General features: G+C 37.1%; 42 protein-coding genes and 3 pseudogenes. 31 read left to right on the top strand and 14 right to left on the bottom strand.

Annotation, left to right across the window (positions count from 1 at the left end; all coding sequences use genetic code 11):
- The first annotated feature begins 122 nt into the window (after positions 1–122).
- From C8270_RS19165 to C8270_RS19095, 15 genes are all read left to right on the top strand, one after another.
- Positions 123–2,198: a helix-turn-helix domain-containing protein gene (locus C8270_RS19165; RefSeq protein ID WP_106498369.1), complete on the top strand. Its 2,076-nt coding sequence runs from the start codon at positions 123–125 to the stop codon at positions 2,196–2,198.
- Positions 2,199–2,580: 382 nt separating this feature from the next.
- On the top strand, positions 2,581–4,755 hold the full coding sequence (locus C8270_RS20785; RefSeq protein ID WP_106498368.1) for an acetate--CoA ligase family protein: 2,175 nt from the start codon (positions 2,581–2,583) through the stop codon (positions 4,753–4,755).
- Between the two features lie 4 nt (positions 4,756–4,759).
- On the top strand, positions 4,760–5,206 hold the full coding sequence (locus tag C8270_RS19155) for a MaoC family dehydratase N-terminal domain-containing protein (protein ID WP_106498367.1): 447 nt from the start codon (positions 4,760–4,762) through the stop codon (positions 5,204–5,206).
- 14 nt (positions 5,207–5,220) lie between these two features.
- Entirely contained in the window at positions 5,221–5,652 is a 432-nt protein-coding gene (locus C8270_RS19150) for a MaoC/PaaZ C-terminal domain-containing protein (RefSeq protein ID WP_106498366.1), read from the top strand.
- A 30-nt stretch (positions 5,653–5,682) separates the two neighbouring features.
- Positions 5,683–6,843 carry a thiolase C-terminal domain-containing protein gene (locus C8270_RS19145; protein ID WP_106498365.1) on the top strand — a complete coding sequence of 387 codons (1,161 nt, stop codon included), beginning with the start codon at positions 5,683–5,685 and terminating at the stop codon, positions 6,841–6,843.
- An 11-nt stretch (positions 6,844–6,854) separates the two neighbouring features.
- Positions 6,855–7,277, top strand: coding sequence for a Zn-ribbon domain-containing OB-fold protein (locus C8270_RS19140; protein ID WP_106498364.1), 423 nt, complete (start codon positions 6,855–6,857; stop codon positions 7,275–7,277).
- 43 nt (positions 7,278–7,320) lie between these two features.
- The gene (locus C8270_RS19135) at positions 7,321–8,517 is read left to right on the top strand and encodes an acyl-CoA dehydrogenase family protein (RefSeq protein WP_106498363.1); all 1,197 of its coding nucleotides are present in this window, start codon (positions 7,321–7,323) and stop codon (positions 8,515–8,517) included.
- A 22-nt stretch (positions 8,518–8,539) separates the two neighbouring features.
- Complete coding sequence (locus C8270_RS19130; RefSeq protein WP_106498362.1) at positions 8,540–9,700, top strand: acyl-CoA dehydrogenase family protein; 1,161 nt, start codon at positions 8,540–8,542, stop codon at positions 9,698–9,700.
- A gap of 23 nt (positions 9,701–9,723) precedes the next feature.
- Positions 9,724–11,202, top strand: coding sequence for an aldehyde dehydrogenase family protein (locus C8270_RS19125; protein WP_234028603.1), 1,479 nt, complete (start codon positions 9,724–9,726; stop codon positions 11,200–11,202).
- 168 nt (positions 11,203–11,370) lie between these two features.
- Positions 11,371–12,810 carry an MFS transporter gene (locus C8270_RS19120; RefSeq protein WP_106498361.1) on the top strand — a complete coding sequence of 480 codons (1,440 nt, stop codon included), beginning with the start codon at positions 11,371–11,373 and terminating at the stop codon, positions 12,808–12,810.
- A gap of 813 nt (positions 12,811–13,623) precedes the next feature.
- Positions 13,624–15,048 (top strand): PTS mannitol transporter subunit IICB, encoded by a 1,425-nt coding sequence (locus C8270_RS19115; RefSeq protein WP_106498360.1) that lies wholly within the window; start codon positions 13,624–13,626, stop codon positions 15,046–15,048.
- A 20-nt stretch (positions 15,049–15,068) separates the two neighbouring features.
- Positions 15,069–17,186, top strand: coding sequence for a BglG family transcription antiterminator (locus C8270_RS19110; RefSeq protein ID WP_234028602.1), 2,118 nt, complete (start codon positions 15,069–15,071; stop codon positions 17,184–17,186).
- A gap of 15 nt (positions 17,187–17,201) precedes the next feature.
- The gene (locus C8270_RS19105; RefSeq protein ID WP_106498358.1) at positions 17,202–17,639 is read left to right on the top strand and encodes a PTS sugar transporter subunit IIA; all 438 of its coding nucleotides are present in this window, start codon (positions 17,202–17,204) and stop codon (positions 17,637–17,639) included.
- 1 nt (position 17,640) lies between these two features.
- A complete protein-coding gene (locus C8270_RS19100; RefSeq protein ID WP_106498357.1) occupies positions 17,641–18,801 on the top strand; it encodes a mannitol-1-phosphate 5-dehydrogenase in 1,161 nt (386 codons plus the stop codon).
- A gap of 245 nt (positions 18,802–19,046) precedes the next feature.
- Positions 19,047–20,183 carry a DUF4145 domain-containing protein gene (locus tag C8270_RS19095; protein WP_106498356.1) on the top strand — a complete coding sequence of 379 codons (1,137 nt, stop codon included), beginning with the start codon at positions 19,047–19,049 and terminating at the stop codon, positions 20,181–20,183.
- 70 nt (positions 20,184–20,253) lie between these two features.
- Here C8270_RS19095 and C8270_RS19090 read toward each other — a convergent pair whose 3' ends face one another.
- The 3 genes from C8270_RS19090 to C8270_RS19080 all read right to left on the bottom strand — a co-directional run bounded on the left by C8270_RS19090 (position 20,254) and on the right by C8270_RS19080 (position 24,180).
- Positions 20,254–22,266, bottom strand: a complete 2,013-nt coding sequence (locus C8270_RS19090) for an acetoacetate--CoA ligase (RefSeq protein WP_106498355.1) — start codon at positions 22,264–22,266, stop codon at positions 20,254–20,256.
- 301 nt (positions 22,267–22,567) lie between these two features.
- Positions 22,568–23,032, bottom strand: coding sequence for a hypothetical protein (locus tag C8270_RS19085; protein ID WP_106498354.1), 465 nt, complete (start codon positions 23,030–23,032; stop codon positions 22,568–22,570).
- Positions 23,033–23,271: 239 nt separating this feature from the next.
- Complete coding sequence (locus C8270_RS19080; protein ID WP_106498353.1) at positions 23,272–24,180, bottom strand: LysR family transcriptional regulator; 909 nt, start codon at positions 24,178–24,180, stop codon at positions 23,272–23,274.
- Positions 24,181–24,421: 241 nt separating this feature from the next.
- On the opposite strand from C8270_RS19080, the gene C8270_RS19075 reads away from it, so the two are divergent.
- The 7 genes from C8270_RS19075 to C8270_RS19045 all read left to right on the top strand — a co-directional run bounded on the left by C8270_RS19075 (position 24,422) and on the right by C8270_RS19045 (position 33,094).
- A complete protein-coding gene (locus C8270_RS19075) occupies positions 24,422–26,380 on the top strand; it encodes a TRAP transporter permease (protein WP_106498352.1) in 1,959 nt (652 codons plus the stop codon).
- Positions 26,381–26,499: 119 nt separating this feature from the next.
- Entirely contained in the window at positions 26,500–27,000 is a 501-nt protein-coding gene (locus tag C8270_RS20715; RefSeq protein WP_106498351.1) for a TAXI family TRAP transporter solute-binding subunit, read from the top strand.
- A complete protein-coding gene (locus C8270_RS20710) occupies positions 26,970–27,500 on the top strand; it encodes a TAXI family TRAP transporter solute-binding subunit (protein ID WP_106498350.1) in 531 nt (176 codons plus the stop codon). Before C8270_RS20715 ends, C8270_RS20710 begins: the two co-directional genes overlap by 31 nt.
- Before the next feature lie 70 nt (positions 27,501–27,570).
- Positions 27,571–28,812 carry an alkyl sulfatase dimerization domain-containing protein gene (locus tag C8270_RS19060; RefSeq protein ID WP_106498349.1) on the top strand — a complete coding sequence of 414 codons (1,242 nt, stop codon included), beginning with the start codon at positions 27,571–27,573 and terminating at the stop codon, positions 28,810–28,812.
- Between the two features lie 57 nt (positions 28,813–28,869).
- Entirely contained in the window at positions 28,870–30,972 is a 2,103-nt protein-coding gene (locus C8270_RS19055; RefSeq protein ID WP_234028601.1) for an acetate--CoA ligase family protein, read from the top strand.
- Between the two features lie 19 nt (positions 30,973–30,991).
- The gene (locus tag C8270_RS19050) at positions 30,992–32,194 is read left to right on the top strand and encodes an alkyl sulfatase dimerization domain-containing protein (protein ID WP_106498348.1); all 1,203 of its coding nucleotides are present in this window, start codon (positions 30,992–30,994) and stop codon (positions 32,192–32,194) included.
- Positions 32,195–32,254: 60 nt separating this feature from the next.
- The gene (locus C8270_RS19045; protein WP_106498347.1) at positions 32,255–33,094 is read left to right on the top strand and encodes a sulfite exporter TauE/SafE family protein; all 840 of its coding nucleotides are present in this window, start codon (positions 32,255–32,257) and stop codon (positions 33,092–33,094) included.
- Positions 33,095–33,986: 892 nt separating this feature from the next.
- On the opposite strand, the pseudogene C8270_RS19040 reads toward C8270_RS19045, so the two are convergent.
- The 4 genes and pseudogenes from C8270_RS19040 to C8270_RS19025 all read right to left on the bottom strand — a co-directional run bounded on the left by C8270_RS19040 (position 33,987) and on the right by C8270_RS19025 (position 37,931).
- A pseudogene (locus tag C8270_RS19040) lies at positions 33,987–35,131 on the bottom strand (IS3 family transposase).
- 108 nt (positions 35,132–35,239) lie between these two features.
- Positions 35,240–36,748 (bottom strand): DNA cytosine methyltransferase, encoded by a 1,509-nt coding sequence (locus tag C8270_RS19035; RefSeq protein ID WP_199794703.1) that lies wholly within the window; start codon positions 36,746–36,748, stop codon positions 35,240–35,242.
- On the bottom strand, positions 36,732–37,727 hold the full coding sequence (locus C8270_RS19030; protein WP_106498346.1) for a DNA cytosine methyltransferase: 996 nt from the start codon (positions 37,725–37,727) through the stop codon (positions 36,732–36,734). Before C8270_RS19030 ends, C8270_RS19035 begins: the two co-directional genes overlap by 17 nt.
- 15 nt (positions 37,728–37,742) lie before the next feature.
- Positions 37,743–37,931, bottom strand: coding sequence for an antitoxin (locus C8270_RS19025; RefSeq protein ID WP_106498345.1), 189 nt, complete (start codon positions 37,929–37,931; stop codon positions 37,743–37,745).
- Positions 37,932–38,094: 163 nt separating this feature from the next.
- On the opposite strand from C8270_RS19025, the gene C8270_RS19020 reads away from it, so the two are divergent.
- The 4 genes and pseudogenes from C8270_RS19020 (at position 38,095) to cudC (C8270_RS19000) (ending at position 44,340) form a co-directional block, all read left to right on the top strand.
- On the top strand, positions 38,095–39,738 hold the full coding sequence (locus C8270_RS19020) for an AAA family ATPase (protein WP_106498344.1): 1,644 nt from the start codon (positions 38,095–38,097) through the stop codon (positions 39,736–39,738).
- Positions 39,641–40,972, top strand: a pseudogene (locus tag C8270_RS20530) (LlaJI family restriction endonuclease). Before C8270_RS19020 ends, C8270_RS20530 begins: the two are co-directional and overlap by 98 nt.
- A gap of 152 nt (positions 40,973–41,124) precedes the next feature.
- Positions 41,125–42,819 (top strand): DUF2075 domain-containing protein, encoded by a 1,695-nt coding sequence (locus C8270_RS19005; RefSeq protein ID WP_106498341.1) that lies wholly within the window; start codon positions 41,125–41,127, stop codon positions 42,817–42,819.
- 939 nt (positions 42,820–43,758) lie between these two features.
- The gene (gene cudC, locus C8270_RS19000) at positions 43,759–44,340 is read left to right on the top strand and encodes a choline uptake/conversion transcriptional regulator CudC (RefSeq protein WP_106498340.1); all 582 of its coding nucleotides are present in this window, start codon (positions 43,759–43,761) and stop codon (positions 44,338–44,340) included.
- 364 nt (positions 44,341–44,704) lie between these two features.
- On the opposite strand, the gene C8270_RS18995 is transcribed toward cudC (C8270_RS19000), so the two are convergent.
- Positions 44,705–46,285: an FIMAH domain-containing protein gene (locus tag C8270_RS18995; protein WP_106498339.1), complete on the bottom strand. Its 1,581-nt coding sequence runs from the start codon at positions 46,283–46,285 to the stop codon at positions 44,705–44,707.
- A 446-nt stretch (positions 46,286–46,731) separates the two neighbouring features.
- On the opposite strand from C8270_RS18995, the gene C8270_RS18990 reads away from it, so the two are divergent.
- From C8270_RS18990 to cudC (C8270_RS18970), 5 genes are all read left to right on the top strand, one after another.
- Positions 46,732–47,490 (top strand): HAD family hydrolase, encoded by a 759-nt coding sequence (locus C8270_RS18990; RefSeq protein ID WP_158701789.1) that lies wholly within the window; start codon positions 46,732–46,734, stop codon positions 47,488–47,490.
- A gap of 12 nt (positions 47,491–47,502) precedes the next feature.
- Positions 47,503–48,522: an ABC transporter substrate-binding protein gene (locus tag C8270_RS18985; RefSeq protein WP_234028600.1), complete on the top strand. Its 1,020-nt coding sequence runs from the start codon at positions 47,503–47,505 to the stop codon at positions 48,520–48,522.
- A gap of 76 nt (positions 48,523–48,598) precedes the next feature.
- Positions 48,599–50,272, top strand: a complete 1,674-nt coding sequence (locus C8270_RS18980) for an ABC transporter permease (RefSeq protein ID WP_106498604.1) — start codon at positions 48,599–48,601, stop codon at positions 50,270–50,272.
- 205 nt (positions 50,273–50,477) lie between these two features.
- Positions 50,478–51,530, top strand: a complete 1,053-nt coding sequence (locus C8270_RS18975) for an ABC transporter ATP-binding protein (protein WP_106498337.1) — start codon at positions 50,478–50,480, stop codon at positions 51,528–51,530.
- Positions 51,531–51,852: 322 nt separating this feature from the next.
- Positions 51,853–52,371, top strand: a complete 519-nt coding sequence (gene cudC / locus C8270_RS18970; protein ID WP_106498603.1) for a choline uptake/conversion transcriptional regulator CudC — start codon at positions 51,853–51,855, stop codon at positions 52,369–52,371.
- Between the two features lie 131 nt (positions 52,372–52,502).
- Here the strand turns inward: cudC (C8270_RS18970) and C8270_RS18965 are convergent, their stop codons facing one another.
- From C8270_RS18965 to C8270_RS18940, 6 genes and pseudogenes are all read right to left on the bottom strand, one after another.
- Entirely contained in the window at positions 52,503–52,922 is a 420-nt protein-coding gene (locus C8270_RS18965; protein WP_106498336.1) for an SMI1/KNR4 family protein, read from the bottom strand.
- 12 nt (positions 52,923–52,934) lie between these two features.
- Positions 52,935–53,282 (bottom strand): HNH/ENDO VII family nuclease, encoded by a 348-nt coding sequence (locus C8270_RS20525; RefSeq protein ID WP_234028663.1) that lies wholly within the window; start codon positions 53,280–53,282, stop codon positions 52,935–52,937.
- 777 nt (positions 53,283–54,059) lie between these two features.
- A pseudogene (locus tag C8270_RS20520) lies at positions 54,060–54,632 on the bottom strand (T7SS effector LXG polymorphic toxin); the annotation flags it as partial.
- A gap of 28 nt (positions 54,633–54,660) precedes the next feature.
- Positions 54,661–54,888, bottom strand: coding sequence for a DUF5344 family protein (locus C8270_RS18950; protein ID WP_106498333.1), 228 nt, complete (start codon positions 54,886–54,888; stop codon positions 54,661–54,663).
- Between the two features lie 540 nt (positions 54,889–55,428).
- Positions 55,429–56,655: an amidohydrolase family protein gene (locus C8270_RS18945; protein WP_106498332.1), complete on the bottom strand. Its 1,227-nt coding sequence runs from the start codon at positions 56,653–56,655 to the stop codon at positions 55,429–55,431.
- 3 nt (positions 56,656–56,658) lie between these two features.
- Positions 56,659–57,671: hypothetical protein (locus C8270_RS18940; protein ID WP_158701787.1), on the bottom strand; the 1,013-nt coding region annotated here is incomplete at its 5' end.

Raw genomic sequence — 57,671 nt, 5'->3', positions numbered from 1 at the left:
CTAAGTGAAAAGGTTTTAATTAATAACTCAGAATTCGTCAAATATAAATTCAGAAAATATAGAATCTTAACAAGAGGTATGATACGATATATGCATAAGTTATCCATTTGGAGGTGTTTACATTGAATAATACTGATATAGCAAAGGGTGTCATTTCTGATGATAATATTGTGGGTTCATTCGGCTATCTTGTAGAAAAGATCTGTAATTTTCATGTGCTTTATATTAATAACACTAAAGAAACACACGATAGCAGAAATATTCTAAAAGTTTTTTCCAAAGATATAGTAAGGGGACAAAAGGCTAATATACCAATATTTAGGGATAGAACAGAAACCGATACATTTATTATTTGGGAGCAATCCTATCAAGAAAATAAGGATCTGTTTCTTAAACTAAGATTTGTGGCAAGGGATAACCTTATTATTCGGATAGCAACTATAATTGTAGCTGATTTCTTAGAGGAATATAAGAATATAATTGGGATTTCTATGTATCGTCATCCTAAGTTAAAAGATAAGACCTTATTAGATAAGGCGATAAAAAAAATAGAATTGCTGTTAAGGAATGAAACGTTTCTGGCTGATGATACAGTATGGGAAAATTTTTGTGGCTGGTTTAAATCATACCTAACCGATTGGGTGCTTGATGATATGGTGAAAAAGACGGGCTATACAAAACTAGTAAAATTAGATCCGACCAAGCTAAATGAGTTATTTTATAACTACCTTACAAAACACTTAAAAGCTAATGGTCAATTTATGGTTAACTTTAGAAAGGTTGTTGAATATCGTGTCCAGAATTGGATTAAAAAAATTATATCCAATCTTGACGTAGAAAATCTCACAATAAGCGAGATCAACAATTTTTTGGACCTTAATAATAGTTCTCTACCGATTAACAATGCCAAGTCGGTAAAAAACGATATAACATTTACACTAATTGACAAGGGGAATTTACTTGTGATGAGTAACGTAGCCTATCAGTCGGTAAGAGAGACAATTTCCAACAAACGTTTTGATAGATCAAGTCATAGCCCATTTCCCACAGCACAAATAAGCAAAAATACCATTGAAGGAATAGTACAAATTAAACCATACAGTCTCGACAAACACGATTTAACGGTTGATGAGACAGGAATTAGTGAATCCTGGCGACAGGCAAAGGAAATGTCAGAATTAGACGCAGACGTATTGGATGCGCTTTGCAGTTTTTATCTAGCAAATTCAACACACCACCAAGATATTGTAGAAATATATCTTGATGATTTATTATCCATTCGTGGCTTAAAACCAAAGCTTAGTGGGAGTGGCCGCCGAGGGGGATATGAAAATGAGCAACGTAGCCAAATTTTGAAAGCGTTATCAAGGATACAGAATTTGTGGATTGACTTGGAAAAGGCTGTTGTATATGAAAAAGGGAAACCAATGCAAAAAACGCTTAAAGGACGCACGTTTGTTTTTTTTAATCAAGATTACAAAGAATATGATATAAGTAAACAACCACTGGAAAAATTATTCAGATTTACTGTAGATGAAGTCTTTGCTAAATATCTAAATGGTTCGGGGAGACAAGTTGCAATGCTTCCAGTACAAGCATTGCAATACAACCCATATCAAGAAGTGTGGAAAAAAAAGCTTATCAGATACTTAAGTTGGAGATGGAGGACACAGGCTAGGAAGGGAGATTATCTACAGCCACATAAAATAAGCAGTTTGCTAGATGCAATTGGTAAGAAAATGAATATACGTACACCGTCCCGTACAAGAGATAGATTAGAACATGCGCTTGACAGCTTAACGGAAGCTGGCCTAATTGCTTCGTGGCAGTATGAGAAATGGGATGAATCTATCGTTTCGTCTAATGGTTGGGCTCGCATATGGGCCAATTCAACTATTCTTATTGATCCTCCTAAGGTAATCAAGGAAAAATACAGTGCCATTACAAGAGCCAAAAGTGTTAGAAGTACCACTACAGGATACATTGGAAATCATAGTGGGGAAGAAAAAAAGGACAAATTAGGGAAGCAAATGAAAGCTATACGAAAAAGATTTGGACTCACTTTACTGCAAGTAGCTGATGATTTGGAAGTATCTGTTTCATATTTAAGTAATATTGAGAGAGACATTAAAACACCGTCAAATAAAATTAATAACCGGATAATAAATTGGCTGCAGCGTTATGAAGACTCTCTATAAAATATAAAAAACCTCGTGTCATTTCACAGATTGCATGAGTTTTTTTATTAGGAAAGTCTGAAAATTTTAAGGAGTACAGTATAAGAAAACTTCGGCATTCGCTATATAGGACAAGGCGCATGCCGGGTTTTTTTATTTGGAGATTATCCACATCATAAGTCGAGGTTGTCGTGTACCATAGTCGTGTTTATTCCGTTCATAAATTAATTTTGATGTTTTTAATTGCCTTATATACAGGAGTTTATGGGACTTTTTATAAAAATTTACAACCTAATAATCAAATTACTTAAAGTAAATTATTTTTTTAGAAAATTCAAATGTATATTGTAAAATTATTCCCAAGTTATAAATAATAAAAGAATAAAAAGATGAGGTGATTAAAATGGCTGATGAACAAGCATCTTATTTGACCATTGAACCATTGTTAAAGCCAAAAACTGTAGCAGTCCTAGGAGCATCTGCAAAAAAAAGTAAACTAGGCTATTTACAGGTGAAAGCTTTATTGGATGGCGGATTCCAAGGGGATATTTATCCCATCAATCCTAAATCGGAGATGATTACAGGGTTACGTTGCTTTCCGTCCTTAAGTGAAACACCTAAGAATGTAGATTTGGCGATCTTTTGTGTAAGCGCTGACAAAGTGGAGGATTGCCTTGAAGAATGCGGTCAAAATAATGTGAAGGCAGCAATAATTTTCGCTTCCGGTTTTTCTGAAATTGGAGAAGAAGGAATGAAAGCGCAGCAGCGTATGAAACAGATAGCCCGAGAAAATGGTATCCGAATTATTGGACCTAATTGTGTTGGATTAGTGAACACTACTAACGGTTTAGTAGGAACTTTTTCGCCAGGTCTTACCCAACTTCCATTAAGTGACAAAAGGGAAGTCGGATTTATTACACAAAGTGGAGCATTTGGCGTGCTGACCTATATAGCGGCTGCCCAAAATGGATTAACCTTCAATTACTTTGTAAGTGTAGGTAATGAAGTGGAAACGGAATTTTCCGATATCATGGAGTATATGATTCATGATTCAGATACAAGTGTCATAAGCGGATATTTGGAGGGAGAGAAAAATCCAAATAAATTGCGGCAACTTGCAGATCAGGCTCTAGTTAAAAATAAACCAATTATCGTTATGAAATCTGGGAGGAGTTCAGCAGGTAGCAGGGCAGCAGCGTCACACACTGGATCATTGGCAGGCTCGGATAAAATCTATGATGGATTTTTCCAACAGACAGGTATTATCAGGGCGGATGACTATGAAGATATAATTTCCTTTTCGAAATTGTTCCTTTCTAAGAAACTTCCAACTGGTAGAAATACTGTCCTTATTACCAGCTCAGGTGGACGAGGAATAAATGAAGCCGATCGTTGCGAATCTTATGGGCTAAAAATCAATAGGTTAAGTGAAGAAACAAAAGATAAAATCAAACAAAACATCCCGTCTTATGGAAGCGCTTCAAATCCGATTGACTTGACTGCTGAAGCCGCCGTTACAAACCCTGAGTTATTTCTTGCGCCATTGAAGGCTCTTGTTGAGGATCCAGACACGGATATTATTATTTTCACCGAATTCCCGATGGCTTGGAAAGCGGATGATCCTCATGTTAAAGCGTTTATAGAGATATGCAAAAACACGGATAAGTTAGTGTTTGTGACAACGTTTCCTTTAGAGGGGATGTCCATTCCCAATTCGGCTGCAGCGCTTGAAAAAAATGGTATTCCAGTAATACCAGGGAACTTAAATCCAATCAGTGCGTTAGCAAAGCTAGTAAACTATAGTGAAAAATATCACAAAATGAAACTAGCGGATGATGAGTTAATGACTGAATGGGACAAAAAGGAAGATATATCAAGTTTATTACAGCCTGGAACTACGCTAAGTGAATCACAAGCAAGTGATGTTTTAGCATCATATGGAATTCCAACAACGAAGAGAGCGGTGGCTAGTTCAGAGGATAATGCTGTTAGCCATGCGGATAAAATTGGATATCCTGTTGCCTTAAAAATAGATTCACCTGATATTCCACATAAGTCTGAGGCAAATGCTATTAAGCTAAATCTGAAAAATGATCTAGAGGTAAGCGTTGCCTTTAAAGAAATTATGCAAAATGCAAAAAACTATAAACCAAATGCAAAAATCAATGGTGTTTCTGTCCAGCAAATGCTTCCTGAAGGGGTTGAAGTGATTGTTGGCGTTACGAATGACCCTGCTTTTGGACCAGTTATCATGTTTGGTCTTGGTGGCGTTTTTGTAGAAATTTTTCAGGATATTTCATTCAGAGTTGCGCCAATTACAAAGAATGATGCTATTGAAATGATTGAAGAAATTAAGGGCTATAAAATCCTAAAAGGGGCACGTGGAAAACCACCTGTTGATATTGACGCGATTGCAGATGTATTGCTACGCGTTTCTAAACTCGTATCTGATTATAAAGATGAAATAAAGGAATTAGATATTAATCCGCTTATCGTTTATGAAAAAGGTATTGTAGCTGCGGATGCAATGCTTGTTGTGAATGAATCTAAAAATCAAACATCAGTGGTTGGGAGGTAACGGTATGGAGTTAGATAAAAGTGTTATTGGTTTAACTGGTGAAAAGTATATTTTTGAAGTTGAAAAAGGACATGTTCGAAAATTTGCTGAAGCAATTGGTGATACCAATCCATTATACACGGATGAGGATTATGCCTCACAAACACCATATGGTGAACCAATTGCTCCGCCGACTTTTCCAATGGCTGTAGGTTCAGAAGGAGCTGGGTTTCCACTTGAATTGGATACTAGAAGAATGCTACATGGCGAACAAGAATTTATCTATTATCAATCGATTCACCCAGGGGATCGGCTGCATTGCCAAATGAAGGTTGCTGACTTGTACGAACGTGAAGGTAAAAGTGGCAGCATGCAGTTTTTGATTCTTGATACAGAAATGAAAGATGATGCAGGCGAGTTAGTGGTAATTAGTCGTACAAATATTATTTACCGCAAACTTACTACTTCGTGAATGGAGGGTATTACATGCTATTGAAAACGGAATTGCAATACGAGTCATTAAAAGTAGGTCAGCAGCTTGAGCCCCTTACCAAGCCACCTGTTACGAAAGTTCAATTAGTAAAATATGCTGGAGCCTCTGGTGATTTTAATCCATTGCATACAGATGATGAATTTGCACAAAAGCTTGGCATGAATGGTGTGATTGCTCATGGAATGTTAGTTATGGGATTTTTAGGCCAATATGTGCAAGAGCTTGCTGGAAACACGGCAGAGCTTTCCCGGTTTCGTATGCGTTTTGGGGCTATGACTAGACCAGGCGATGAAATTACTTGTTCGGCAACTGTAGAAAAGATTTATGAAGAAAGAGGTAAGAACTATGTGGGTTTAGACCTCAAAGCAGAGAAATCACCTGGAGAAGTAGTTGGATCTGGTAAAGCTGTATTATGTTTTGGATAAACATTGCAATTATAGAAGGAGGTTTAAAAGATGGGAACTATTACAGACCGTTACGCAATCGTAGGCGTAGGAGAAAGTGAACGTTCTAGAAATTCTGGAACAACTCCATTGCATATGGCGTTAGATGCAGCTAGGGCTGCGATTAACGATGCTGGTCTAGACGCTCAGGATATCGATGGATTCATGAATTATAACGAAAATGACTCTTGTACCTCACATCAGCTGGCAACATACCTAGGTGTCCGTCCAAAGTATGTAAAAGATATACATGGTGGCGGAAGTAGTACAGAAATGCTAATTAGCGATGCAATTGCACTAATTGAGGCAGGGGAATTAAATACCGTTTTAATTTTCCGCTCCATGAATGGTAGTTCTGGACAGCGGGTAGGCAGAGGGTACGACCCTAACATGTTACAATCAGCGCTGCCTGGTGGAAGTTATATTATTCCATACGGATCAGCAAGCCCCTCGCAATGGTTTGGAATGTTTGCCACCCGTCATATGCACGAAACAGGAATTACAAAAGAACATCTTGGTCATTTGTGTGTAAGTTTTTACGAACATGCGCAGCGAAATCCGAAAGCATTTTTACATGGAAAACCTTTAACAATGGAAAAATATCTGGATACACCTGATATCAGTTATCCATTTAATATACACGACTCCTGTGTTGAATTGGATGAAGCAAATGCAATCATTGTTACATCAGCAGAACGAGCCAAAGACTGTAAATCAAAACCTGTCTACATTATGGGGATGGAATCTAGACAGTGTCACCCACATGCACATTATTGGTCCGATATAACTCAAGTAGCTTCCGATTATGTAGCTCCAGGATTATATAAATCGGCAGGTGTGAAACCGGAAGATATTGACGTAGCTTCCATTTATGATTGCTTTAGCTGGGTCGTATTGCGTCAACTGGAGGCTTATGGATTTGCCCCACGTGGAGAAGTTGGAGAGTTCGTGGCAGAAGGCAATCTCCGTTTAGGTGGTAAACTGCCGACAAATACGGCTGGTGGCATGCTGTCAGAAGGTTATACGCACGGAATGAACAATGTACTTGAAATTGTTAGGCAGTTACGCCATCAATATGAAGGAACAGATCGTCAAGTCGAAAGTTGTGAAATTGGCATATGTACTGGCTGGGCAGGACCAGACATCGCTGGTGCAATGATTCTTAGAAATTAGGAGGGTTAATCATGGAATATCAAAAACCAATTCCACTCAAAACGCAGGATAATCATCCGTATTGGGATGCGGCCGATCGACATGAACTAGCTTTACAAAAGTGCAATAGTTGTGGTCATTATGCACACCCATCTGGACCAAGTTGTGCAAAGTGCGGAAGTCAGGACATTATATGGGAAGAACTGGGTGGAGATGTGAAGGCCAAAATCTATTCCTATGTCATTTCCTATCGGCCTTTTTTACCAGGTTTTCAGGATGATTTGCCATTGATTATTGCGCAGGCTGAATTAGAAAAAGTTCCAGAAGTGAAGATTATGTGTAATGTGATAGATTGTAAGGCTGATAATGTTTACATTGGTATGCCTGTAGAGATGGCCTGGCAGGATATCACTGAAGATAGAGCACTTCCTCAATGGGTTCCAGTAGTGGATTGAAACAGAAAATGTAATCATTCGGATAAGAGGAGGACGGTACAAAATGGATTTTTCTATTTCAAAACAAGAAGAATCATTTCGCCATGAATTACGATCATGGCTGGAGGAAAATCTCCCTCAAGGTTGGCTTGAGGGGAATAGGGAATTGCCCAAGGATAAAGAGGCGTATTCAACGTTTTTACGGGATTGGCAGAAAACGTTATATGAAGGTGGATGGGCCGCAGTTGCATGGCCTAAAGAGTATGGCGGCCGGGATGCCACGTTAATGGAAGAAATCATCTATCATCAGGAGATGGTTCGGGTAGAAGCGCCGCCACTAGTAAACTATATAGGTATTCATATGGTTGGGCCGACACTGATACAGTCTGGAACTGAAGAACAAAAAGAGAAGTATATTAAGAAAATAGTTACAGGTGAAGAGGTATGGTGTCAGGGGTATTCAGAACCGAATGCAGGATCTGATTTGTCAGCAATTAAAACAAGCGCAGTTAAACAAGGGGATAAGTGGATTATTAATGGTCAGAAAGTTTGGACTAGTTTTGGTCATTTAGCCGATAAATGCTTTTTACTGGCCCGAACAAGTAATAATCAGGAAAAAAAGCATCGAGGGATTACAGCGTTTTTACTAGACATGCACCAGCCAGGTGTCGAAACAAGACCTATTACGCAAATGGATGGCCAGCAGGAGTTTAATGAAGTGTACCTAACGGATGCTGTTGCGTATGATGCTGATATCGTAGGTGAGGTTGATAAAGGTTGGAGAGTCATGATTGCATTAATGCTGCATGAACGAACAGGTATTGGCGCTGAATTGTTTACACTTGAAAAACGTTTCAATGATATGGTTGCGCTTACAAAAGAATACAAGGCAAATGGTAAACCGTTAATTGAGGATCCATTTGTGAGGCAAAAGATGGCTAGTTTTTACGCCCGGTTTCGAGGATCACTGTTAAATTACTACCGAAATTTAACGACAACACTGAAAAAGGGGCAACCAGGTCCAGAAAGCTCTATTGACAAATTAATGGTTAGTGAACTCACGAAAGAAATGGCCGGCTTTATGGTGTCAATACAAGGTCACAGAGGAGTTTTATGGAAAGAAGATGCACCTGTTGATACGGTTTGGCAAGATCATTTTCTAGCATCATTTGGCCAGACAATTGGCGGCGGTACAAGTGAAGTACAGCGAAATACAATAGGCGAACGTGTATTAGGTTTACCAAAAGATATGGGACGTTAACTGAAATGGAGGTGTAAGATAAATGGATTTTGCTTTAAATGAGGAACAGGAAATGTTTCGTGGATATTTGCGCAAGTATTTAGATGATGCTGGACAAACCGATATTGCACGTGAATTTATTCAAGGCAATACAAAGAAATTAGACAAAACAAGAACAGGCCTAGCAGAGCTTGGTGCAACTGCTATTAATATTTCTGAAGAATATGGAGGTCTGGGGCTCGGATCAGTAGACTTAGTACCTGTTTTTGAAGAAATCGGGCGGTCACTATTGCCTGGTATTCATTTGGAGACTATGGCTTTAGTTGTGCCATTACTTGAGAAGTATGGCACAAAGGAACAAAAAGAAAAATATTTACCGGAAATAGCATCAGGTGAAAGAAGTTTTACACTTGCTTGGTTAGAGCCACAAAAGGGTTACAAACCTGATGAAATTTCATGTTCAACAAATCAAGAAGGAGATTCATTTGTTATAAATGGAGTGAAGGAGCTTGTACCGCATGGAGGTTCGGCTGACACATATTTATTGGTTGTACGAACTTCTGATTCTATTGAAGGGGAAGGAATTTCATTAGTACTTGTCGATCAAACGAAAGAGATGGAAATTCGTATGCAAAAATGTGTGGATGAAACCCAACACCTGTCTGAAATAACATTTGATGATGTGAATGTTTCAAAACAGCAGCTCCTTGGCCCAATTCATCAAGGCTGGCCTATTTTACAGGAAGGGTTGTTGTACCTCAATGCTGCGCTCAGTTCCATGATTGTTGGCGGAATGGAAAAAGTGGTTGAAATGTCGACTGAATATGCAAAAATTCGTGAGCAATTTGGTCAGCCTATCGGGCGTTTTCAGGCTGTAAAACATACAATTGTCGATATGAAACTTGAACTAGAAACGGCTCGATCTTTAAGCTACTATGCAAGTTGGTCACTTGAAAATGAGGAAGAAGACCGGGAAGCATCCATATATAGCGCGCGTACTTTTGCAACGGAGGCTTATATTCGTGCTGCATCAGATAATATTCAAATCCACGGTGGTGTCGGTTTTACAGAGGAAATGGATTGCCATTTATACCTCAAGCGAGCACGCTATTTTGAAAATTACCTTGGTTCCATTACACATTATAATGAAGAAATTGCTAAAGCACTCCACTGGATTGGTGAAAAATATGCTTTTGTTAAATAAAAAGAATGAAGGGTGGACTTACTTTGGAAACTATTAAAAGTATGAAACAGTTTCATAATATTATAGGTGGAAAGCAAATTCCTTCTTCCAATGGGGAAACAATGGATAGTATTGATCCTTCAACAGGTAAGGCTTGGGCACAAATTCCCCTAAGTACAAAAGAGGATGTTGAGGATGTTGTGACTGCAGCCAGTAATGCATTTCCAAGTTGGTCAGCCATTTCAGCTCGAGAACGAAGCGACTATTTGCGACGTGTTGGTGATGCGCTTTCCGAACATGGAGAAGAGTTATTAAAACTTGAGACAAAAAATAATGGGTGGGTCCTTGATCAGTATCAGTATCTCACCATTGTGCTAAAACAGCTTTGGTATGATGCCGCGGGTGCCGCTCCTCTCGTAGGTGGGCAAGGCAAAACAGTGCAAATGGGAGAAGGAAACTTTGGTTATACGTTAAGAAAACCATATGGCGTCGTATTGGGGATTCTACCGTGGAATGCACCATTATTTACGTTCACAATTAAAGCAGCATATGCACTTGCTGCTGGAAACACAGTAATCATTAAACCATCGGAACTAGCAACAGCTGCATCTTTACGTTATGGAGAAATACTCTCTGAAATTCTCCCACCTGGAGTAATCAATGTGATTTCGGGACTAGGAAGTGAAATTGGGGACCCATTAGTAGGCCATAAGCAAGTTAATAAGGTTAGTTTGACAGGATCAATAAAAACGGCTGAAGCGATTACTCGAGCTTCTGCTAAAATTCCTAAATCTTTAATTTTTGAATTGGGTGGGAAATCACCAAATATTGTCTTTGAAGATGCAAATCTGGATAATGCATCTAATGGAGTAATAAACGGTATATACACTCGTAATGCAGGTCAAATATGTGCTGCGGGATCGAGGATTCTTATTCAGCGATCAATATTTGATGAAACAATCTCCAAGATAAAAGAAAAAATGGCGGATCCACAAACAGTGAAATACGGTGACACCTTAGACCCGGAAAATTCAATGGGGCCAATTGCTAACTTACCACAGTATCATAAAGTTCGCTCTTATATTGATAAAGGTCTTGATGAAGGAGGAGAAATTGTTTTTGGAGGAAGATTCGGTGGAGACGTTCTTTTAGCAGATAAACCTGAATTTTCTGGCGGGTATTGGATAGAACCAACCTTGTTTAAAGCCGAAAGCAACGAATTGACTATTTGCCAAGAGGAGATATTTGGTCCAGTCGCAGTAGCTATACCGTTTGATACCGAGGAAGAAGCGATACAGATTGCGAACGACACTGAATATGGGCTTGCAGCAGGAGTATGGACGAGTGATTTACGCAAAGCTCACCGTATGGTAGAAAAGATAGATGCAGGTAATGTATGGGTTAATACGTATGGTATAGTAGGTGCTGATTTGCCATTTGGTGGTACGAAAGGTAGCGGGTATGGTACGGATACGGTTCTAGAATATACGTATGAAAAAACATGTGTTATTGGCTTAGGCTAAATACAAGTGGGCAGTTATGAGGCTGCCCATTTATACTCAAGAATCTTTTTTAAAATATAATTTACGGTTATTTTTAAATGATTAATCATGATACTTTCATTTTAGCCTCATTTTTGTGAAAAAATTATATATTACGGTTTTTCTATTAGACTAAAGGAGGAACAGAAAATGGAAGAGAAATTGCCAGGAGAGAGAAAGTCACTTTCTAAAGAATTTTACTTTCTATGTATTGGTACTTTTTTTGTCATGTTTAGTTTAGCTACACATTTACCAGCTTATCCCCATATATTGGAAGAGTTTGGGTTGAATGCGGGATATGCAGTGTGGATGCAATTAGGGCTTGCCCTGGGGCTAACTGGTTTTCAACCTTTATTAGGTTGGTTGGGGGATGAGCGCGGATTAAAGGTTACTCTTCTTATTGGAGCAACGTGTATGATACTAGGGTCACTTTTAGCAGCAATCCAAATATCCTATTGGCTATTAATTGTAGGACTCTTTTTACAAGGAATGGCAGGTGCTGCTACGGCTCCTGCAGGTGTCTCTTATGCCGGCAAATTTTACGTTGGCGAATTACGTGGTAAAGCATTGGGTGCTTTTTATGCCTTTTCTGTTTTGGGAGCTTTATTTGGACCATTTGTAAGTGGTATCGTTGTTGATTCTATGGGGTGGGCTTTTACCTTTGTACTTACAGGGATTTTTGGGGTTGTGGCATTTTTGTTGTTTCTTTTTGGTGTACCTGCAGTTAAAAGTAAAAAACGAGGTTCCTTGGATCTTTCAGGTATCATCTTAACATTAATCGTATTGGGAGGTCTTTTAACCATACCAACTTTTATTAACAATTATGGATTTTCGTCTGGTGCATGGCTACCATCCCTTGCTGTTTTCGCTATCGCACTACTGGTATTAATCGTGGTTGAAAAAAAGAAAAAGGATCCATTACTAGATATTAATTATACAAAACATAGGAATTTTTGGGTACCTACTCTAACAATAGTTTTGGTGGGTATTGGATATTCTGGTGTCATGTATTTATTAACGTTCTTTGTGCAAGGTGCACAAGGTAAATCTGCTACAGTTGTGGGGATATTGCAAATGTTGATCTTTCTTGGATCAGCAGGTGGGGCTCTATTAAGTGGGAAAATTATAAAGAGATTTACGGCTCGGGTAATGACTGGTGTAGGACTTGGCCTTTTCCTTATAGGTCTAGTATTGCTAGCGATGACTAACATAGATACCTCTTCAGTTTACATTGGTTTTTCTCTGCTTCTAGTAGGTTTTGGAATGAGTTTTACACAGCCTATAATGAAGGCTGTTATAGTTTCAACGGCAAAATCTGATCGTATCAATGTTATTACTTTCACGAATACTGTAATCGAAAATACTGCACAACGTATAGGCGCTTCATTTTCTTTAGTGGCAGTAGCTCTGTTTGCTTCTATTGGCGATAAAGCAAGTGCTTTATCCAATACAACATTGATCTATGCGGGATTTGCATTGATAGCTTTCTTTTTATTAGGATTAATCCCTAATAAAATAGAAGGAATTCACAATGTTAGTGGAACACCGACAAATAATTTGAAAATAGATGCGGATAGGAAGGTACAATAATTATAATAAAAGTAGTTTTCGCAGAGTGAAAATAGATACTTATCTATGGATGGTATTGATATTAAGGCTGTTTAAATAGCCCTCTATGCAAAGTCATTCATAAATATAAATGAGAGGACACTGACTATTTTGATATAGTAAATTTGACAAGAAAACACTACCAAACAGATAAGTTTCTCCTATTTTGCTAGCAAATAATGACCTATTTAATCAACTATTGTGAGGATTTACTTGATTGCCGGAAATTGTATAAAAACGTTGGGTAAAGTTTCGACTTATTTTGATTTAGGTGCAATCATCTCTACACCCATTATTCATCTTTTAAATAAAGAAAATATGGTTTGACTACTATTCATGCTATTTTCTTAAACTCTTTCTTCTAAGGTTTTTGACCCTTATATAGGAAAATGCAACCTTTGTTGACTATTATGAATAACCTTAGAATAAGCACTGGTTCAAAAAATGCATTTGCACACTTGTTGTGAAGATTTGACCATAAAAATAGATCACCCTTCAATTTAGGGAGTGACCCATTGCTGACCGAAGATATTGGCGTATTCTTCGGTCTTTATTAGTTATGCCTTTTTCTTATTTCTACGTTTATTGTAACACGAAAAAACACAAAATAAGTGTGATTGTTTGCGCTTTTCTTGACATGAACCTGCCCCCCAGGTCCCACTTAAATAATGTCAACAATGTCTTTGACAAATTAGTCTTAAGATTAGATTGATCGTGATTGTGTAAGCGCTGTAAAATTAAATTACGGAATCGGAATTTTTATTTTGAAAATCATAAAGGAAAAGAGGAATTTATATGGCTAATAAGGGCTTTCGTGCTAAGGTTCAGCGCTTTGGTAGCTATTTAAGCGGTATGATTATGCCGAATATAGGGGCATTTATCGCCTGGGGTATTATCACGGCTTTGTTTATCCCAGATGGGTGGATCCCAAATGAGAATTTGGCAACATTAGTAGACCCTATGATTAATTACTTGTTGCCACTTTTAATCGGGTTTACGGGTGGACGAATGGTTCATGAATCACGAGGCGGAGTAGTTGGTGCGATTGCAACGATGGGGGTTATCGTTGGTGCAGACATCCCTATGTTCCTAGGGGCCATGATAATGGGTCCACTAGCTGGGTATTGTATGAAAAAGATCGATGACGTATTTCAGGATAAAGTTAAATCCGGATTTGAAATGCTTTACAACAATTTCTCAGCTGGTATTTTAGGTGCAATTTTGGCAGGTATTGCTGTAAGTCTGATAGGTCCTGTTGTTGAAGCTCTGAATAATATATTGGCTTCAGGGGTAGAGGTAATCATTAACGCAGGATTACTACCGTTGGCAAATATTATTATAGAACCAGCGAAGATTTTATTTTTAAATAACGCAATTAACCATGGAATACTAAGTCCAATTGGTGTGGAGCAAGTAGCGGAAGCAGGCAAATCTATTCTATTCTTGTTGGAAGCAAACCCTGGTCCTGGATTGGGTATCTTGCTTGCATTTTCTATTTTTGGAAAAGGAGTATCGAAAAGCTCTGCACCTGGTGCGGCGATTATTCATTTTCTTGGCGGTATTCATGAGATTTACTTCCCGTATGTGCTAATGAAACCTGCCTTACTTTTGGCCGTTATTGCCGGTGGTGTAAGTGGGGTATTTACGCTGACATTATTTGACGCAGGATTGGTAGCACCGGCATCACCGGGTAGTATTTTTGCTGTGCTGGCTATGACACCGCAGGGAAATTATATTGGTGTGATTTTAGGTGTACTTGTTGCTACTGTTGTTACATTCCTTATTGCATCATTCATTTTGAAAACAAGTAAGGCGGAAGATGAGGATTTATCAACTGCTACTGATAAAATGGAAGAAATGAAAGGAAAGAAAAGTTCTGTAGCAGGAACACTAAACCAGAATGAGGAAGTAGACAACGAACAAGAAGTTGAAAGTAAAAGTCAAGATGAAATTAATAAAGTGATTTTTGCCTGTGATGCAGGTATGGGTTCAAGTGCAATGGGCGCATCGTTATTAAAGAACAAGTTTAAAAAAGCTGATATTGATGTGTTTGTGACAAATACAGCAATAAATAATTTGCCTGATGATGCAGATATTGTTATCACCCATAAAGACTTGACTGATCGTGCTAAAGTTAAACTTCCACAAGCTGAACATATTTCAGTGGAAAATTTCTTGAACAGTCCTAAATACGATGAGTTAGTAGATCGTTTGAAATAAAAAGTCCATATGGCAAGGTGGTGAACAGCTTGTATATTTCCGGACGTGAACGAAAGATTATCGAGCTTTTGTTACATGCAGAAGAAGAAGTTACCGTTAAAGAAATTGCCAGCAATCTTGAAGTCAGTGAACGAACGATTCACCGGGACTTGAAAAATATTGAAAAAATAGCTTTTGATCACAACCTGGAGCTAAGAAAGAAATCAGGTATTGGTCTACGTATAATTGGCGATGAAAATAACAAGCAGCAATTGGAACGAAGGCTTTCCAGTGCTGCGCCATCTGACTTTACTTCTGAAGAACGGCAGGCAATTATTTTATCAACACTTCTTGGAACAAAGGAACCAATAAAACTGTTCACTCTTGCAAATGAATTGAAAGTGACTAATGCTACGATAAGCAATGATTTGGATCAAATAGCGGATGAGTTAGCCAACTTTCACCTCGACATCGTAAGAAAAAGAGGATATGGGGTAAAAGTCGAGGGAAATGAAGCGGATAAACGTGCTGCCATTAGTAAGTTAATTACCAAGTATGTGGATCCCTTTGAATATATTTCGCTTTTAAAAGAAAACATCCAAAAGAAATCGATACACCAATTAAATTCGATTTCCAATCGGTTGTTAGGTTTAGTTAATTTGGAAACATTAAATAAAATTGAAGAAAAAGTAGAACAAGTAAGGGATGAATTGCCGCATGAACTAGCTGATAATGCTTATATTGGTTTAGTTGTTCATCTTGCACTAGCAATTGAACGCCTGAACAAGGGAGATAAGATTGCGTTTGATCAGGTATTTATGAGGCAAATCGAAGGAACAAAGGAATATGAGATCGCCAAAAAGATAATTCAAGATCTAGAAGTATCCCTTTCCATGGACATTCCGGATGATGAAATTGGCTATATTACAATGCATTTAATGGGAGCTAAATTGCGGGTTGACAACAACTATGAAATTGAAGACTCCAGTTTGAAAATTGCCTTTAAAGCAAAAGAATTGATCCAGTATGTCAGTTCACTTCTAAAAGTCGATTTAGTAGAAAATGATTCGTTGTTGAATGGATTAGTCGCACATTTGAAACCAGCGATTTATCGACTTAAACAAGGAATGAATATAACGAATCCGCTAATTAACGAAATTAGAAAAAACTACCCTGAGCTTTTCCGTGACATACAGGAGGGAGTTAATAAGGCATTTGCAGACGTGACATTCCAAGATGACGAAATTGGCTATCTCGTTCTGCACTTTGCTGCTGCATTATTGGATAAGGAAGAGGAAGTGGACTTACGGGCATTAATTATTTGTTCGAGTGGGATTGGAACAGCAAAAATACTTGCCACAAAATTAACCCAGCAATTTCCGGAAATTAAACATGTGGAAAATAAATCCCTTTTCGATTTGAATCATCTTAATCCTGAAATTTATGATATCGTGGTGTCAACGATCCCTTTAAAGGATTTCGCAGGTGACTATATTTTAACATCACCAATTTTGTCACAAGCAGAGCTTCATCGCATAAAAAAGGTAATTCAACAGAAAAAGCTTGTTCTTAAAGCGAAAGGCAGCAGGTTACAAGCAGAAACGGGACCGGAGGATAAGCAGGCTTCTGATTTTATTTTAAAACTGGAAGCTATCCAAAGTTATTCGAAAATCATTTTATATTTACTTACTTCATTTTATGTAAAGCAAATTATGGAAAAAAGATCATTGCCCAGTATTTTACGTTTGATTTGCAAGGATTTGGCTGAAAAGCAGTGGGTAGAAAATGAAGAGGAGATTGTAAGGAAGTTATTGCAGCGAGAACAGCTAAGCGGACTAGGAATTCCAGATAGTTCGCTTGCGCTTTTTCATACTCGTTCAAACAATGTAACGTATCCAAGCTTCACAATCTATCCACTACAGCATCCATTATCCGTTCAGGGCATGGACGGAAAAAGAATGGAGATGGATAGACTATTATTGATGCTTGCGCCAGAAACTACACAACAGGAAGTATTAGAAGTCCTTAGTTTTCTAAGTGGCATACTAATTCAAGATCAAGAAAGTGTGAAATTGTTCGAAACGGGCGATGAAACACAAATCAAACAATTTCTGTCGAAGCAATTTCAGACTTTTTTACAGGAAAAAAATTTATGGTAAGGAGTGCAACATGACATGACAAAAGAAATTCTATCAACAGATAATATTCATTTAAATGTAGCGTTTCGTAATAAGGAAGAGGCAATTCGTTATACCGGAGAGATACTGGTGAATAATGGATATACAGAAGCAGCCTATGTGGAAAAAATGTTAGAAAGAGAAGAATTGACTTCAACTTTTATGGGGAACAATGTTGCGATACCACATGGTACAGAAGATGCGAAGGATGCTGTTAAGGAAACAGGCCTTAGTGTGGTAACTGTACCTGATGGTGTTGATTTTGGTGGAGGAAATATTGTCAAAGTACTGATTGGTATCGCAGGAAAAGGGGATGAACATTTAGACGTTCTTTCCAAAATTGCGATCGTATGTTCAGAGGAAGAGAATATCCAAAAAATAGTGGAAGCAAAATCAAAAGAAGAAATCATAAGCCTTTTTGATGAGGTGAACTAAAATGGAAGCAGTACATTTTGGCGCAGGAAATATTGGTCGGGGTTTTATTGGTTCCCTCCTTTATCAAGCAAATTATCATACAACTTTTGTCGATGTAAATGACGAGGTTATTCAGGAATTAAACGAAAAGCAACAATACAATGTCCGATTAGCTGCCGAAAATAGTGAAACATTAACGGTAAAAAATGTATCAGGGATTAATAGTATCAATGATCCTGATAAAGTTATCGAGGCTATTACCAAAGCAGACATTGTCACAACGGCTGTCGGACCTAATATTTTAGCAATAATTTCAGAACTTATTGCGAAAGGTTTACGTAAGCGGTTGAAATCCAGCAACAAAGAATTAAACATTATTGCTTGTGAAAACATGATTGGCGGGAGCTCGCTGTTAAGAGAAAAAGTCATGGAGCATATCACGGAAGAAGAACGCACATCTTTTGATGCAATGTACGGATTCCCAAATGCGGCTGTTGACAGAATCGTCCCCAATCAGAGTAATCACGATCGCTTGGAAGTTTCTGTTGAACCTTATTATGAGTGGGTTGTGGATGAAACGGCTGTCAAAGGGGAAAAACCAGCGATTGATGGGATTACGTATGTACACGATTTAACACCATATATTGAACGCAAGTTATTTACCGTCAATACCGGTCATGCGGTGCCTGCATATATAGGTCACTACATGGGTTATACAACAATTAATGAAGCGATGAATGATCAAATCGTTCAGGAAATCATCAAGGGTGCTTTAACAGAATCAGGGGAAGCGCTTGTCCAAACGTATCAATTTGACAGGGAACAACACCAAGCGTATATTAACCGGATTATTGAGCGTTTTATGAACACGTATATTTCCGATGAAGTTACGAGAGTAGGAAGAGGTCCAATCCGTAAATTAGGACCACAAGATCGCTTAATTCGTCCGGCAAGCATGTATATGGACGCAACAGAAAACCCGCCGTTCTATCTTGCCAAAACAATAGCAGCTGCCTTGGAATATAAAAATGAAAATGATGAAGAAGCAGTTAAATTGCAGCAAATGATTGCGGAAAATGGCTATCAACAAACGTTGCAATCCGTTTCCGGGCTGGATTCGAATCATCCATTAACTTCAGTTGTTTTGAAGCAACTGGAGGAAATTAAGGCGTTAAAAGGATAAGTTTTAATAAAATGAAAGCTCACGCAACTGCGTGAGCTTTTGTTATGGAGACAGAAGGAACATGGTCCGAATTGGGATCAAGCTGGTAAAGACCATTCCAGCTTGAAAGTTTTCGTGCTTTAAGAGTGTATATTTAAGGAGATTCCTTTCAATCCCCATATGGTACCCGAAAAAAATTTGTTATAATAGAAACTTAGTCTTATGAATAAGCACTTTTAAAAAAAGAGAAACAAGAGGATACAACGATGACAGAACAAACCTACTATTATAGTTTTCTTGAACACTATTCAAAGGAGCTAGCCTATGTGGCACGTGAATTAGAGAATAGTATATTTACCAGTCCACGTACAATGTTGACACATGCCCGGACTTTTACAGAAGCAATCATAAAAAAGGTATTAATCACAGAAAAGCTAAATAAAGAAATACAAACAGCACTAGTCGATCAGCTTGAGTTATTGGATGATCACGGTATTATCAAACCCGAAGTCCGAGATGCTTTGCATGTAGTAAGGATGAATGGCAATAAGGCAGCACACGACGTCCGGCAATTTCGCTATTCGGAGGCGTTGCTTTCTTGGGAGGCAATATACACGATCGTGAAATGGTATATTGAAGTGTATGGCCCAATTGAGATGAAAGTACCTGCTTACAGGGATCCGCAACCAAAACAAGAGGAAGCATATGATATGGCCGAATTGCAAGTGCGGCTTGGCAACTTGGAGCGGCTGCTTACAACGTCCATTCAAAATTTACATTCCAATGAGCAAACAGATGATGAGGCTGAGATTGCAGCTACTAGCTTGGAGGCTGATCAATTAGACACGACCCAAAATGAGACGGGAAAACGAGCACCAGGTTTAACGACGATCAGGGAAATTACCTACCAAGGCGATGCAGTTGAGATACCATATTTTTTAAGAGATGCTTTTTTGCTGCCACAACGGTTTGCCAAATCGGAGCGGTTTCTTGTCCGGCTTGGGGCTGAGGAACAGGCACGGATCATGAGTGAACTTCCTGCAGATTTAGAAGGGATCCATAAACACGTGAAGCGTTACAATGAGTCGAATGACAAAGCATTGTTTGAGGAATTGCAAGTGTATATAGAAGAGGAAAAAAGTCGTCGAAAATTAATACTAGAAAGGCCTGGGGAGCTGTTTTTCTTTTATAAAAAGGATTACATTGTCGTTACAGAAGAGTTGTCGCAAATTTGGCTTACGAAAGAAAAATTTACAGGCATCCCAAGTCTTTTACGCCAGTTAAATGAAGATGGTATTCATCAGGTCGGCCAGCTACCACAAGAGCTTGTAATATTGGCGAAGTATAAGAATGTTGGGATTGGGACTGTGGAAAATTTATTCGAGCAGTTGAAAGAGAAATAACGGTTAGCAATCACATAACGGATATTCAAAAGAGTCATCTTTCTAATGGAAGATGACTCATTTCATTCATTTATCCATTCGTTTGTTTCTGCCCTTGAATACTAGGAAATTCATTCTTTGCAAAGCTGGCAAAATAATCGAGGGAAGTAGGGTTAGCCATTGCATCTCGTTTCGCAGCTTGCGTCTCTGGTACTCCCGTGATGATTTTCCGGATTGGAACTTCCATTTTCTTGCCAGTAAGTGTATATGGCACTTGCTGGATTTGGTAGATTTCGTCTGGTACATGTTTAGGTGAAAATAAGGTACGGATCTTCGTATTAATCTTGTTCTTTAATGCTTCATCAAATGCAATTCCCTGTTTCACGACAACAAATAATGGCATAAATGAGCGGCTGTTTGGCAGGTCTAAGTTTATGATAATGCTATCCTGAATTTCATCTAGTGATTCAACTGCAGCATAGATCTCGCTCGTTCCCATTCGTACGCCATTTCGATTCAGTGTAGAATCTGAACGTCCGTAAATGATACAGGTTCCTCGTGAAGTTATTTTTAAATTATCCCCTTGCCGCCAAATTCCTGGATACATGTCATAATAGCTGTCAATTAGTCGTTTGTTACTCTCATCATTCCAGAAGTAAATCGGCATGGATGGCATTGGTTGCAGGACGACTAACTCACCAACATCGTCTTTAATCGATTTGCCATCATCTGTATAGGAATGCACATCTACACCAAGGCCACGAACCTGCATTTCACCGGCATAGACAGGTTCAGTCGGGACACCGGTAACAAATCCTGAGCAAATGTCTGTACCACCACTTTGCGAGGAAAGCCACAGATCTTTCTTCACATTCTCATAGATCCACTCAAACACTTCGGGACTTGCTGGTGCACCACTTAACACGATCGACTCCAAATTCGATAAATCGTATGTTTCCATTGGAGATAGGCCAGCCTTTTTCATTAAGTTCACATACATTGGACTTGCCCCAAATGAAGTTGTCTTCGTTTTTTCTGCGATTTCCCAAAGCCTGCCTATATGCGGATATCCAGGATTCCCGTCGTATAAAACTAGCGCAGATCCTGTTAGTAATCCACTCGTCAAAATATTAAACATCATCCATCCGGTTGTGGTGTAAAAGAGTAAACGACTTTCCGGGCCAAGGTTGGCGTGTAATGTTAAGATTTTATAAGATTCTAGTAAAATTCCGCCGTGGCTATGTACGATGGCCTTTGGTACACCTGTTGTTCCAGATGAATACATGATTTGTAGTGGATGATCAAATGGAACCTTTTCAAATTCAAACTGCGAAAAGGGGATTTCTGGTTGATTCAGTAAATCACTCCAGACAACAGCATTTTCACTAGGAGCCTTTCGATCATTTTCAAATAGATATGGAACATGCACAATATGCTCCACACTTGGCAAGTCACACACAATGTTACGAACTTCTTCTCTACGGTCAAAGGTTTTACCAGCATATTTGTAGCCGTCGATGGTGAATAATACTTTGGGTTCAATTTGTTGCAAACGATCTAGCACACTTTTGCTTCCAAAGTCTGGCGAACAACTAGACCATACAGCACCAATACTCATTGAGGCCATCATCGCAACAACGGTTTCCGGTATATTTGGAAGATATGCCGCAACACGATCTCCTCGTTTCACACCCATTTTCCTTAATTCATTTGCAAGGATCAATACTTGTTTCTTGAATGTACCCCACGTCATTTCATCAAGTGGACGAATTTCTGATTCATGGAAAATTGCAACCTTATCCGGCTCACCTTGTCGCATAATGTGTTCTACATAGTTCAATGTCGAACCAGGAAACCACTTTGCACCAGGCATTTCTTTGTTTTCCAACACACATTGGTAAGGTGTGGCAGACTCCACCTGGAAATATTCCCAAATAGATTCCCAAAACGCCTCTAGTTCGTTTACAGACCAGTGCCAGAGTGCATTATAATCATTGAATTCCAATTCCTTCGTGTCCTTAAGCCATTTCATGTATTTCGTAATATTCGCCTTTTTCTTATAGGACGCACTTGGTTTCCATAACACTTCTCCTTCTACTACCATCCTAGTTCCCCCTTGTATTTGAAACATAGATAAGTGAGGCTTTAAAAAATTGATTCTTGTTGAGAAAAATTTCCTAGAGTGAATTCGCTTTCAATATAACTTATAGAATATTAGTCCTATTAGTTATCTTAGGATTTATTTGAAAATACGTCAATAATATTCTGTCTATTAAAAAATAAACTTTTCCATATATCTGCTGATTATGATTATGGTGAATTGGAATTTGGCCGAGGATGCGTGAGCTTAACTATTCAGTATACAAAAAAAGAACCTCCAACAAAGGAAAGGTTCTTTTAATATTCTATTCATGATCTTCTTCCTGCATGCGTCTAAAACCTTCCTGTTGAAGATAGTCAATCGCGCCATTTAGTGTTGCGTAGGATCCGTCCAACATGTCTCCCGCATAAATATTCCATGTGTCATATTCGTTAATTAATTTCAGTGTTTGATTCTCTACATTTATCCATGTTTCTTCAAAAGGTTCCTGTTCAGATAGCGATGCCATAGATTGTGTTATGATTTCACGAAGTTCTTGCTCCGTAAAATCACGTATGTTTACCATCCCTTTAGAATCGGTAGGATAGTCAGCATCGATTAGTTCAGCATACACAAATCCATTTCCATTTGGATGCAGACGATACACCACGATTTTTTTATCCATGACACTTTCTTCAAAGTGAAAATTAACACGACCAAGGGATACGTCATGACGCTCTAATTCAGGAAATGATTCAATAATTGCTAGCTTTTCTTCAAATGTAAGCATGTTACCTCCATGTGAGTTGTTATTTATGGTTCTTTCTTATTGTACCACTTTTGGTTTTTGGGGATACAAAGGGTTGGTTTGATATTTGAAAATTGAAAGGCACTCACCAGAACAAAATAAAAGACTATTTGCAGGACATATTGAATTTTGGAGTAATTAAGTATATTGGTGCGTATTTACCTAGAACAATGTTATCTAAAATGCTTCATTAAAATATTGCTGTTCTCTAAATGGTCTACTCACCAATTTATATTCGAAACGTTATATTTAAAATATTTAAGAAATTCTTTTGCTGAAATTGAAAAAAGCTGGTTTTTAGATCGTATCCAACCAAAGGATGCAATGATAGGACCATCATCGTATAACGGAATATGAACAATATTGTCGCTTTGGAAGTAGGGCTCATTTCTAAGCCCATAATCTAGTTTAAAGCCAATTGCCAAATCTTCTACAACTGTTCTAATTATCCCTTCAACATCATTTGATTTGAATAAAATGTGCATTGGAGTATTATATTTTTTAAAAAGTTCCTGGACAAATATAATCATGTTTTCACCATTGTATATCACAAGAGATTGTTCCCCTAAATCGTGGGGGGTTAAGGTTTTTCTGTGAGCTAAGGGTGAATTTTTGTTGACCGATACTACCAACTGTGCATCAAACATTTTTTCATACTCCAAATTTTCGTCCTGATAGATGTGATCATTAAGAAAAACCAATCCAAGATTAATATTATTTTTTTTAACATTTTGTACAACATTTCCTGCGGTTCCTTCTATAATTTCGATATTAACATTTGGAAAGGCCTTCTTGAACAATGGTAGGGTTTTTATAATTGGCACAAAAAGTCCAGGGGTCGTTGATACTTTTAACTCATCGTTAATTAGGGAGGTTTGTATCTTTGCTTCCTCCTTAAATGCTTCCAATTTGATTACTATTTCGTGAGCCTTTTTAATAAGATCTTTTCCTTCTTCGGTTGGAAAGGTACCGTTCCTAGACCGTTTAAATAGTTTTATTTTCAGTTCCGCCTCCAGATTGCTAAGTGCTTTACTAATTCCAGCTTGAGAAACATGCAATTTATTTGCAGCGGAAACGATTGATCCAGTTTTTGCGATTTCAACTATATAGACCAACTGTTCAAAATTCATTGCTCCACCTCCTGTTTATATTCATCAATATAACTATTGGTTAAGATTATATAACAAATCGTTGCTTTACTTGAAAAGAGGTTATATATATAATAAATTTTAAATAGTTTAAAATGTTCTGTCAAATACATTGACGTTTTAAAAGATAGCGCTTTCAAAAATTTGATTACTTCTTTTTTGTAAAAATAAGACCTTATTATGATAAGTATTTTAAATTCATTAATAATTGGGAGGAGATAAAATGAGTTCAGAAAAGCTACCAAGTAATGAGAACAAGGATCAACAATTATCATTTACTCAAGGGAAACGGCGACAATTTGATAAACCAATAGCAGTTATCGTTTCATTTATAGCAATTATATGGTCTGCCTATCAACTGTATACAGTTTATTTTGGCCCACCTGACGCAATCATTCACCGTTCTATTCATTTAACTTTTGCACTTACCTTAATTTTTATATTGGTACCACCATCAGTAAAGGTAAAAAGCAGTAAATTATTTTTAGTTATCGACGTTATGATGGCTTTAGCAAGTCTGGCAGTCGGTGTTTATATATATAGTAATGCTGATGTTCTATACACAAGGGTTGGTTTACCAATAGTTTCAGACTATATTTTTGGATTTATTGCTTTATTATTAGTCCTTGAAGCAACAAGACGGGTATTGGGAGTAGCCCTTCCGATAGTAGCAATATGTTTACTTATTTATGCTTTAACGGGTGATCACTGGCCTCAGGCCTTTGCCCACCCGGGTAATGATCTTGCTGATATAACTAGTTATCTATTTTTATCACTAGATGGTATTTATGGTGTAGCTCTTGGAGTCTCAGCAACATTATTAGTCGTTTTTATTTTATTAGCCTATTTCTTGATGGCCACGGGAGCAGGAGAATTTTTCATGGATATTTCAAATTCTCTTATCGGTTGGGTTCGAGGAGGCCCCGCAAAAATGTCTGTTATTAGTAGTGGCTTTTTTGGAAGCATTACAGGGAGTCCTACCGCTAATGTAGTGAGTACAGGAACAATTACTATCCCACTTATGAAGCGCTTAGGTTATAAACCGCATTTTTCGGGAGCAGTTGAGGCCGCAGCTTCAACTGGTGGGCAATTTATGCCTCCGATTATGGGGGCCACAGCTTTTATTATGGCTGATACATTAGGGATTCCGTATAGTGATGTAGTTATTGCTGCAATTGTACCAGCTATTCTATATTATCTTGCATTGCTCATTATGGTAGATCTTGAGGCATCTAAGAATAATTTGAAAGGCATTCCTAAAAAAGAACTGCCTTCATTAAAGAAGGTTGTGAAAAAAGGTTGGTTTCAAGGTCTTCCTTTGCTCCTTCTATTATATCTTTTGCTCATATTGGACTATTCGCCTGCATTATCTGCCTTTTATTCAATAGCTCTACTAGTCATTATAAATCTATTTAATAAAAAAAATCGGTTAACTTTGAAGCAGTTTTTTAAGGTACTGGAACAAGGTGCAACAGGGACAATGGAAATAGCAATTGCTTGTGCATGTGCTGGGATTATTATTGGAAGTTTTTCATTAACAGGCTTAGGCCCAAGACTATCATCCATCTTATTGGAGTTGTCCCAAGGAAGTATGTTTCTATTATTAATTTTCACCATGATTGCGTCTATTATCATGGGGATGGCGTTACCGACGATTGTCTCCTATATGGTGTTATCAGTTTTAGTTGCACCAACGCTTATTGAGATGGGAGTTCTCCCCATAGCTGCTCACATGTTTGTGTTGTTTTTTGGAGTAGTTTCTTATGTTACGCCGCCGATTGCTTTTGCAGCATATGCAGGGGCTGCGCTTGCGGGATCGAATGTGATGAAAACAGGTATAACATCTAGCAGGTTGGCGATTTGTTCATTTATTTTGCCATTTATGTTTGTGTATAATCCTGAACTTCTTTTACAGGGAGCTGGCCTTAGTCTAATCCTGGCTCTTTTATCTGCTGTAGTTGGTGTCATAGCTATTTCTATGGCTGCTCAAGGTTATATATTTCAACAACTTCAATTATGGAAGCGTTTGCTGTTGCTGATTTCTGGGATATTTCTTGTACAATCCAATATTTATACAGACTTAGTAAGTTACTTTATTTTCGCAGTGATTACTTTTAATGAGTATAAAATCAAAACAAAAAAAATGGAGGTAAAAGATAAATTAGGGCACAATGCTGGTTAGAAGTGAGGTTAATCACCGATAAATAGTCAACTTATTTTTGAAAGAAGGGTGGGATTAATGCATAGTTCGGGATTTGAATTTGCTTTATATAAAATAAAAATTTAGGAGGGAAAGGAAAAATGAAAAAGATTTTTTTTCTCATTATTTTGGTAGTACTCGTCATTATGTCTGGGTGCAGTAGTGGTGAGGCTGGAGGGCAAAAAGTAGATTCTAACCAAGTACGGATTTTCATGGTCCCATCTGGCAACGATTATCTAATTGCTTCGGGTATGGCGCAAATGGCCAAGGAGCAAGATGAAGAAATAAGCTATACAATTTCAGATGCAGCAGGCAATATGGGTGCTATTCGGAAGGTAATGAAAGGTAAAGGAGAATTGACAAACATTGTGGGTTCAAATGGGAAGTTTGCCTATAATGGTACCCATACATTTGAAGGGGAGCAATATGAAGGGATCCGTGGTGTTGTTGCAGTCCCACCCCCAATTATACAGTTTATTGTAAGAGATGATTCAGGAATTGATTCTATAGCTGATTTTAAAGACAATGACATGATAGCTACCTTTCAAGGAACAGCTCATATGGTAGTGGAATTTATAATGGAAAATGCTGGAAAAAAATAGGTGCTGATTACGATCTTCAAACACTTCCAGGCACAGAGCAGATCGATGCGTTGAAAGATGGAAAGATCGATGCGCTTGTTACTTGGTCAACAGTTCCCTCACCAGGATATGAAAGTTTGGATCAGACAACAAGCATTAAGATATTACCGATAGAGGAAGAAATTTTGAAGGAAGTTCAAAAGGAATTTGATCCAGGTGCTGAACTCTATACAATTCCAAAGGGTGTTTACAGTGGGCAAGAAGAAGAAGCACTCACTTCCCAATCAACCAGATATTATATAACCAGTAAGGATGTAGATGATGAGACTATCTACGAATTCACTAAATTCCTCATCGAAAACGCACAAGAACTGACAAAATATCATCCTTCAGCCGAAGGGATTACACTTGAAAATGCAATTCAACCAATAGCGATACCGTTACATCCAGGTGCGATTAAGTATTACGAGGAACAAGGTATTGAAATTCCTGATGAGAGAATACCTTCAGAAATGAAATAACTACTCTTTAATTTGCAAGATTAAGGCGTCAAACGTGATGTAATTCTAAAATTATTAGAGGAGAGATAAAATGGACTATGTGAAGACGGATGAATTTCAAAATAGAGTATCTGAAGGAAACGTTAACTGGGAATATGGTTCTGATTCTAGATTAGAAAAACTCAGCGAAGGGTTTTACAGTGGTATTAATTTTGGTTTTGGCAATGTTGGTTTCGTTATCACTGAGGAGGGAGTTGTTGTAATAGATTCAACCATTTCACGTTCAGGAGCCAGGGCCGTAATAAAAGAAATTCGAAAATTAACTAATAAACCCATTAAGTATCTTATTTATACTCATGGCCATGGGGATCATGTCGGTGGTGCTTCTGTTTTCAAGGAGGAAGGGGCTACGGTTATTGGACATCGTAACGTTAACAAAAGATTTGATCGTTACACAAAACTTAACGAGCATCACTTAGCTATAAACAGCCTTCAATTCAAAAAGAAGTTAACTTCAAAAGTTAGGAAGTATGTCTATCCAGACATTACTTACGATCAGGAGTATACATTTGAGTTAGGCGGGAAAACGTTTAGATTAATACATGGAAAAGGCGAGACTGATGATGCCACCGTAATTTATATTCCGGAAAATCGAATTTGTTTTATAGGGGATTTTATTATTTGGGCATTTCCGAATATAGGAAACCCTAATAAGGTAATTAGATATGAAAGAGAATGGTATGAAATGTTGGATCGAATTCTTTCCTTAAGACCAAAAGCAATTGGAGTAGGACACGGAAGAAGTTTAATAGGCAGGCAAGAGATAGAAGATTGTCTGGGTGATACGTCCAACGTTTTGAAGTATTTACATGAAGAATGCGTGAAGCATATTAACAAAATGTCTTCTTTAGATAAAATGCTTAGCGAAATTAAAGTGCCTGAAAAGCTGGCCAACAGTCCTTATATTAAAGAGCTATATGGTTGCAGGGAATTTGTTATTAGGGGAATCCATCGAAGGTATACAGGATGGTACGATGGCAACCCGACAAGTTTATCTTCATCCCCAGTAAAAGAAGTGAATAGGGTTATTTTTGATTTAATTGGCAGTAAAGAAAAGATCATAAGAAAAGCAAAAGATTATCACGCTAAAGGCAAAAATCAGCTTTCATTGCACCTTATCGATTTGATATTAATAGAGGACCCCGAAGATAAAGAAATGCACTTATTAAAAGCTAATGTGCTGAAAGAAATGTCCTCTAATTCAAATAATCTGTTTTTTAGAAATTTTTACTCGGTAAATGCGGAAAAAGAAATAGAGGTAGGAAACAGTTGATGAATATAGAAGGTATATAATTTCTTTTTTCTTTTAATTAAAAATGGGGGTGTAAAGTTGAATTTAGATTTAAATCCAATGTTTGATCCGAAGTCTATCACTATCATTGGAGCATCTGGAGGGGAGGGAAAACTAAGTGCGATCCCTTTGCACAATTTAAAAGCTAATGGCTATCAAGGAAAGGTTTACCCGGTTAATCCAAAGTATAAAGAAATAGCTGGTTATAAATGTTTTAAGGAGATAGAGAGCTTACCGAAAGAAATTGATTTGGCAATAGTTTCAGTTGGTGCAGATTATGTATTACCTATTTTGGAACGTTTGGCTCAGCGGGAAATTAAAAGTGCAGTTGTGTTTAGTTCGGGATTTTCTGAAGCGGGCAGCAAAGGGAAGGTACTACAAGAAAAATTAGCCTCTTTTTGTGAACGGTCCAAGATTCCAGTATGCGGGCCCAATTCATTAGGGCTTTATAACAGGAATAAGGGTATGCTTGCAACATTTGCCGCGCATGGATTTACACAGCATGAACCAGTTGCATTCGTTACCCAAAGTGGGGCTTTTGGGTCTTTTACTTATGAACTAGCAAAAGAACTAGGTCTGGGCTATGACTATTCTGTATCGACAGGTAATGAAGCAAACGTTGATTTCTTCGACTTTGTTGAATACTTTGCTAAGGTTGAAACAATTAAAGTTATTGGTGGTTATATTGAAGGAGCCAGGGATGTTACCAAAATGACGAAAGCAATAAATACTGCCCATAAAAATAACAAACCACTTGTATTGATGAAAGTAGGAAATTCAAGAAAGGGTGCTGAAGCAGCCACTTCACATACTTCCTCATTGGCTGGAAATCAATCAGTTTATAAAAGTTTCTTTAAACAAAATAATGTTGTTCAGGTATCGAATGAAGAAGAATTGATAGATACGTTAACCGTGTTTAATAAAGTAAAAGTCTCTCCAAAACGAGGAGGACTTGGGATTGTAACAATTTCTGGAGGAACGGGTATTGTAATGGCTGATAAATGTGAAGAGTACGGTGTAGAGATTGCTAAACTTATGCCTGAAACTACTGCTAGATTAAAAGAATTATTACCACCTTTTGCAGCAGTGACAAATCCTGTTGATGTTACTGCACAGGCAATTCAGTATTTAGATAATCTTCAAGAGTCCCTAGAGGTTTTATTAGGAGATGAAAATATTGAAGCTGTAGTTTTTTATATGCAAATCGGTCATTCTTTATCCCCATATTTAGTTCCGAAACTAATTGAAGTATCTAAACAAACAAACAAGACGTTTATTGTGTGCTGGAGTGGTGCTTCGAAAGAGACTAGGGAAGCACTAATATCTGGGGATGTTTGCTGGCTACCCACTCCAACCCGAGCTGTAACAGCAGTTAACAATCTAATGAATTATTATAAAAATAAGGAAACGATTGTTGGAAACAAAGCAAATTATTTGCGAGAACCAGAAAGTACTACAGCATTTGAAGGTATTTTGACAGAACATCTTGGAAAACAAATCATTTCTAAATATGGCATTCCTATTCCTAGGGGGAGGGTAGCTAGTTCGGCAGATGAGGCAGTCCAAATTGCTGAAGAAATCGGTTATCCCATTGTTTTAAAAGCAAATTCAAAAGACATTACGCATAAAAGTGAGATGGGAGCAGTGATAACAGGTCTTGTTTCACAAGATGAAATACTTCATTCGTACAATAAAATTGTCTCAAATTGTTTAAATGGTTCTTCCGAAGTGAAACTGGATGGCATATTGGTCGAAGAGATGTGTGATGAAGGAAAGGAAGTTTTTATTGGCTGTTTTCAAGACCCTTTGTTCGGACCTTGTATGATGTTCGGATTAGGAGGGATTTATGTAGAGGTGTTATCAGACGTAGCTGTAAAGAAAGCACCGTTAACTCGTAGAGATGCCGAAGAAATGGTTAGAAGTATTAAAGGATATAAAATTTTAGAAGGAGTAAGAAAGGAAGATCCTTCAGATATAGATGCACTTGTAACTGCATTAATTAATCTCTCTTTTTTTTGCTGGGATCATAGAGATTCTTTGCAAGAATTGGATATTAATCCTTTAGTTGTTCATAAAGAGGGTGAGGGAGTATCAGCACTAGATACGTTAATTGTGGGGAAATCATTAGTATCAAACGTCTAGAAAGGGAGTGAAGAAAATAATGAATTCTAATCATAAACTTCGAAGTATTGATAAAGTCATGGATCAAACCTCAGGAAACTCTAAAAAAGAGGTTAAACTTATAAAATTAAAAGAGGATCATTATTTTGTGAAGGGGTTTGCGAATGTAGGCGTTATTTTTACTTCAGAAGGAGTTGTAGTCATAGATACATCTGTAAGTAAAAGTCATGCAAACGATATTTACAGTAAAATCCGGGAAAAAACCAATCTTCCTATAAAATATATTATTTATACACACGGACATTTAGATCATGTCCATTCAACTGATGTTTTTAAAGAACCGGGAACTAAAGTGATTGGTCACGAAAATATAAATGAGAGATTCTTAAAGTACAAGAAATTGGAAGAATATCATTTAAGAATTAATTCATTGCAATTTCAAAACAAACTAGGACTGCAATCCTTTGAATTTTGCCCTCCGGATGTTACTTTTCACAATAACTATGAATTTTCACTCGGAGGAAAGGATATTCAAATTGTCCACGGCAAAGGGGAGACTGATGATCACTGTTTTATATATGTTAAAGGGGATAACATTGTATACAGTGGGGACTTTTTTATTTGGTCTTTTCCTAATATCGGAAATCCTTTAAAGGTCATACGCTATGAACGAGAATGGTATGAAACATTAGAAAAAATCAAAGAATTGCATCCCGAAATACTAGTACCAGGACATGGGAGTGCACTAAAAGAAAAAGAAACGATTCAAACCGCTCTCCAAGATGTGATTGATACACTGTACTTTATTCATGAAGAGGTAATTCTACACATAAATAAAGGAACCCCTCTTGAGTACATGGTTGAATCCATTCAGCTTCCAGAACATTTGAGAAATAGTCCTTATGTACAACAAACTTACGGATGCCTGAACTTTTCTATTAAAGGAGTTTATCGTAGATATACCGGATGGTTTGATGGTAACCCTACTAATTTAAATCCTAGCAAGTCAAAAGAGATTGCTGCTGAATTACTATCTCTCATACAAAACGATAGTGTTATCCTTACAAGGTGTCGTGAGTTAATTGAAAGAGAAGAATATCAAATGGCTATGCATCTTCTTGATATACTGATTGTATCGAAGGATATAGAAGAAGCGAAACAATTAAAAAATGAAGCAGTTAAAAAATACGCTGAAGAAAATGATAACTTTATTATGCGCAATATTTATAGACAATATCAGTAAGCAACAAGGTATTCGTTTCTATTTTTATCTTAACGTGCTTCATTTGGTTGGAGGAATCTTATGGCGATAAGTACGGGATTATGCCTTCTCTTAATAGGTTTGGCGGCGGGAACCTATGGAATGATGGTTGGCGCTGGTGGTGGTTTTATTTTAGTACCAGTTTTATTGCTAATGTTTAACCTATCTCCACAAGTTGCAGCAGGTACGGGGCTTGCTGTTGTGCTAATAAATGCAGTGTCGGGTGCATATGGTTATATTAAGCAGCAGCGTATCAATTACCAGCTGGGTGTTAACCTAACATTGGGGGCAATCCCAGGAACATTTATTGGTGTGTGGCTAACTCAAGTGATCCCCCCTCAATCATTTAAATGGGTATTTGGATTTGTACTTGTTGCGTTGGGGATTTTTTTACTGGTCAAAAGAAAACCTAAAACTAATCCGTACAATAATTTGGAGGATGTTTCTACATCTAAGGTTGAAATTGCTGCGGATAGTAGTAGGGCTCTACTTCAGGTAGAGTCAAACCAATTTTTACCGAGAAAAAGCAAAATGTTACTACTATTATTGATTGGTATTCTTTTAGGAACGGTATCTAGTTTCTTCGGTATTGGTGGGGGCTGGTTAATGGTTCCAATACTTATTTATATTTTACATGAATCGCCTCATAGTGCTACGGCGACCTCAGTTTTTTCCCTTAGTATATACTCCGCAGTAGGTGTTGGAATCCATCTATTTCATGGGAATATAAATTGGACCATCGTTTTTTGGAGCGGGATGGGCGTTTTGGCCGGTGCTCAATTAGGAGTGTATTTATCAACTAAAATATCAAATAAGCTACTTATTCAGATGCTTTCAATTGTACTTATAGGTGTTGGCATAAAGATGTTTTTAAGTGCATAAAACTTATAAAATCAAACGAACACTGACTAAGATAATAAAAAGATTTGTGGATAGTAAAGACTTTCGCTTGATAGAGCGAAGGTCTTCTATTTGTTTTATTATATTTACATTCGATCGGAAAGTATTTAAGTTATGGAATATGTGAAGTTATTTAATAAGATATTTGTGAGTATGTTTACCAATCAAATTGGTCTATGATAATTTAAATTTTAATGATGTATAAAATGAGATGGTGAAGGGAAGTTTCACTGAAAAAAAGACGATTCAGAACTCGTTAAGGTAAAAGGGATAAAAAGATAGTAATATTTCACTAAATGGTGATGATCTTTATCATCATTTAAAACATAAATTATAAATGATTAAATAATAGTATCTTTCCTAAATAGAGTTTAAAAAAATCGGGTGTGTAAACCAAACTGTATAGTAAGAGAAGTGTAATGTGCCCACTTGTCAAGACACAAAAATCGATTTTTTAAGATAAAGTCTCCTTCCTAAAAGTCTAATCTCCCCGACGCTTTAACGGCCACTTTTTTTCCAAGTCTTAAGGTTTGCTGAAGCCCACCACCCTNAGTGTAATGTGCCCACTTGTCAAGACACAAAAATCGATTTTTTAAGATAAAGTCTCCTTCCTAAAAGTCTAATCTCCCCGACGCTTTAACGGCCACTTTTTTTCCAAGTCTTAAGGTTTGCTGAAGCCCACCACCCTTGACCTTGTTTATGCCATGGTAGTTCTCTTGTGGCGGATGGGAAAAATTCAGCCTTTACGGCTCCTACCCGCACAGCCAGCGTACCATGGCCAATCACTTCCTAAGTTCCGCTGGCGGGGCCCCGACCCCTTCCAGCGATCACTAAGGGGTGGCACGGCGGTCAAGGGCAAGCAGCTTCGCTGTGGTTAATCGCTCCTTCCATAATGTATATTGGCCGGTGTTTTTTCTCCTAAAGCTTGATGTGGCCTACTCCAGTTGTAATGATGCATGTAGAGCTTCGTCATTTGTTTTAATTCCAACACCGTCTCCGGGTATAGTAAGTAAAGCCTTTCCCATTTGTAACTTCGGAAAAAACGCTCCGTTCTGGCATTGTCTTTTGCGCGTCCTCTACCATCCATGCTGATTTTTATGGATTCATAGCTTTTGATGCAATTGATATAATCTTTGGATGTGAATTGACTTCCTTGATCACTGTTGATGATCTCGGGCATTCCATGCGCCTGAATAGCCTTCTCTACTGTACGAACAATAAAATCGGTCTGCATTGTGTTGCTTAAAGACCACCCCACGATAAATCTTGAATACCAGTCTATAATAATCACAAGGTACATAAAGCCTGCTGGAGTGCCACAATACGTAATATCAATACCCCAAACCTGATTTCGGTGGGTAATGCTTGTACCCCGAAGCAGGTAAGGGTACGTTCGTGCCTGCAAATCCCGCTTGCTCAGATTCGGTCCGGGATAGAACGCGGTTATACCCATTTCTCGCATATAACGACGTGTCCGCTTGATTCCTATATTGGTAAAGCCTAGTTTTCTTAACTCATTTCGGATTCTTCGGCAGCCATATGCAGGTTCATTAAGGTGTATTCGATCAATGGCATTTTTGATGTTGATTTCCTCTTGACTTGGCTGGTGCACCTTGATTTCATAGTAAGCACTTGCCCTAGACAAGTTTAATAGTTTACACTGGTGCTTAACTGTTAACTCCTTACTATCAAAGTCTATTAGTGCTCTTTTCTCCTCCAATCTGAGACCTGTTGTTGTTTTTTTTTCAGCCAATTCATGTCCACGGTCAACTGTCCAATTTGATTAATTAACTCCTCCTTTTCCGCCTCGTGCTCCTGCTTAAGTTTTTCTAATTCCGTGGATTTTTTGTCAAAGACAGCAGGCATGTTATTCAGAAACTCCGTCTTCCACCTGCTAATAAGTTGTGGGCTTACTTCATATTTTTGAGCGATTTCATTAAGAGTACTTTCTTCTCTCAATATTTCTAAAACAACCTTTGCTTTTTCCGCTGAACTATATCTTCTTCGTTTTTTACTCATAGCACTAGTATTATCTTATTTTTTCATTTTTAGTGTCTAAACCCACGGATACATTATAAAGTATGTTCTTTCACTTACACAATTTAGCTTACACCCCCAGAAGTACAATTAAATATATTTCTTTAAAACTTCTGCAATTCCTCTACTCATTAACGGTGGAACAGAATTGCCAATTTGCATATAAGTCTTGGTATAAGGGCCTTTAAACATGTAATAATCAGGATATGTTTGTATTCGGGCAGCCTCTCTGGGTGTAAGACCTCTGGCTTGAGTAGGATGTATATACATATTGCAATCAAATTTCATATGAGCTGTGATAGTTTTGCTCGGCTTATTATTTTCTAACTTATAGTACTTATCTTTAAATATATTATTTCTGCTTTGATAAGGCATAATATCGGCAATTTTAGGATCATCCGACTTATTCCCTTGATGTAGGCGGCCAAATATCTCAATGTCTCGGTCATTGTTGTACCGTGCCTTGTGATTGAAAACATATGGTATCGAATCAGTACAGTTATTAATTAACAATTGATAGTCTGATTCAATCTCAAAAAATGGATTATAGTCTACTTTTCTGCCATGCTCTTCTGTGTCTAACTCAGTTGAATTTTTTATTCTTGAGGCTGTTAAAGGTCTAAGGTTCGAAATTGCATCTTCTAGAACATGCTTATTTTTGTGTTTATTTAACTCTTTGATTTCCTCAAAAGCCTTTTCATTATTGACTCCCATCCTATTTCCTATAAAAATTAACCTTTTCCTATTTTGAGGTACCCCAAAATCATATGAATTAAGAATATCAAAAGTGACATCATATCCAATACTTTTAAAATCTTCCACTACTTGAGTAGCAACTGTCTTCATTCCAGCCACGTTTTCCATTACAAAAAACTTTGGTTGTATTTTATTTACTATTTGTACAAAGGCCTTATACAATTTATTTCTTGGATCGTCAATGATTCTTTGACGATTCGCATTACTGAATCCTTGACATGGGGGACCACCAATAATCACATCTGTAGTTGAATATCTAACATATTTTTTAATATCAGGGATAATATTATTAATATCGTTTTGAAAGATATACTTTTTCGGTACCTCTGGATGGTTGTGGATATAAGTATCTATACAACATTGCTCTATATCATTAGCGAATGATATACGGAATCCTTCTTGTTTAAATCCGAGTGACATTCCGCCGGCACCACAAAATAAATCCATAAGGGTAGGTTTATTAGAATGTTTTTCTTCTTCTTTAATAATAAGTTTCCTGTAAGATTCACAATAACTATTGATTGGACAACTTTTGCAGTCAATTTGTTCAGTGTTATATTTCTGATCTAGATCTTTAATATATTGAAAAAATTCATCAAAGGAAAACTTGCAATTCTTATTTATGATATTTTTTAGTTCAGTCATTTCTTTCTCTGAGTTTATAATTCCGATTTTAATAAGTTGTTGTATTCCACCTAAGCCCTCGAGTGACATTTGAGGTTCATTTAATTGTTCTCTCGAAGGAACAGTTAATTTTAGAATATTGAATATCTCTATAATTTCATTGATATATGCCTTTTTAGCTTTTTGATCGGAGTATATGTCTTTAAATTGGTACAACATCCTTTATTTTCTCCTCGTTATGTTCTTTATTTTCTGTTCCTGTATTTATTGCTTTAATTATGCTTTGAGCCACATGATTGGCTACACTAACTGTAACTGCATTACCAAATTGTCTATAGGCTTGTGTATCTGAAACAACAATTTGGTATTTGTTATTATCAATTGGGAAGCCTTGAAGACGAGCGCATTCTAAAGGTGTTAGCCGACGAATGGGTGTTTTACCAGCTTGCAATGCTACTTCACTTGGCTGTGTTACATAATTGTCTTGACTAGCCCTATGCATTTTGTGCATGGTTGCACAAAGAGGTCTTGCAATCTTTAAGTCTATTTCTGGCTTAGCTTTATAATTTTTCGTACCTTCAGCCAAAATGGTTTTTTTGATCTTTTGTGAAAGGTAGTATTTCACATCAACATCTTTATCTAGTAAATCCTGCATTGTGGATGTTAATAAAATTGGATCGGGAAAAGAAAAATCAATAGAATGATCCTTAAAGCAGACGATAAAAATACGATTCCGTGTCTGTGGAACTCCAAAATCGGAACTATTTAATACTTTAGCATAAACTTTGTAATTTAACTTTTTTTCTAGCACTTCTTTTATTACTTTAAATGTATTCCCATTATCATGAGTTTTTAAATGACGCACGTTTTCTAAAACAACAATGTCAGGACTATGTTCTTCTAAAATCTTTTCTATGTTAAAAAACAGCGTTCCTCTTGTATCTGTAAAGCCTAATTTTCCACCCATCATGCTGAAAGGTTGGCAAGGGAACCCCCCTATTAGAACTTTATGTTTTGGAATATCTTTCGGATTTATATCTGTAATATTTCCAAATTGTATGTGGTTACCAAAGTTTTCCTGGTACGCTTTAACCGCATGTTTGTCATTATCATTTGCCCAAATTATATTAAATCCTGCCTGCATAAAACCAAGATCTAAACCACCGCAACCACTAAATAAAGAAACTGTCTCTAACATGTAATCCCTCCATTTTTAATCGTTTTTTTTATTATCGGTTATATACTCTAAAATCCATTCTCTAATTTGAACTGAAGCACATTTATTTTCCTCATGTAGATACATCATAAAATTATCTTTTAATTCAGGTTCTAATAGTATCTCTATTTTTGATGTTTTTTTTCGTCCAGCGGGACGCCCTACTTTTGATTCATTTTTGATCATTTTCAATCCTCCGAAATAAACATAGAAAGTATGTTCTTATTATAACACATTTATTTATATCAGGGTATAAAATGAATCAACATTTAAAATTAAAGTTTAGAAGAGCTTATATGTTAATATTAAAGAAAGGTATGATGTAACTTGTTAATTGGGGGTAATAAGAATGTATAATGATGTATTAAACATATTAGAACAGCTATTAGACAAACTAAACATAAACTTAGACATGGGAGAGTTTGACGACAATATAGAAGCCATTTGGATAAAAAAATTAAAAGCCACAAATACTATTCAGAAAGATAGGAAGTCCAATCAAGTTCATATTGCTATTACAGGAAAATCATTAGATTTGTTTCCATATATTGAAAATTACCAATTTTTAATTGCTGAAAAAGAGAATGCAGATAATTCATTTAAAAGAAGATTTTTGATGAAAATTCCAGTAACACTTAATATGGATAATCTAAACTATCTATTAGATGATGATGAGTCTCTTTTTCATAGTAATATTCATTGTTTTACGACATTCGCAAAACACCGTGAAGAAAGAAATCAAGGCGAGCTATGTTCTAGTAATGATTCTAAGGAATTTGTTAATTTTAGACATTTGTTATCTACAAACGATTTTTTAATTTTTTTAAAGAGAAAAAGAGAGGTTGGGTATATAGTTTTAGGTATTAAGGAATCAGATGGTAGTGTTTTTACTGAATACTTAAAACAAGGTACATATATTGGTTATGGGAATTTTAATCCATCTCGTGACAAATCTACTTTAGTGGATTTTCGAGAACACACTTTATTAGAAAATAATTCAACATATATAATTTCTGAAGAGTCTCCAAGAATAAAAGGCATAAACTTAATTCTTTATGGTGCTCCAGGTACAGGTAAAAGTTTTGAACTAAGTAAGAGGTTCCCAAATAATAAGGTTAGAGTTACCTTCCATCCAGAATATACGTATTATGATTTCGTAGGAAGTTATAAACCGCTTCCTTTATATAAGTCAACAAATGAAAGCCACCAACTGTACACGTATGAAGGAAAAAAAATAAACGTAGGTGAACCGATCATTGATTATCAGTTTGTGCCTGGACCATTTACACTTGCCTTAAAAAAAGCATTATCCAATGAAAGTCAAATTATCACCATAGTTATAGAGGAATTAAACCGTGCTAACGCTCCAGCTGTATTTGGGGATTTATTTCAACTATTAGATCGTGATAAAACTGGAAAAAGTGAATATACAATTAGACCTAGCTTAGAATTATATAACTACTTAAAGAAGGAAATTGAGTGGTTGCCAAAGGAAATTTATCTTCCAAGTAATTTGAATATAGTAGCAACGATGAATAGCGCTGATCAGGGAGTTTATGTTTTGGATTCAGCTTTTAAAAGAAGATGGAATTTTGAGTATATGCCTATAGAATTAGAAGGTATTGAACATGAAGATGAAAAAGTTCAGTATAGCGATAAATTAGTGCCATGGAGAGATTTTGTAGGTAATCTAAATGAAAATTTAAAAGAAATCGGAATTAATGAAGATAAATTAATAGGTCCATATTTCTTGAAACCAGGTGAACCGTCAAATAAAACCTTGGTAGCATCCAAACTATTGATTTACTTGTGGGACGATGTGGTAAGACATTACCGTCATAGGTTATTTAAAAATGGAATAAAGACCTTTGGTATTCTAAATACTAAATTTTTAAATGGTGAAGAGGTTTTTCAGTTTACATTTAATGAAACAGCGGTTATTAATCAGTACATTGAAGAAAATGACAATAATGGTGATAGCAATGATAAGTGATGATTATTACTGTTTTGAAGAAGGAAATAAATACGATTATAATGAATTTAAATTTCTATTAACTGAAGAGTTATTTAAAAGAAACTTGATTAAGAAAACTGGAAAATTATTAGTATTTAAATTTACGGGATTTATTTTTAATAAAAATTATCTAATCGTAGTTTTTCCTAAGGGATATTTTGGTACGGTTAAAAAAGAAAGTTTCCAATTAAAGGCACTTTTAAATGCATTACTTCGTTATAAAGAAGAGATAGGTATACATGATGGTGAAAATGAGCTAATGGGTGGTATGGAAGGGGTACATCCAGAGGGTTTTTTGGCAGCTATTAATTTGTTAAAAGACTTTTTATTACATGGTTATATTCGAAAACAAACATTTCAGCATACAATAAATACTGGCAATAACATCGATTGGCAAAAAACAATAAATAGAAGAAACCCAGTGATGTCGAATAATAGACCCATATATTTAGATTTCGTTGCTAAAGTAAAGACAAATGATAGGGAAAACTTGCTTTACAAACTACATAGATACGCCGTTTAACAAAGTCATAAGAAATGTGGTTGGCTCTTGAATATCGATGATTTTGTATATGATCCTAGATATGATACACTTCCGTGCGATACTGAAACCGCCAAAAACATTTTAGCTCAAGCGATATCTAATACCTTTGTGGATAGAGAAGTAAGTTTATTAAATAATATAATGTATTTTATTTTTGGTTCTAGTAATTATAATTCTGAAAAACCGGAAACACTTGCTACACAATATTTCCACAGTATTTGGGAGGCCATTTGTAGCGAGCTATTTAATAACGAATACGATCATTTTAAATATCTAATCCCGAAACCTAAATGGCATGTATATAATAATAAGTATAATCCATACAATTTTTCCCGACAAATACCTGATATTTTATATTACGAGAATAATACATTATATGTATTAGATGCTAAATATTATAATATAAAACGAAACTTACCAGGCTGGCACGACTTAGTTAAACAATTTTATTATGCCTATTCACTAGGAATCAGCTTAAATGTAAAAACAAGAAATTTATTATTGTTTCCCGGGCTGACAGACCATATTGTAGAATATTTCGGATATGTCGATATTGAGAATGACAAAAGGTTAGGTGAAGTAGAAGCATATTTAATAGACATCGCTTATGCAATTAAGAGCTATGGTCTATACAGAAAGCAATCATTGAGGAATTATATTGGCTTATAAAAAAATGATTCTTATATTTATTTTGATGTACCATGAAACCGACTGTAGCGTTGTCCCAAATCATTAAAATCTATGATAAAATACCTATAAACATCGTAATAAATTTGAAATTCACACTAGAGATATTGGAGTATTTTATGGGGGATTAACAATTGATTGTTTATGAAGCAAGTAAGCAAGAGTTCATTCAACACGTAGATCAAGATGTACTAGTTTCACACATTCTAGAGCAGTTTCAATTAAAATTGGGTAGAACTAGTCAATCCGAAATACGTTCATGGGATAATTCTATGTTACATATGTATCGAGTTTTAAATGATAGTAGTATACCTGATAACGCAGGAGTTGCTATTGAATATAGAATCCCGTATTCATCTAAAAGAGTGGATTTTCTTCTGTCTGGTCATGATGGAGATAATGATACAGTGGTCATTGTTGAATTAAAACAATGGTCGGAAGTTGAGAAAGTAGAAGGAAAAGAAGCGATCGTTAAGACCGCAATAAATCGAGGATTACACGAAGTTGCTCACCCTTCATATCAAGCATGGTCATATGCTGCATTAATTGAAGATTACAATGAAAATGTTCAAGATGAAGGTATTCATCTTGAACCATGTGCATATTTACATAATTACCGGGTGCAAAATAACGACCCGTTAACTGATAGTATTTATGACTATTATGTAAATTTAGCTCCTGTATATGCAAAGGGAGACGTAGAACGCTTAAGAAAGTTTATAAAAAAACATATTAAATACGGGGATAATAAAGAGATCATTTACCAAATTGATCAAGGAAGGATTAGACCTTCTAAATCGTTACAAGATGCACTGTCAAATATGCTAAAGGGTAATCAAGAGTTTGTTATGATTGATGAACAGAAAGTTGTATATGAAACTGCACTTCAGCTTGCAGAAAAGGCAGTTGAGACGGACACAAAACAAGTGATGATTATTGAAGGCGGGCCCGGAACAGGAAAGTCTGTACTCGCTATTAATTTGCTAGTCGCATTAACGAATAAAAGCTTGACTTGTCAATATGTTACTAAAAATTCAGCACCACGTAATATATACTCAACTAAATTAAAAGGAGATTTTAAAAAAGGTAGAATAGATAACCTGTTTAAAGGTTCTGGCAGCTATACAAATTCAGTGGTAAATGAACTTGATGTATTAGTTGTTGATGAAGCACACCGATTAAATGAAAAATCGGGTATGTTTCAAAACCTAGGTGAAAATCAAGTGAAAGAAGTTATACATTCAGCAAATATGTCTATTTTCTTTATCGATGAAAATCAACGTGTCACGCTAAAAGATATTGGTAGTGTGGAAATGATAAAAGAATATGCAAACGAATATGGTGCGGAAGTCACAACTGGATTTTTGGATTCTCAATTTAGATGTGATGGATCTGATGGATATATAGCGTGGCTGGATGATGTTCTCCAAATCCGAGAGACTGCAAATGCGAATGAAATAGGTATGGATTACGACTTTCGGGTTTTCTCTGATCCAAATCAGATGAAAGAGGAAATTAAGAAACTAAATAAGCGAAATAACAAATCTCGAATTGTTTCCGGCTATTGTTGGGAATGGCCTAAAGAAAATAGAACTAAATCAATATTTCACGATATTAAAATTGAAGAATATAACTTTGGAATGAGTTGGAACTTAGGTAATACTTCTACCTGGGCAATTGACGAAAACTCTATCGATGAGGCTGGTTGTATTCATACTTGTCAGGGCCTTGAATTTGACTACGTCGGTGTTATCATTGGTGATGATATGAGATTTGAGGACGGGAAGGTAATAACTGATTATACAAAAAGAGCAAAATCAAATGATTAAAGAGATTAAACTTAAAACAAAAATTAAGGTGAGTCCTCTATTTTTTTTGAAATTTACACCTTTCCCTGTTTTTATGAAATAAATCACTGTAAAACAAATACATAAAACCACTAACAATAAACCAATAAGAAGTATTGGCATATATCCACCCCAATTAATCTTTACATTTTAATTTATCTTGCTATTCTTTCTTAAACAATTCTGCCCTTTACTAAAAAAGTGACTATTCTTGTTGAACAATTGCACCCTAAATAATCTAACCCGCCTTCTAGAGTACTCGCTTTAAAAGCATAACCAAAATATTAGTCTCCCTTATTCCATAATTCTACCCGCTAGTTTTATTGTATATTTTTATATTAACATTAACTTCTATTACATTCATCAAGGTTATTATTATTCTGCTAATTGGAAATGATGTTGATAAATATTTTGGGAGTGAGATAAATTGTTACTAACCAAAGCTGCTCTAAGCTTATGAAGCAGATAAGAAAATTGAGGGTTCAATGGAAAAATAATCGTAAATGGATGAAAAACTTTAAATTGAACGATAAGCAACAGAAGAATTAATGATTAATGTCAAAGAAAATGAAGACAATCCTATTAAAGGCGCACAAAAATGGGTGAAAGAACATCGGGATTTAACTGAAGAGTGGATGAAATAAATGTTAGGGAAAGAGATGATTCTTGGTAAGAGAATCGTCTCTTTCCTTTGAATAAGGTAACTTTTTGTTTACAAGAAAACTCTCCGATTGCTGCTACAATGATGAGACGCATTTCAACAGTCTCTCTCTTTGATACTTGTTCGGAATTTTTTATTGGCGTAGTTGCATATCAGTAATATTCATTATAAAATGGAAGAAACATTTAATTAATTATTAATGAACTTAACAGCAAAAGGTATCTAATGCTTTTATTTTCCACAAAAAAAGAGGTGCCACAATGGAAGCGAATCGGAATAATTTTAATTATGAAAAGGATAAAGAAAAACTCGACCAGGCTGAGGGTTTGATGGTTAATACGATTTCAGAAACGATGGATCTGTATGGTGTTACCGCTTCAGTGGGACGTCTGTACGGAATGATGTATTTTAAACATCAGCCAATGACCTTGGATGAAATGAAAGAAGCACTCGGTATGAGTAAACCAAGCATGAGTACATCTGTTAAAAAGCTTCAAGATATCAATATCGTTCAAAGGGTATGGCAGAAGGGATCGAGAAAAGATTCATTTGTAGCTGAAAAGAATTTCTTCAATTATTTTTCTCATTTTTATGGTATGAAATGGGAACGTGAAGTGGAAATGTTTTTGATTAGTATCAAGAAAGCCCAAGAACAACTTAATGAGGTAATAGAAGATAGTGAAACAGATGAAACATTGCGAGAAAGAGCTGAATTGGATTATCAGCAACTCAATGATGCCCTGATATATTATCGCTGGTTGGAAAAGCTTACCAAACTTACTAAATCTGGTGAAATATATAAGTATATACCCCTAGAAGAAGATGTAGATGAAAGGAATTAATAAAGACATTGCTAGGTTACCTGAGTCGCTCCATAGATAACTAGTACATTTGTAAAATATAAGATCCAGGCACTTGCTAAAGGAGGGGAATGTTATATTCGCCAATAACCTTCAATTTATCCTTTTTCCTGGATAAACTCGGAATGGAAACTTATATACAACTCGGTGAATAACAAATAGGAGTCCTGAATAAATTGCAAACACCGCTTTTATTCCCGACATTCGCTTTTCTTTTAATTAGCCGATTCAAAGGGAGCCTTTTATAAGCCAGAAAATGATTAGCTTACCTTATATAATACGAACTCAACCATGAAAAAGAGAGAGATGAACCCTCTTTTTCATGGTTGTATTTGAATTTATTAAACTAATTCCATGTGTTGATTAAATCGTTAGCATTCATCATGAGATAGTTGTACGCTTTAACGGATATTTGATTGTTCTCTTTCCTATGTTCCAATAAAGACTTAACTTTAGTCATGTGTTTAATAGCTTTTTCCGTAGCATTTTTTTGCATAAATTTGTATACTGTATTTAATTGAGCCTTCAGTGATTGAGCAACGCCATGGTTTACAAACTCCCCGTCAGCCTCAAACTGTTTAACTACCTTCTGCATTTCTGGAATGGTTTTTGCTAAAGTTGTCGAAGTTGTAATTAGCTTATTACTTACATTTCCGAATGCATCAATAGCCTGTACATTAATTTGATATGCTGTAGCTGGTTGAAGATTGCTTACAGGAAATTCTAATGAGCTTGGCACCTCTCCTTTATAATATTCTGAAAAGGCTTTGTACTGATTTGCGATTTTCCCAGTCTTTTGATTTGTGGCAGTCACTTGATAAGAATGTGTCAATAAATTATCAAATGCCTGTGGGAAAGATATGTTTAAACTGTTTGTCGTTGTTTGATTTACGACAAGATTTGAATGCTTATCGAAATAAGGGCTTTCCTGGTCACGATCGTCTGTGTATTTAAAGTCTTCTTTACTTTTTACCGGCGTTTCAATAACCCAAGGATCCTGTACCCATCGTTCGCCGGTAAAGTTACGGCGCTTGATGACAACCTCGTTATCATAGACTTTTACAAGAAGGCCGTTACTAACCTCTGTCTCGGGAACTTCGCCTTGAAGATATCCCTTTTCCGTCCATATATAAGATATAGAACCAGAATTGACAGCTGTATAGTCTTCTTGATAGATAGATCTTGGATCACTAACAGGATAATGTGTATGGCCGGCCATTAAAACTATTTGCGGATATTTTTTAAGCGTTTCTCGAAGCAATTTCTGGTTATCATTTTCGATATACCAATCTTCCGTGCCGTATGTTGTATTTTTAATACCATGGTGCAAGAAAACGAAAATTGGTTTATTCGGATCCCTCTGTATTGATTGCTTTAACTGATCTTCTAACCACTGAACCTGCTCTTTTGAATAGAAGTAACCACGTTCTTCACCCATCATTATAAAGTCATAGCCTTTGATATTCTTGTGATAGTAAAGAGATTCCATGCCTGTTTTATCAAAAAAACGTTGTTGAGATTCTTCAGGTGTGAGGCCATTATAATTATACTCATGATTTCCAATACCAATAAGTTGTTCCGCTTGAGGCTGAACCTGTTTATTAAAGATGGACGACCATGTGTCATATTCCGATTCATAGCCATGACTGGTTAAGTCCCCAATAAAAATGAAAGCATCTTGTTTTGGTGCTAGTTGATTCAGTTGATTCATAGCTTCGTCAAATCGCTCTGTATCACCTTCAGCTCGACCAAGTTGTGTATCACTGATTACAGGAAAGACCAAATTTGGTTCTTCCAAAGTGGTATTCGAATCTCCCAAATTATCTTCTGCCTGTGCGTTCCAAGGCAATGCAGTCATCCCGAGTGAGAAAACTAGCATTGCTGCAATAAGCAATTTCATAAAATTCTTCTGAAAAATATTTGACATGTAAATACCTCCTGAATTTTGGTCATTTATTTACTATGATTCGATTCATAGAAGGATTCTTTCCCTTTAAAAATAGATTTGTGCACCTCCTTATTTTACATTCAACCTATTAAGAAAAGATTGAACATTTTTAATTAGTTATACATTTGGTACATTAACATAGTTAAATAATAAGTCAAATTTACTTTTCTACTTGTGTTGCTCTTGCTGTGTCCAATAAAGGGATTTGGGCGTATAAGTCTGGAGGAATTTGAAAATATAGTCCTTGACAACGCATTTAAATCATGTAGTATAATCTTTGTGTACAGACTATTCACTTAAAATTTTACAAAATGAATGTTCAGAACGTTCAATTTTAAGTGAATGAAATGTGAGGACCGTTAGTCTCATCTATTACGATGGGTAGAGAATGTCTTTTTTTATCTTAGTAAAAGGGGGTGGATTTATTGTCCGTAGTAGTTATCAATGATCAACATTACGAGATTGACGGTATCTTATTTGATAAAGATGGGACTTTATTAAACTTTGCGGAATTATGGCTCCATTGGGCCAGAAAATGGATTCATAACGTGATAGAAGGTGTACAGGAAGTCGAAGTTCATGCATCACTAATGGGTGAAACGATTGGGTTGGACCTGGACCAGAACAGATGGGATCCTACTGGGCCACTGGCAATCGGGAGTATGGATGATCTGGATACACTGTTATCATTCTGTTTATACGATAAGGGGACTCCCTGGAATGAAGCGACTGCAATGGTTATACAGAGTCGTGAATCTGTATACGCTTCAACCATCTTGGAGGATTGTTTAAAACCCATAGAGGGTTTGACAACATTTCTGGATCAGTTGTACTCCGCTTCTATTCCACTTGGGGTTGTCACTTCCGATAATACCGAACAGGCCAGGCAACACTTGGATACACTTGGTATTTCCGGATATTTTGGATGTATTATGGGTCATGATACTGTGCATAGGGGCAAACCGTTTCCCGATATGGCTTTAGAAGCCTGTCAACAATTACAAATCAAACCTTATAGAACACTCATATTCGGGGATTCGAACGGTGATATGATGACAGGAAAGAACGCCAATTTGTTGGCAAGCATAGGGATTGTTTCCGATGAAATTCGTACATCCAACCATTTAAAAGAAGCGGATAGTCTGATCAAAAACTATGAAAATATTAAAGTATTACCAAAATGAGGAGGAAATTCAGTGAAAAAGTACTTATCAATTTTACTTATAACAGTGCTCGCTATTTTAGCAACAGCATGTGGAAGCGAAGATAGCAGTGCTAATGGCAATGGTGAAAGTGATGAGCCATTGAAGGTCTATACACATAATAACAGCGACACTATGGATGCACTCGTAGAAAATATTGAGAAAAACACAGACGTGAAGCTTGAAGTACTTCGTCTTTCCAGTGGGGAAGGGTGGAGCCGCATTAAATCAGAAGCACCAGAGTTCGGGGCTGATATGCAAATAGGTATGCTGCAGGGATTTGGTATTAAAGCTGCCGGAGAGGACTACCTCATGCCATATGAAGCAAAAAATTGGGATAATGTACCTGACAAATATAAAGACTCTGACGGTAAATGGTACGGGACTTCATTCTGGTATACCTCGGTTGGATTAAATACAGATATTTTTGAGGATAAGGGATTGGACAAGCCAGAATCATGGAAGGATTTACTAGATCCCCAGTATAAAGGCGAAATTGTGATGCCAGATCCCGGTACTTCAGGAACGGCCTTTTTGTTTGTCTCAACAATCTTGCAAACATTTGGCGAGGAAAAAGGATGGAATTACCTGAAGGAGTTAGATAAGAACGTTGCCCAGTATACAAAATCCGGTACTGCACCAGCACAGATGGTGGCTCAAGGAGAATATGCCATTGGGATCACATGGGACAAAGCGGTTACGGACTTTAAACAAGAAGGATATCCAGTTGAACAATTCCTTCCATCCGAAGGCGTTGGTTACAGCCTAGATGTGAACTGGATCTTTAAAAACACCGATCAACCCGAGAAGGCCAAAAAAGTGATGGACTACTTGGGTTCTGAGAAGTTCATGAAGAAAACAGCTGAGTTTCGTTCGGTTGTCACCAAGCCAGGAATTTCTAGCGGTAAAAATAGTGATGAGCTGCAGGAGCATTTTGTAGATTACGATGCCAAGTGGGCGGCCGAAAACCGAGATAAAGTCATGAAACAATGGCGCGAGGAATTCTCTGAATAATGGATAAGCAGCGGTGAGACCCGTCTCGCCGCTGTTTACTTAAAGCGTTTCAATAAAAGGAGTGTTGACTGTGAACATGACGCTTTCGAGACGGAAGCCCAATTCTTTAATAACAACATGGAAAAAATTCTGGTCTGAACCAGGCTTTGCAATTTTAACATCGGTTCTCGCTCTGGCCATTCTGTTGTTTATCGTTGTACCGGTTCTGGCTGTCTTATTAAGAAGCTTTGGCATCGGTTCAGGAGCCTTAACCATAGAGCATTACAAGGAGTTTTTTTCTTCATCTGCTTATTTGCAATCTCTGCGTAATAGTGTGGCTTCTGCTGTTTTGACAACCATTATTGTTACCACTTTGAGTATTGCTGTTGGCCTTTATGTAACACGTTCAAAAAGTTATTTGGCCCGGTTTTATAGTGGAGTAGCTCTGTTGCCTTTGGTAACTCCGCCTTTTATTTTTTCCTTATCACTCATTATCTTACTGGGCCGAAATGGTTTGATTACACAATTGCTAAATAGCTGGTTTGGCTGGGAATTCAGTATATATGGTTTTTGGGGTGTGGTATTAGCTCAGGTTATTGGTTATTTCCCCATTGGTTATATGCTGGTAGAGGGCACGTTGCGCACGATGAATCCAAGTCTGGAGCATGCCTCAAGAGATCTCGGCTCTAATCAGTGGGGAACACTGCGTAAAGTGACAATTCCTCTTGCTAAGTCCGGGATTATCAAGGCTGCTTTGTTAGTCTTTGTCATGGCACTGGCTGACTTCTCTAATCCGCTGATTATCGGAGGAGGATTGCCATTTTTGGCGTCAGAGACATACTTGGCCGTGGTCGGTCAACATAATATGGAACTTGCTGCCGTAATGGGAGTTTTCCTGATTATCCCCAGTTTGATCATCTTTATATTCCAGACCTACTATTTAAAGGATACAAATCTGGAAACTATCAGTGGTGAATCCGGCGGTTCCAATGCTCCCTTATCAAAGTCAGTGAAAGCTGTGATGGTTGGGATCAGCACATTATTTATCGTTTTTGTTCTCGGTATGTTCGTGATGGTTGTGCTCGGTGCTTTTGTCAAAATCATCGGTATTGATAATACGTTTACTCTCGAGCATTTCAAAGAACAAACCGAATGGGGATCGTTATATACGAGTATTGTTGTTTCCTTTATATCTGCTATATTTGCTGCAGTGATTGGCATGTTACAAGGGTATTTGTTTGCAAGAAAGCCGATTCCCGGTAAACAAGTCATGGAGTTCTTGACGCTATTCGGACTGGCTGTTCCAGGAACAGTGATGGGAATTGGCTATGTGTTGATTTTTAACGGTTCTCCGTTCTTTTTAACAGGAACGGTGACATTGCTTGTGTTAAACATGACCTTTAGGAAAATTGGTGTTGGTATGGAAAACAGTATCAGTAAAATGCACCAGATTGATTCTTCCATGGAAGAGGCCTCCAATGATCTGGGAGCTGGCCCCTACCGCACATTTCTTCGGGTTGTTGCACCGATTTTGAGTCCGTCTTTTGTTGCTGGATTTGTGTATACATTTATGACAGCTATGGTTTCCATCAGTTCTGTAGTGTTTCTTATTGCTCCAGGTACAAATCTAGCTGCTGTTTATATTCTTAATCTGGCTCAACAGGCAAAAATTGGGATGGCTTCTGCGATGTCCTTTGTTTTGATTGTCATCGTTCTTGCTTGTATGGGGCTTTTGAAATTCATAGAAAAACGGACAGGTGTAAAGATTTAGCACTCGCAATTAATTGCTCGCGTTGAATGATAAATTTCATGAAATAAATCCTCTGTTTTCAGAAATTAAACTGGAATTTCATAGGCGTATGCTTCTAAGGCTTGGTACATAACGATTATAGCAGGTCATAAAAAGTACACAATGCCGGGGCGGGTGTTATTTATCCCAAAGCCTTGGTATGAAAAATATAAAGGAGGTTTTGACTGTGCCACAACAAGAAGCTTTTTTAAATTTGAAGCATCTGTATAAATATTTTGGAGATGTGACAGCAGTTGACAATATTTCCGTTCAAATTGACAAAGGGGAACTGATTTCCTTTATCGGGCCGAGCGGTTGTGGTAAAACAACATTGTTACGCACGATTGGCGGTTTCCATAAACAGGACTCCGGGGAAATCATTCTGGACAACCATAGAGTTGATCATTTACCTCCAGAAAAGCGTTCGACGGGAATGGTATTTCAAAATTATGCCCTGTTCCCTCATATGTCAGTCTATCAAAATGTAGAATATGGACTAAAGATAAAAAAGGTGGATAAATCCCAACGCAAGGAGCGCATTCATCAAGCATTGTCGCAAGTACAGCTGGAAGATTACGGTGACCGCAAACCGAGTGAATTGAGCGGTGGACAGCAGCAACGTGTTGCGATTGCACGCTGTCTTGTCTTGCAGCCTAAAGTATTGTTACTGGATGAACCCCTGTCTAACCTTGATGCAAACCTTCGTATGATTATGCGCGAGGAAATTCGCAGATTAAAAGAAGAATTGAATTTAACAGTTATTTTTGTAACGCATGATCAGGAAGAGGCACTTAGTATCTCGGACCGGGTTGTTGTCCTGAATGATGGAGTGATTCAACAAATAGGGCCGCCAGATGAAATTTATAATCATCCTCGGAACCCATTTGTGGCTAATTTCGTTGGACATTCCAATATCTTGGAAGGAACAACTCAAACAGAAGACCAGACGACCTTTTTCAAAACCCCTTACTTTCAGTTTGAGGTGAATAGGGAGGACGAAACTCAAAATAAGAAAAACTGTAAAATAATGATTCGCCCTGAGCGAATTATCATTAATGAAAGCAGTAAACTTCAAGGTCAAATCTCTAAAGTCGTTTATAACGGAAACTTTATACGTTATTTTGTTGATTTGAATGGAACGGAACTTTTGGTCGACCAGTTCAATACTGATCAAAAGAATCGCTATCATAGGGGAGACCGCATAGGCCTAGAACTTCCTATAAATTCACATTATCTCTAAAGATTCAGTTAAATAGTCATTTAAAAATAGGGGGACCCTGCTGAGGTGTACAGGTTATCTACATTTACTGGCTTGATTGAATAATCATACAGCCCCTCCGAAGTGGAATAATGAAAAGGTTTAAATAATTAACGATAGCTTGACACATTTATTTCACGTTTAGTAAACTGCAATCAAATATTAAAACCATTGTGTACTTATTGAATAAATTGGACATGGTGTTTTGATAATAATAAATTTCCCGGGCGTCACAACGGAGGAAGGGAGGTTGTTATAATTGGATTACTCACAGAATAGTAATGAGAATAAGCAGGAAAACCAAATGAAAGTTGCACAGGCTGAAAATATGATAATTAATACCATTTCAGAAACAATGGATTTATATGGTGTTACACCATCAGTGGGAAGATTATACGCCATTATGTACTTTAAACACCACCCCATTACGCTGGATCAAATGAAGGAAGAGCTCGGAATGAGCAAGGCGAGCATGAGTACATCCGTAAGAAAGCTACAGGAAATCAATATTGTGCAAAAAATATGGCAAAAAGGTTCAAAACGTGATTTTTTTAAAGCTGAAAAAAATTTCTTCAATTATTTCTCTCAATTTTTCGGTATGAAATGGGAACGCGAAGTGGAAATGTTTTTGGTTAGTATCAGGAAGTCCCAGGAACAACTTAATGAAGTGATAGAAAATAGTGAAACAGATGAAGCATTGCGAGAAAGAGCCAGGCAGGATTATCAACAACTCGATGATGCCTTGGTATATTATAATTGGCTGGGTAAACTTACCAAACTCATTAAGTCCGGGGAGATATATAAGTATATCCCAGTTGATTGAGGTGCAATTGAAAGTGCAATTGAAAGGGTCAGTCCCCCACTGTGCTAAAGTGTTAGCGTAATTGGGGACTGACCCTTTATCTCTGAACTTCCTAATACTAGATTCATTAAAATCCATACTATAACTTCATTTTAATCCATATTATCAATAGCCTCTTGAAAGGAGTCTTTCAAATATTCATCAAAAGTTAAATATCTTTTTAATTCTTGTTTGCTTATATCATCCCACCGTACTACAGAGTCGTCCATTGTGTTTAGGCAATAAACAAATTCGTCTACATCCTCTATAACTAAATAATTTTTTGGCAATCCTAAACCTCTATACTGCTTTGTACTCTCAACCACAGAAGCATAGTCCATTCCTTCTATTCCTAGAACATCAACGCCGCAAATGCCACCAGCCCCAAACCTTTTTATGAATTCTTTATACCCTTCAGGAAAATCAACTCCCAATTCTTGCTCAGTCCTATCTATATTTTCATTAGTAAAGCGCCCTGTAAAGTCTCCTTTTTCGATATGTTTATTTATCATTTCCAAAAGTTCATTATTCATCACTTAATCACCTCATTTTAGATTATTTGAACGCCACTTCCGGTACTTTTTTCTAAAGTTATTGAATTGCTTATCTAATATCCCATTATTTCTAAAACTATCACCAACTTTAATTAAACCATGCAGTATTTTTTTATATTCATCATGTGTAGTGGCTACTATTTCTACCACATTGCCAGATTCTTTTTGAATTAAGTGATGAAGTTCAATTTGCACCTCTTTACCATTTTTATCTATTACATATGGTGAACGACCTTTTGCGGTAAGTTCATTTTTAGAAAGCCCTTTAGCCCTTGGATGTTTTGGTTTATAATCCCAATCTATATCATTTTTTTGATAGACCCGTCTTGAAATATCCATACTTTTTCCATTAACCTTAACAGTGCCTTCTAACTCAACAGCTTTATAATTATCACCTAACCAGTCAGGTTTTATTTCTTTTCCAGCAAATTTTGACGATTTACCCTTCCCAGCATCAGTTGAGTTAATCTCCGCCTTCAAAATCAACTGATCCTTCAAATAATTCCCATCCACTATATTATAAGGTACCCTGTTTTCTCCAGCTAGCTGATACTGCGGTGCATAAGGGAAAAGCTTTAAAAAGTCTACATTTTTTACAGTGTTGTTAACCGCTGTTGCAGCTTTTTTTACACCAGCTTTGGTTGTTGCTACACCGGTCTTTGTTACTGTTCCCGCTCCTTTTGTACCGAACACTGTTGTGGCAACGGTACCCAGTGCATACGTGATCCAGTGCGAACGGCTTTCGGCATCACCATTTATCATATCACGCTCGTATGACTCCGCTATTGCATTTCCTAAGTATTTGCCAGTATCTATGGGATGGATCACCATATTCACCATAGACTCAGCGGTATCCACTGGATGCATGACAGTATTTCCTATACCAACAACCGTATCCTTTCTTACATCATAAGCACCAATCATAGCACCTTTCCCCGTGCTAACTGCCCCTTTTCCAAACTTCACGGCGCCTTCTTTTACCTCGGTCCATAAACTGGTTTCTTCCTTCTCCTCGACGACAGGATATATCTCATTTAAAATGGCAGGAAGGGCAGACAGCTTTAATGCTGTTAACGTGTTAAAGGATGTGATGGAGTAATCTGAGGCAAAGCTACGTGACATCTCATTTATGTATTGATTTAATAGCTCCAGATCTTCTACCACTTTACCTAACGATTTTGTCTGTTCTTGATCTAGATCATACAGCTGTTCAAGATCATTTTTCACTTTGCTTTTTCCTTTTTGCACCATGGATCCGAATTCTTCCATGTCAAGCTGGGGCAAAGAGACAAGATCAGAAACACTGACCATTATCCTATTTGCTTCGTCAACTAATCTTTCCGTTACCCGTTTTGCTTTGTCCAATCCATGTTGAACATCGATATCCAGAAACTCTTCTTGAATGAATCCTTTTTCATTCGGTTCATAGGATTGCACAGCTTGTTGCACCTTTTCCAATGCTTGCCTGTAATGAGTTAACTACTGGTACAAAAAGATCAAAAAGGGACCATGAATGCTTTCATAAAAGGATCGAATTGATTCGCCTGTCTTACCTTTTAAATAGCTCTCTAAATCAATAATAGCCTGAATACCTTTTTGCGTTTCTGTTACTTTACTTTGAACATGGTTGATTTCCTGCAGTGTTGCATCGATTCCTTCATGCAAACTTGAGGAATCTAAGGTCTTCATTCCATCCATCCATCCTTTCTTTTATTTGCTATTCACTGAACTGCATGTAGTTTGCCAGTAACAAGTCTGTTTCTATTAGCGACTCAACAGAACCTTCCGTTGTTTTTATATGTTTAAGTAGCAGTAACTGATACGACACAATCAGTGATGAATAAGATTGATTCAATTGATTTATCTCGTCCAGCAGATCCAGTTGATTCTCTCCTTCTATCTTATTCGGAAAAGAAGATTCAAAGTTTTGAGCTGCCCCTTCCAATGTAGAGATAGCCTATCTTATTGGATTCTGTTCAATTTTTATTTCAGTTAACATGTATAATCCCTTCCTTTTCGTTTAATTCATGACAACGACCATTTGATGCCTTATTTTCACTATCAATAATTTCTACCCTTTTTTCAATGCAACAAAATACCTATACAATTAAGTGAAAATAACGGAAAAGTGATGTTAGCATGCAAAAGGATTAACAAAACTTCCAGTAGGGGTAAGAACCTGTGTGCAACGGGGTCAGACCCTCCTTTACGGATCCATCTAATGGTTAAAGAACAAAGCGGAACCGGTATAATTCCTATATTTGTCACCGCAATTCCCTGGCTATTGTTTTTGTTTTCAAATAGTATTCAAGACTTTTTGTTTCGTAACAACAATCTAATTTGGATAGGTTTTGAGCGTGGTTGGGAACTGACCCTTTATCTAGAAATTAAACACACAGACGAGGCGGATAAAATGAATAAAAGGAGACACAGCAATGCAGTCATTTGTTATCAAAAACAAACGACTGCACAACCTTTTAAATGCTTAATCACTCATCCTATCAACAACCAAATCTCCCCGAAAATAAACCCGCTTAACTTCATCCACGTCCACAACTTCCAGCCCTGGAACACCATCAGTCACTAAAAAGTTAGCATCCATGCCTGGTTCCAGCTTTCCAAACTGATCACCTTTTCCCAAAATCGCAGCCGGGTTCGCTGTCAACATGGCAAGCACCTCGTTTTCATCAAGTCCATTCTCATGTAAAAGTTTCATCCCTGGTTGGGCGATTTTCATGAATGCATCTGGTCCTTGTAATGTCTGATCTGTAAAAGGGAGCCAGTCAACATTTGGATATGGTGGCAAATATGCATCGGTTGCAATAGAGACTTCGATGTTTTGTTTCACTAGTTTGAAGATGTTTTCGGGTGAATTTGGTTCGAGATGGGTTCCGCCCATTGGTGTGGCGACTATTTTTGTACCTTGATGTTTTGCCCGGTTAATCTGCTCATCTGTAATTCCGTGTGCATGATGCAGGACATCTATTCCGGCGTCCAATGTCATTTCGATTCCTTCTTCACCGGCAACATGGACCCCGATTTGTTTACCGTGTAGATGGTAAATCGCCACAATACGTTTTAATTCATCAAGTGTATAGATGATTTCCCCAGCCCGTGGAACTTCATCTGCTGTGAAATTTGCTGGGGTTGCGTTAATAAATAAATTTTCACCTGGGTAGTCGTTTTGCTTAGCAATCTCGTTGACTAGTTGGGAATCAGATAGGTCTGTATGGCGAACGGCTCTTGATTTCGTTACGGATGTGAAATGGGCCAATTCTTTAAAACCGATTGATATGCTTGTAGCGGCGAATGAAATATCCAGTGGAACGTCTTTGACAACATTGCGATAATCATCAATCGCAAAGTTACAGGCTGGATGGCCGCATATTTGCTCACCGAGTGCGGTTATTCCTGATGTTAAAGCGTGAAGAAGAATGGCTCTTCCTGCTTGGAAATGTGTTTTTTCCGTTATTGGATATAAGGATGATGGAGCAAATTCAAGTAGATGGGTATGGCAATCTACTAAAGATGGTGTAACGACATAGTCTGAAAAGTCTTTTATGGGAAGGTTGGGGAATTGTTTTTGCAGTGTGCTTATATCCCCGACATCCGCAATTTTTCCATCTTTTATAACCATTCCACCATCGTAAATCGTACCAAGTTCACTTACGGTTACTAATTTTCCAGCATGAATCAAATACGTGTTAATCATTTATCACACCACCAAGAAAGGAGTTAAGAAATAGCCAAGAATACACGCGGTTGCAATCCGGATAACCATTCCAACCAATGCTGCCGTAATGACTTCACGTTCACGTAAATCGGTTGATTCCGCCCAAATGGCAGGGATTTGGCCGAGAATAACATAGATTGGTAGACCAGAGTTTGCTAGTACGAACGAGCCAACAATTAAACGCGGATCAAAGGTACTCGTTAAATCAGCCAGTTGCGCAACGGCTAGTGTCGGGGCGACCAAGAAGGAGACAATCCCCGTATCAGGTTCGATGCTAGACATGGTTAATAGTGAGGCCATGCTTGCTTCAATCGGATCCCATATTCCGGTGAATTTTAAAATACCGATCAAGATAAACACAACCGTCACAGCCGGGATAATGACTAACAAGAGTAATTGTGTTCCTTCTTTTGCCGATGAAAAAATCGTGTTTAAAAAGGTTGATTTCGGTGTAAAGCGTGGCAGTTCAGTAAGCGTCACCTTTTTTGTATCGCGATAAATCGTTTTTGATAAGATAAAAGGCACAATGACTAATGGTGCAAATATCGCTAGCAGGATGAGTGGAAAAGCGTTGATCCCAAAAACGGATAAAGCAATCAGCCCTAGCACAAATGTTGCAAAAGACTGTGGTGATTGGATCATCGTTGCTACAGCAATTTTTTGTTCTGATTTTGTTGCCTTTGCTTTCACAAGAATAGGCCCGGCAATTTTTCCAGCAGCATTGATGTCACCGAGAATATTATAGGCACTTGGAATAATGACGGACGGATTGATTTTAAACAAGCGCATAATGGGCACAAAGATCCGGATTAAGCCGTCTGTAAACCCAAGCCGTTCCAACATTCGCCCAATAATAACACTGACAATGACAGCAATCCCCACTTCACTCGTTAAGAAAGTATCGACAACAACTGGCTTTACCTCTTTGATAATGGTATCGAATAGTTGTGAAAGTGAGTCTGGAGCAAAGAATAGCAGGGCAAGTGAAATGACAA

Source organism: Lentibacillus sp. Marseille-P4043 (genome assembly GCF_900258515.1).
In the GTDB taxonomy this organism is placed as follows: Bacteria; Bacillota; Bacilli; order Bacillales; family Amphibacillaceae; genus Lentibacillus_C.
Note: the sequence above shows the minus strand (reverse complement) of the source record. Positions and strands in the feature narration are given on the sequence as shown.

Bases quoted from the DNA above. Each gene is read 5' to 3' on its own strand.
- C8270_RS19050 (WP_106498348.1), top strand. From the start codon at position 30,992: ATGAATTCTAATCATAAACTTCGAAGTATTGATAAAGTCATGGATCAA.
- C8270_RS19155 (WP_106498367.1), top strand. From the start codon at position 4,760: ATGGAGTTAGATAAAAGTGTTATTGGTTTAACTGGTGAAAAGTATATT.
- C8270_RS19090 (WP_106498355.1), bottom strand. From the start codon at position 22,266: ATGGTAGTAGAAGGAGAAGTGTTATGGAAACCAAGTGCGTCCTATAAG.
- C8270_RS19045 (WP_106498347.1), top strand. From the start codon at position 32,255: ATGGCGATAAGTACGGGATTATGCCTTCTCTTAATAGGTTTGGCGGCG.
- C8270_RS19115 (WP_106498360.1), top strand. From the start codon at position 13,624: ATGGCTAATAAGGGCTTTCGTGCTAAGGTTCAGCGCTTTGGTAGCTAT.
- C8270_RS19075 (WP_106498352.1), top strand. From the start codon at position 24,422: ATGAGTTCAGAAAAGCTACCAAGTAATGAGAACAAGGATCAACAATTA.
- C8270_RS19080 (WP_106498353.1), bottom strand. From the start codon at position 24,180: ATGAATTTTGAACAGTTGGTCTATATAGTTGAAATCGCAAAAACTGGA.
- C8270_RS19095 (WP_106498356.1), top strand. From the start codon at position 19,047: ATGACAGAACAAACCTACTATTATAGTTTTCTTGAACACTATTCAAAG.
- cudC (WP_106498340.1), top strand. From the start codon at position 43,759: ATGGAAGCGAATCGGAATAATTTTAATTATGAAAAGGATAAAGAAAAA.
- C8270_RS20525 (WP_234028663.1), bottom strand. From the start codon at position 53,282: ATGGATATTTCAAGACGGGTCTATCAAAAAAATGATATAGATTGGGAT.
- C8270_RS19135 (WP_106498363.1), top strand. From the start codon at position 7,321: ATGGATTTTTCTATTTCAAAACAAGAAGAATCATTTCGCCATGAATTA.
- C8270_RS19030 (WP_106498346.1), bottom strand. From the start codon at position 37,727: ATGTTAGAGACAGTTTCTTTATTTAGTGGTTGCGGTGGTTTAGATCTT.
- C8270_RS20715 (WP_106498351.1), top strand. From the start codon at position 26,500: ATGAAAAAGATTTTTTTTCTCATTATTTTGGTAGTACTCGTCATTATG.
- C8270_RS19130 (WP_106498362.1), top strand. From the start codon at position 8,540: ATGGATTTTGCTTTAAATGAGGAACAGGAAATGTTTCGTGGATATTTG.
- C8270_RS19060 (WP_106498349.1), top strand. From the start codon at position 27,571: ATGGACTATGTGAAGACGGATGAATTTCAAAATAGAGTATCTGAAGGA.
- C8270_RS19020 (WP_106498344.1), top strand. From the start codon at position 38,095: ATGTATAATGATGTATTAAACATATTAGAACAGCTATTAGACAAACTA.
- C8270_RS18965 (WP_106498336.1), bottom strand. From the start codon at position 52,922: ATGAATAATGAACTTTTGGAAATGATAAATAAACATATCGAAAAAGGA.
- C8270_RS18945 (WP_106498332.1), bottom strand. From the start codon at position 56,655: ATGATTAACACGTATTTGATTCATGCTGGAAAATTAGTAACCGTAAGT.
- C8270_RS19145 (WP_106498365.1), top strand. From the start codon at position 5,683: ATGGGAACTATTACAGACCGTTACGCAATCGTAGGCGTAGGAGAAAGT.
- C8270_RS18995 (WP_106498339.1), bottom strand. From the start codon at position 46,285: ATGTCAAATATTTTTCAGAAGAATTTTATGAAATTGCTTATTGCAGCA.
- C8270_RS19120 (WP_106498361.1), top strand. From the start codon at position 11,371: ATGGAAGAGAAATTGCCAGGAGAGAGAAAGTCACTTTCTAAAGAATTT.
- C8270_RS19035 (WP_199794703.1), bottom strand. From the start codon at position 36,748: ATGTTGTACCAATTTAAAGACATATACTCCGATCAAAAAGCTAAAAAG.
- cudC (WP_106498603.1), top strand. From the start codon at position 51,853: ATGAAAGTTGCACAGGCTGAAAATATGATAATTAATACCATTTCAGAA.
- C8270_RS19150 (WP_106498366.1), top strand. From the start codon at position 5,221: ATGCTATTGAAAACGGAATTGCAATACGAGTCATTAAAAGTAGGTCAG.
- C8270_RS19100 (WP_106498357.1), top strand. From the start codon at position 17,641: ATGGAAGCAGTACATTTTGGCGCAGGAAATATTGGTCGGGGTTTTATT.
- C8270_RS18980 (WP_106498604.1), top strand. From the start codon at position 48,599: ATGACGCTTTCGAGACGGAAGCCCAATTCTTTAATAACAACATGGAAA.
- C8270_RS20785 (WP_106498368.1), top strand. From the start codon at position 2,581: ATGGCTGATGAACAAGCATCTTATTTGACCATTGAACCATTGTTAAAG.
- C8270_RS19025 (WP_106498345.1), bottom strand. From the start codon at position 37,931: ATGATCAAAAATGAATCAAAAGTAGGGCGTCCCGCTGGACGAAAAAAA.
- C8270_RS19140 (WP_106498364.1), top strand. From the start codon at position 6,855: ATGGAATATCAAAAACCAATTCCACTCAAAACGCAGGATAATCATCCG.
- C8270_RS19105 (WP_106498358.1), top strand. From the start codon at position 17,202: ATGACAAAAGAAATTCTATCAACAGATAATATTCATTTAAATGTAGCG.
- C8270_RS19085 (WP_106498354.1), bottom strand. From the start codon at position 23,032: ATGCTTACATTTGAAGAAAAGCTAGCAATTATTGAATCATTTCCTGAA.